Genomic DNA, 56,670 nt, shown 5'->3' on the forward strand with positions numbered 1-56,670 from the left:
GGCGGCGTGCGCCATCAGGTCGGACGCGGCGAACACCGCGTCCAGGTCGGGGTGGGCGTCGAGGAGCTGCCGCATGGCCGCCGCCCCGGACTCCCGGGTGAAGTCGCCGTACGCGACCAGCTCGGGCAGACCGGCGGCGGCGACGGTGTCCCGGTAGCCGGCCAGGCGGGCCAGGCCGGCGACCATGTCCTGCGGGCCGGCGATGGTGGCGATCCGCCGCCGACCGCCGTCGATCAGGTACCGGACCGCGCGGGTCACCCCGCCCACGTGGTCCACGTCCACGTACGGCACGGGCGAGTCGCCGAGCGCCCGGCCGCTGCACACCACCGGGATGCCCAGCCGGGCGAGCCGGCCGGGCAGCGGGTCGGCGCCGTGCAGCGAGGCGAACAGCACCCCGTCGACGTGCCGACCGCTGGTGTACCGCTCCACCCGCTCCCGCCCGGCCGGCGAGCCGGCGAGCATCAGCACGAGCTGCTTGTCGGCGGCCTCCAGCTCCTGGCTGACGCCCCGGATGATGCCGGGGAACACCTGGTCGTCGGAGAAGACCCGGGTGGCCGCCTCGGGCATGATCAGCGCGATCGAGTCGGTGCGCTGGGTGACCAGGCTGCGGGCGGCCAGGTTCGGCACGTACCCCAGCTCGGCCACCGCCTGGTGGACCGCCTGCCGGATCGGTTCGGCGACCGTGGTGGAGCCGTTGACCACGCGGGACACGGTGGCCCGCGACACCCCGGCCCGCCGGGCCACCGCCTCCAGGGTGGGCCGCTGCGCCGTCGTCATCCCCGTCACCACCACCTCGTCACAGCCCGTTCCGGGAGATCACCTCCTGGTACCACCGGGCGCTGGACTTCGGTGTGCGCCGCTGGGTCAGGTAGTCGACGTGGACGATCCCGAACCGCTTCCGGTAGCCCTCGGCCCACTCGAAGTTGTCCAGGAACGACCATACGAGATACCCGCGAAGGTCCACTCCCCGGCTGATCGCCTCGTGCGCGGCCCGCAGGTGCCCGTCGAGGTAGCCGATCCGGTCGTCGTCGGCCACCAGGCCGTCCTCGGGGCGCACCGGGTCGGGGAACGCCCCGCCGTTCTCGGTGATCATCATGGGCAGGCCGGGGTAGTCGGTGGCGATCCGCTCCAGCAGCCGGGTCAGGCCGGCCGGCTCGATCATCCACCCCATCTCGGTCAGCGGCCCGGTGGGCGGCTGGAACTCCACCGCGCCCTCGGTGCCGGGGAAGGTGCCGCCGCCCCCGGCCGCGTCGGGCCGCCCGGCCACGTAGGTGGGCTGGTAGAAGTTGATCCCGAGCAGGTCGATCGGGGCGGCGATGAGCTTCTCGTCGCCGTCCCGGACGAACGTCGGCTCGACGTGCCGGGCGATGTGGGTGAGCATGTCCTCCGGGTAGCCGGCCCCGGTCAGCGGGTCCAGGAAGATCCGGTTCTGGAGGCCGTCGACGAGCCGCACGGCGGCGGCGTCGGCGGCGCTGTCCGGGTCGGCCGGCCGCACGTCCGCCGGGTTCAGGGTGATGCCGACGGTCTCCGCGCCGGCCGCGCGCAGCGCGCGGGCCGCCAGGCCGTGCCCGAGCAGCAGATGGTGTACGGCGGTGAAGGCCGCCCCCGCGTCGACCACCCCGGGCGCGTGGATGCCGCTGCCGTACCCGAGGTACGCCGAGCACCACGGCTCGTTGAGCGTGGTCCAGGTGCGGACCCGGTCACCGAGTCGCGCGTACACGGCGGTGGCGTAGTCGGCGAGACGTTCGGCGGTGTCCCGGTCGGTCCAGCCGCCCCGGTCCTCCAGGGTCTGCGGCAGATCCCAGTGGTAGAGCGTGACGATCGGGTCGATGCCGTGCTCGACGAGGGCGTCCACCAGCCGGTCGTAGAAGTCCAGGCCGCGCGGCTCGACCGGGCCGGTGCCGTCCGGTTGGATCCGCGGCCAGGCGATCGAGAAGCGGTACGCCTTCAGCCCCAGCTCCGCCATCAGCGCCACGTCGTCGCGGTACCGGTGGTAGTGGTCGCAGGCCACGTCGCCGGTGTGCCCCTGGAAGACCTTTCCCGGCGTACGGCTGAAGGTGTCCCAGATCGACGGGCCGCGACCGCCGTCGCGGGCCGCGCCCTCGATCTGGTAGGCGGCGGTGGCCGCCCCCCAGACGAAGCCCTCCGGAAAACGCAGCTCACTCCTCGCGCTCACGCTTTGACCGCACCTTCCATGATTCCGCCGATGATCTGGCGGCCGAACAGGACGAAGACGAGCAGCAGGGGCAGGGTGGCGATGGCTGTCCCGGTGAACACCTGCGACATGTCCTGGTAGTACCCGTCCGACAGGGCCCGCAACGATAGTTGCACGGTCGGGTTCTCCGGGTCGTTGAGCACCGCGTACGGCCACAGGAAGTCGTTCCAGGTGGTCATGAAGGTGAGCAGGCCCAGCACGGCGGCGGCCGGGCGCAACGCCGGGAGCACCACGTTCCAGTAGACCCGGGCGGTGTTGCAGCCGTCCATCCGCGCGGCCTCGATCAGCTCGGTGCTGACCGCCTGGCCGGCGTACTGCCGCATCATGAACACCCCGAACCCGGTGACCAGGGCGGGGACGATCACCGCCGGCAGCCGGTCGTTCCAGTTGAGCTTCGTCATCAGCATGTACAGCGGGATCACGCCGAGCTGGGTGGGCACCATCATGGTCGCCACGATCACCAGCAGCAGCGCGTTGCGTCCCTTGAAGCGCAGTTTCGCGAACGCGAACCCGGCCAGGGTGGAGAAGAACACCACCGAGACGGTGACCGTGGTCGCCACGATCGCCGAGTTGATCAGCCCGGCCAGGAAGTACGCGTCGGTGTTGCCGAACAGCCGGGCGATGTTCGCGCCGAGGTTGCCGCCCGGGGTGACCGGCGGCGGCACCTGTCCCATCGCGTCGCTGGACCGGCTGGCCACCACGAACATCCAGTAGATCGGGAAGATCGACAGGAATCCGGCGGCGATCAGCGCCGCGTAGGTGAGCCGGCTGGCCCCCCAGAGCCGGGTCATCGGCGCTTCTCCTTCTTCCTGGTCCGCCCGCCGCCGTCACCGGAGAGCCGGCGCAACATCAGCACGTTGATCGCCGCGACGATCGCGATCAGGGCGAAGAGCAGCCAGGCCACCGCCGAGCCGTAGCCGAAGTTGTAGTGCGGGGCGAAGGCGTTCTCGAACATGTACATGGTCATCGTCTGCGACTCGCGCATCGGTCCGCCCCGGATCGGGTTGGTGCCGGAGTGGAACAGCCGGGGCTCGGTGAACAGTTGCAGCCCACCGATGGTGGAGATGATCACCGCGAAGATGATCGTCGGCTTGAGCAGCGGGACGGTGATCGACCAGAACTGCCGGACCCGGCCGGCGCCGTCGATCGCCGCAGACTCGTACAGGTCGCGGGGGATGGCCTGCATCGCGGCCAGGAAGATCAGCGCGTTGTAACCGGTCCACCGCCAGTCGACCATGGTCGAGATGGCCACCCAGGAGGCGAACCGGTTCGACTTCCAGCCGACCGGGTCCATCCCGACCAGGTCGAGCAGCCAGTTGACCATGCCGAAGTCGCGACCGAAGAGCACCCCGAAGACGATCGCCACGGCGGCGGTCGAGGTCACGTTCGGCACCAGCACCGCCATCCGGAACGTGGTCCGGGCCCGTAGCTGCCGGTTGAGCAGGTTCGCCAGCCAGAGCGCGGCGAGCAGTTGCGGGACGGTGGAGATGACGAAGATGCCCAGCGTGTTGACGACCGCGTGCCAGAAGTCCGCGTCGGCCATCAGCTTGGTGTAGTTCTCCGCCCCGACGAAGGCGTGCTCGGCGCCGAGCAGGTCCCAGTCGTGCAGCGACACCCAGAACGTGTACGCCAGCGGGTACAGCCCGAACACCCCGAAGACCAGGAAGAACGGCGCGATGTACAGGTACGGCGACCAGCGCTGGTCGAGCCGGCTGAGCCGTACCCCTCGGGGCGGCGGGGCCGGCGGGGCCGCCGCAGCGGTCCCCGCCGGTTGCCGTTGGACTCCGACGGTCACTTGTCGGCGGCCTTCTTGGCGTTCTCCAGCGCGTCCTGCCAGCCCTGCTCGGGGCTGCGCTGGCCGAGCTCGACGGTGCGGACGGCGTTCTCCACCTCGGTCCGGACGGCCTGGTTCTTCGGGCCCATGTAGACCGGCTTGAGGGTCTTCGCGCCGGAGCCGAAGATCTGCCCCATCGGCGCGTCGGAGAAGTACGGGTTCCTGGCGTCGACGATCGCCGGGTCGTCGAGGGCCTGCGGGGACGACGGCAGCGGACCCTTGGCCTTGAACGCGCCGATCTGACCCTTGGCGCTGGTCAGGAACTTGGCCAGCTCGATCGCCTCGGCCTGGTGCTTGCTCTGCTTCGGCACGGCCAGGTGCGAGCCGCCCCAGTTGCCGCCGTCGCCGGGCACCCGGGCGATGTCCCACTTGCCCTTGGCGGCCGGGCCGGCGTTGCCCTCGATGACGCCGGTCATCCAGGCCGGGCAGGCGATGGTGGCGAACTTGGCCTGCTTGAACGCCGACACCCACTCCTCCGACCACGAGCCGTACTTGCCGGAGAGGCCGGAGTCGACGATGTCCATCGTGGTGTCCCACGCCTGGCGGACCGCCGGGTTGCTGTCCACGACGAGCTTGTCGCTGGTGTCGTAGTAGTGGTAGCCGGGGCCGGCGCCGGCGGTCTGGAGCACGATGGTGTTGAAGATGTTGGTGGCCGCGTCGAGGAACGCCGCGCCGGTCTTCTTCGCGGTGAACTGCTCACCGACCTTGACGTAGTCCGCCCAGGTCGGCCAGAGCTTGGACACCTCGTCGCGATCGGTGGGCAGCCCGGCCTGGGCGAACAGGTCGGTGCGGTAGCACATCGCCATGCCGCCGACGTCGGTGCCGAGGCCGATCAGGTGCTTGCCGTCGGCGGTGAGCCCCTGGTTCCACTTCCACTCCAGGAAGTTGCCCTTCAGCTCGCCGGCGCCGTGGTCGAGCAGGTTGACGAAGTTGCCGGGGTTGGCCTTGTACTCGACCATCAGCCCCTCTTCGATGGCGACCACGTCGCCGGCGCCCTTGCCGGCGGCGAGCCACTGGGTGAGCTTGGGGGAGTACTCGTCCAGGTTGCCGCCGGTGCCCCGCTCGACGATCTTGATGCCGGGGTGGGCGGCCTCGTACTCGCGGTAGAGCTCCTGGTAGCCGAACTGGCCGAAGACGTCGACGGTGAGCGTGACCGGCCCGCCCTCGGCGGGCTCGTCGCCGCCGCCGCAGGCGGTGGTGGGCAGGACGACGGCCGCGACCAGGGCCACCACCGCCGCGAGGCGGCGGCGCGGAATGGACCTCATCGGTATCGGACCCCTCTCGGGTAGGTGTATGCGTGCTGCGGTGTGAACGGGTGGGGACGGAGCGTGGGAGAGCGCTCTCACGCTAGGGTGGTAGCTGCGTCGTCCGGTGTCAAGAGAGCGCTCTCAGCAAGTTGCCGAAAAAGGCGGGGGCCGCCCGGCCCCCGCCCCGACGTGCTCGCCCCGCCCGACTCAGGCGGCCCGCAGACCCTCCAGCAGCGCCCGGTCACCGGTCACCGTCAGCGCGTCGAAGTCCACCCGGCCCCACAACGCCAACAGCAGGTCGCTCGCCGTGCCCACCGCGTGCGCCCGCGCGTGGTGGTCGTCGTGGTCGAGGATGGTGCCGGTGTCCAGCAGCGCCACCCCCTCGCCGCGCAGCCGCAGGAACCACTCCTGCTGCGCGTCGGTCGCCACCAACTGCACCACCCCGCGCCACTGCCCCCGGGTCCGGCGGCGGCCCGCCGGCAGGAACGTGTCCAGCACCTCGCTCACCCCGTCGGCCGCGAGCTTCGCCTCGATCGGCTCACCCGCGGCGATCGCGAGCTGCGCGTCCCACCGGTGGATCGCCGTCTCGTGCGCCACCCGGCGCGGCCAGAAACCGGCCCGCTTCGGCTGCGGCGCCCAGTTCCACGCCGGAGCCTCCGGGTCCAGGCCGTCGAAGAGCAGCAGCAGCCGGTCGTACGCCTCCTGCCAGACCTGGAGCACGGAAGCGCCGGCGGGTACCTCGGCCATGGCCGGGCCGGACCTGGCCGGCGGCGGGGAGGCGTCGCCGGCGCCCGCGCGGCCGTGCACGTACTGGTAGACGCCGGCCATGTGCCGGGCCAGATCGGTGACCGTCCACCCGGGGCAGGACAGGACAGGTGTCTCCGGCGGAGCCTCGGCCACGGCGGCGGCGAACGCCGGACCCTCCGTCCGGAGCGCGCCGATCCAGAAATCCTTGCTGACGTGCAGTCTGCTCATCGCGATCCTCCCGGGGTGACCGTGCCACCTGTGCCATGTCACGGTTCTTCCTCAGCCTAGGGTGAGAAGCGTGCGAGACGTCTACGCCCAGCCGACAGCCGACACCGAGTCCGCCACGCTCTCCCTGGCGAGGTACACCACCCTGCGACTCGGTGGTGCGGCGAACCGGCTCGTGACCGCCGCCAGCGCCGAGGAAATCGTACAGACGGTGCAGGAGACACGACAGCGGGATGAACCCGTCCTCCTGCTGGCGGGGGGCAGCAACGTGGTGATCGGCGACATCGGCTTCGCCGGCACGGTCGTGCTGGTCCGCTCCCGGGGCCTGCGGGTGGTCGCCGAGGACGCCGACACGGTCACCGTCCGGGTCGAGGCCGGCGAGCCCTGGGACGACCTGGTCGCCACCACCGTCGCCAACGGCTGGTCCGGCGTGGAGTGCCTCTCCGGCATCCCCGGCTCCGCCGGCGCCACCCCCATCCAGAACGTCGGCGCGTACGGCCAGGAGGTCGCCGAGACCGTCACCGCCGTCCAGGTGTACGACCGGCACGACGGCGCCGTCGGGCCGATCGCGGCGGCGGACTGCGGGTTCGCGTACCGGTCCAGCATCTTCCGGCACAGCGACCGGTGGGTGGTGCTCTCGGTCGACTTCCGGTTGCGCCGCTCGCCGCTGTCCACCCCGGTCCGGTACGCCGAGCTGGCCCGGGCGCTCGGCGTCGAGGTCGGCGACCGGGTGCCGCTGGCCGAGGCCCGCGACACCGTCCGCGCGCTGCGCGCCGGCAAGGGCATGGTGCTCGACCCGGCCGACCCGGACACCCGCTCGGTCGGCTCGTTCTTCACCAACCCGGTGCTCGACCGGGCCGGCTACGAGCTGCTCCGCGAGCGGGCCGTCGACCTGGGCGAGCCGCCGGCCTGGCCGGGCGCGGGCGACACCGTCAAGATCAGCGCCGCCTGGCTGATCGACAAGGCCGGCTTCGCCAAGGGCCACCCCGGGCCGGACGGGGTCGCCATCTCGTCCAAGCACACCCTGGCGCTGACCAACCGCTCCGGCGTCGCCAGCACCGCCGCGCTGGTCGCCCTGGCCCGGCAGATCCGCGACGGCGTGCACGACCGCTTCGGAGTGACGCTGCACCCCGAGCCCGTCCTCGTCAACTGCGCCATCTGACGCAGGGAAGGGCCCCTTTCTGACGCCTCGTGCACAGGAAGGCGCCTCACTCAGCCGGGGGCGACCACCGACCAGGGGACGGTGAGCTCGCCGAGCCGCCAACGTCGGGGCCGGTCCAGCAGCGGCCAGCCCGCCGCCGCCAGCCCCTCGACCGTACGCAGCCAGCGTTGCCGGGGACCGAACGGCGCGTACCCGGCCGCCGCCCGCCAGCCGTCGTCGAGCGCCCGGATCAACTCGTGCACCCGCTCGCCGGGGACGTTGCGGTGGATCAACGCCTTGGGCAGCCGCTCGGCCAGCGTGGCCGGTGTGTCCAGGGCGTCCAGCTTGGCGGCCAGGGTCAGCGAGCGCGGCCCGTCCGCGTCGACCAGCACCCAGCCGCCGAGCCGGCCCAGCTCGTCGCAGGTCCCCTCGACCAGGACCCCGCCCGGGGCGAGCGCGCCGGTCACCGTCCGCCAGGCGGCGGCCACCTCGCTCTCGTCGTACTGGCGGAGCACGTTGAGCGCGCGGACCAGGACGGGCCGGAGCCCGGCCAGCTCGAAGCCGCCCCGGGCGAAGGTCAGCCCGGGCGGGTCGGCGGCCGGCGCGGCGGCGGCCACCCGTACCGGGTCGATCTCCAGCCCGACCAGCCGCACGTCGGCGCGCACCCCGGCGGCCAGCCGGGCCCGCAGCTCGACGGCGGTGACCGGGGTCGCGCCGTAGCCCAGGTCGACCGCCAGCGGGTCGGCCGCCGCGCGCAACCGGTCCCCGCAGGTGGCGACGATCCAGTTGTCCACCCGCCGCAGCCGGTTCGGGTTGGTCGTCCCCCGGGTGACCACGCCCTGCGGTCGCATCAGCCCACCCGGTGCACCTTGTGCTGGGCGGCCTGGGCCAGCGGGCGGACCACCAACCGGTCCACGTTGACGTGCTGCGGGCGGGTCGCGCACCAGGCGACGCAGTCGGCGACGTCCTCGGCGACCAGCGGTTCCGGCACCCCGGCGTAGACCGCCGCCGCCCGGTCGGCGTCACCGTCGAAGCGGACCAGGCCGAACTCGTCGGTCCGCACCATGCCCGGGTCGATCTCGATCACCCGGACCGGCCGGCCGCACAGCTCCAGACGCAGCGTGCCGGCCAGCGCCGTCTGGGCGTGCTTCGCGGCGGTGTACCCGCCGCCGCCCTCGTAGACGACCTGAGCGGCGGTGGAGCCGACGACCACGATGGTGCCCGCCCCGGAGGACTCCAGCGCCGGCAGCAGCGCCCTGGTCACCCGCAGGGTGCCGAGCACGTTCACGTCGTACATCCACTGCCAGTCGGCCACCGAGCCGGACTCCACCGGGTCGAGGCCCCGGGCCCCACCGGCGTTGTTGACCAGCAGGGTGAGCGGGCCGGGGGCCCGGTCGACGGCGGCGACCAGCCCGGCCACCGACTCGTCCGAGGTGACGTCGCAGGTCACCGCCGTCGCCGCGCCGCCGGCGGCGGTGATCTCGCGGACCAGTTCGGCCAGCCGGTCGGCGCGACGGGCGGCGGCGAGCACGTGGAAGCCCTCGGTGGCGAGCCGGCGGGCGGTGGCCGCGCCGATGCCGCTGGAGGCGCCGGTGACGATGGCGACAGAAGTCATCCGGTCATTGTCGTCCCCGCCGGGCCGCCGCGGCCAGCACGGCCGGCCCGACCTGCGGCAGAGCGCCGCGAACAGGGCCGCAGCCGATGAGGTCCGTCACGCTCGCCGGCCGCGCCGAGGCATTTCCGGGCGCCGATCGGGAAGATGACATCCGGCGTACGGGTTGAGCAGAAGCGCCGGTAGTGCGGACGGCATTCACCGTGATCAGGGGAGCGGACGTGGCGGAGATGCACACCGGTGCCGGTCGTCGGCGGGTCGCCCATCCCCGCCGACCCCGGCGGATAGCCACCATCTCCGTGCACACCTCACCGCTGCACCAACCGGGCACCGGTGACGCCGGCGGCATGAACGTCTACGTCGTCGAGGTCGCCCGGCGGCTGGCCGAGGCCAACGTCGAGGTCGAGATCTTCACCCGGGCCACCTCCGGTGATCTGCCCCCGGTGGTCGAGATGGCGCCCGGGGTGCAGGTCCGGCACGTCACCTCCGGCCCGCTCGGCGGCCTCACCAAGGAGGAGCTGCCCGGCCAGCTCTGCGCGTTCACGGCCGGCGTGCTGCGGGCCGAGGCCGCCCACCCGCCCGGCTGGTACGACCTCATCCACTCCCACTACTGGCTTTCCGGCCAGGTCGGCTGGCTGGCCAAGGAACGCTGGGGGGTGCCGCTGGTGCACACCGCGCACACCCTGGCGAAGGTGAAGAACGCGCAGCTCGCCATCGGTGACCGCCCGGAGCCGAAGGCCCGGCTGATCGGCGAGGAGCAGGTGGTCGCCGAAGCCGACCGGCTGGTCGCCAACACCCGGGTCGAGGCCCGCGACCTGGTCGGCCGGTACGACGCCGACCCCGACCGGGTCACCGTCGTCGAGCCCGGGGTCGACCTGGACCGGTTCCGCCCGCTGCCGGGCGACCCGACCGCCGTCCGGCACGCCGCCCGCCGCCGGCTGGGCCTGCCCAGCACCGGGTACGTCGTCGCCTTCGTCGGCCGGATCCAGCCCCTGAAGGCGCCGGACGTGCTGGTCCGGGCGATCGCCGCGCTGCGCCGCCGGGACCCGGCGCTGGCCGACGAGGTGACCGTGGTGATCGTGGGCGGCCCCAGCGGCAGCGGCCTGGAACGGCCGACCGCCCTGATCGAGCTGGCCGCCTCCCTGGGCGTCGCCGACCGGGTCCGGTTCCTCCCCCCGCAGACCGGCGGCAACCTGCCGGCCCTGTACCGGGCCGCCGACCTGGTGGCGGTGCCGTCGCACAACGAGTCGTTCGGTCTGGTCGCCCTGGAGGCGCAGGCCTGCGGCACGCCGGTGGTGGCGGCGGCCGTCGGTGGCCTGGTGACCGCGGTCCGTGACCAGGTCAGCGGGGTGCTGGTGGACGGGCACGACCCGACCGACTGGGCTGACACGCTGCGTCGGCTGCTGCCGGACCGGCCCCGCCGGGCCGCTCTGGCCCGGGCCGCGGTACGGCACGCCGCCCAGTTCTCCTGGGACCGGACGGTCAGCGGGCTGCTCGCCGTCTACGAGGAGACCATCGCCGACTGCCGGGAACGGCTCACCTGCGAGCTGGCCGGCGGGGGCGCCCTCTCGTACGGCTGAGCCGACCGCGTCGGGCCTTCCCCGGCGGGACCTTCCTCGCGGGCGGCGCCGCGGCGGCTCTTCCGGCGGGGCGGCGTCTCCGGCGGCTCGGGGGGAACGGTCGTAGAGTGGTGGCGGTGAGCGTTACCAGCGACGTCGCCGCCCTGATCGAGTCGTTCTGCGCCGAGCGGGAGCTGGCGTGCGAGCCGACCGGCCCCTCGTCGTACGCGGTCACGTTGCCCGGCACCCACAAGCTCAAGACGATCTGCAACCTCATCGTCGGCGAGCACGCGCTGCGCGTCGAGGCGTTCGTCATGCGTCAGCCCGACGAGCGGCGCGAGGAGCTCTGGGCCTGGCTGCTGCAACGCAACGCCCGGATGTACGCGGTGGCCTTCTCCGTCGACCCGGTCGGCGACGTCTACCTGACCGGTCGGGTCAACCTGGCCGGGGTGGACGCCGACGAGCTGGACCGACTGCTCGGGGCGGTGCTCACGTACGCCGACGAGTCCTTCGACACCATGCTGGAGATCGGCTTCGGCTCGGCGATCCGCCGGGAGTGGGAGTGGCGGGTCAAGCGGGGCGAGTCCACCGCGAACCTCGCCGCGTTCGCCCACCTCTTCACGCCGTCCGGGCAGGTGGCGTCCACGACCGCCGGTGACGGTTCTCCGACGTCCGGCGGTTCGGACCCGGTCTGACGGGTATGCGCACCGCGCGGCGCGGCGCTGGCCGTCTCTGGCCGGCGGCGCGGTGGCGGCGGTCGCCACCGGGTCCATCGCGCGCCGGGGACGGACTGTCGAGGAGCGTGAGGGTCCATGGCGCAACAGAGCAGCTCCGGTCGCGGCGGGACCGCGACCGCCACCAAGCGGCAGTCGGCGACGAAGCGGCAGTCGGCGGCCAGGCGTCCGGCGACGGCCGCGGCGAGGCGGTCGGCGGCCGGGCCGGCGACGAACCGGGCCGGGGCCGGCTCCCGCGCGGAGATCGCCGACCTGCGGGTGGACGAGATCCGTGGGCGGCTCCGGACGTACGGGGTGACCGGCGTATCCGGCATGCGTAAGCCGGAGCTGGTGCAGGAGCTGGTCCGGGCCGAGCGGCGTGGCGGCTCGGCGAAGCGCACCGCCGGTCCGACCGGCCGAGCCACCCCGGGTGGCGCGAAGAGGTCCACCTCCGGTGGCGCGAAGAGGTCCACCGCCTCGGCCGGCGTGAGAAGGTCCACCGCGTCGGCCGGCGTGAGAAGGTCCACCGCGTCGGCCGACGCGAAGAGGTCCACCGCGTCGGCCGACGCGAAGCCCACGGCCGGGCGCGGCGGGAGGAAGGCGATCGCCGGTCCGAAGGCCACTGCCGGCCCGAAAGCCACTGCCCGGGCGGCCACGAAGAGCGCCGCGAAGGCGGGCTCGCGGGCCGGCGCGGGTGGCGGTGTCCGTACCGGCGTCCGGTCGGCGCGGTCGGTGCGGTCGTCGCAACAGATCACGTCGCCGGCGGACCGGCCGGAGCGTCCGGGCCGCAGTCTGGTCACCACCAGTCACGAGGTGATCCAGCAGTGGGCGCGGGCCCGTCAGGCGAAGCCGGCGACGATCATCGGTACCGAGCGCGACGGCCGGGCCGGGGTGCTGACCTTCGACTTCCCGGGCTACCGGGAGAGTCGTCGGCTGCGCCAGATCACCTGGAACGAGTGGTTCCGGACCTTCGACGAGCGCCGGCTGAACCTGATCTACCAGGAGCAGCTGCGGGACGGCCGACCGAGCAACTTCTTCCGGACGGAGTCACCGGATCGGGAGGACGCCTGAGTCGTTTACCGGAAGGCGGGGCGGGTATGCCGAGGTTGTCAACGGTCGAGTCAGGTAACCGGCTGTGACTGGTGAGACAGTCCGATCCGGTTGTCTCCGGCACCCGGGCCAACTAGCTTTATTGCCCTACGCTGCGCTTGGAAACGTTCGGGGGAGCGGCGGATCGAACAGATCCGCGCACCAGGTGTGACGTAGGGGGCAGGTGGCGTACGCCGTTGGGGGACGGCGCCCACCTGTTGAACCGGCGGCGCGAGCGGGCGACGCTTACGGGGGTGAGTGTCGCCCGCCGCCGCCGGGTGCGATGTGGGCGTCCATCCCGACGGGGGTCGGGGTGGACGCCTTCGCCGTTCTCCGGGGTTGTCAGCGGCTGGCGGCGGGCTGGGCCGGCGCGGTGGCCGCCGCCTCCGCCGCTGCCGGGACGGGCGGCGTCAGGACGCTGGCCGGCTCTTTCACCAGCGCGCCCCGGCGGCGCAGCGCGTCGGCCCGACGTTCCCGGGCCGGCCCGGACAGCAGGTGCGCGACCGCCGTCACCCCGCCGATCGCGGCGCAGCCCAGCCAGAGCGCGGCGTTGCCGACCTCCTGCCGGACGAAGCCGCCGAGGATCGGCGCGGTGGCCCCGGCGACCTGCCAGGAGAGCGAGAAGACCCCCTGGTAGCGGCCGCGCAGCTCGGCCGGGGAGAGCTCGGCGATGAGCGTCGAGTTGGACGGGGAGTTGAGCATCTCGCCCATGGTCCAGATCAGCACGGTGAGCCCGTAGAACCAGGCCGCTCCGGCGAACGCGGTCAGACCGAAGCCGACGCCCATCACGAGCGCGGCGAGCGCCAGCACGTGTGACCGGCTGCGGCCCCGGATCAGCCGGGGGACGAAGAGCTGCCCGGCCACGATCAGCACGCCGTTGAGCGCGATCACCGACCCGTACGTGGTGGTGGAGAGGCCGTCCTCGCCCATGGCGATCGGCAGCATCGAGATGTGCTGCAGGAAGACCAGCGCGCTGAACAGGTTGAGCGCCACGAAGCCGAGGAAGACCCGGTCGGCGAGGATGGCGCGCAGGGCGCTGTGGGGCACGCCCGCGTCGGCGGTGGCCGGGGTCGGCGCGGTCGGCCGTCGGGTCTCCCGGACCTTGACGAAGATGATCAGCGCGGTGGTCAGCGTGGTGGCCGCGTCCACCACGAAGAGCAGCAGGTAGCCGACCTCGGCGGCCAGCCCGGCCAGCAGGGCCGCGCAGGCGAACCCCAGGTTGATCGCCCAGTAGTTCAGCGAGAAGGCGCGCAGCCGGTCCCGTTCCGGCACGACGTCGATCATCATCGCGCCGAACGCCGGCCGGGCGGCCTCGGCGAACAGGCCGAGCAGCAGCGCGCCGGCGGCGATCGCCCACAGCTCCCGCGCGAAGCCCAGGGTGAGCATCATGACGGCCGCGCCGACGTGCGCGGTGAGCAGCGTCGGGCGGCGGCCCCAGCGGTCGGTGAGCACCCCGCCGACGGTGGTGCCGACCGCGCCGCCGACGCCCCAGCCGCCGAGCACCAGGCCGGCCTGGAGCTCGGAGAAGCCGCGTTCCCTGGTCAGGTAGATGGCGAGGAAGACCAGCACGAACGAGCCGAGCCGGTTGATCAGGGTGCCGGTCCAGAGGTACCAGAAGGTGACCGGCAGGCCACCGGCTGTCTCCCGTAACCAACCCCGCATGCTCCGCACCGCGCGCCCCCGTTTCGTAATGACTGGTCGATCTTTCGCCGCTTACAACCTAGTGGCGCGCTCCTGACCAGGTCATCCGCTTTTCCACGTGGTGGTCGTCACCACCACCCGGCGCGTGTCCGGTCCGCCGTTGCGGCAGGATGATCCCCATGACTGCGAGCGAAGGGCCCACCGTCGGGACGCTGGTCCTGCTGCGGCACGGCGAGAGCGACTGGAACGCCAAGAACCTCTTCACCGGCTGGGTCGACGTCGACCTGACCGCCAAGGGCGAGGCCGAGGCACGCCGTGGCGGTGAGCTGCTGCGTGAGCACGACCTGCTGCCGGACGTGGTGCACACCAGCCTGCTGCGCCGGGCGATCCGCACCTCCGAGCTGGCGCTGCACGCCGCCGACCGGCACTGGATCGCGGCGCGTCGGTCGTGGCGGCTCAACGAGCGCCACTACGGCGCCCTGCAGGGCAAGGACAAGAAGCAGACCCTGAACGAGTACGGCGAGGAGCAGTTCATGCTCTGGCGCCGCTCGTACGACACCCCGCCGCCGCCGATCGCCGACGACGACGAGTGGTCGCAGGTCGGCGACCCCCGGTACGCGCTGCTGCCGACCGAGCTGATGCCGCGTACGGAGTGCCTGAAGGACGTCGTCGAGCGGATGCTGCCGTACTGGTACGACTCGATCGTGCCGGACGTCCTCGCCGGCCGGACGGTCCTGGTGGCGGCGCACGGGAACTCGCTGCGTGCCCTGGTCAAGCACCTGGACCAGATCTCCGACGCCGAGATCGCCAAGCTGAACATCCCGACCGGGATCCCGCTGCGGTACGACCTCGACCCGCAGCTCCGCCCGCTCACCCTGGGCGGCACCTACCTCGACCCGAACGCGGCCAGGGACGCCGCCGCCGCGGTCGCCAACCAGGGCCGCTGACGCCGCGCGGCGGAAGGGCCCGCCTGCTGGGGCCCTTCCGCCGGCCGGCTCAGGTGGTCTCGCCGGTGATCAGGTAGACGACGTGTTCGCCGGTGTTCACCGCGTGGTCGGCGAACCGCTCGTAGAAGCGGCCGAGCAGGGTGGCGTCGATGGCCGTCTCGACCCCGTACGGCCAGGCCTCGTCGAGCAGCACCGCGAACAGGCCGCGGTGCAGGTCGTCCATGGCGTCGTCGTCGGAGTCGAGTTCCGCGGCGACCTGCGCGTCCGGCGCGGCCAGCACCGAGGCGATCTTCCCGGCCATCCGGTCGGCGACGCCGGCCATGTCGGTGAAGATCGGCCGCAGCTCGGCCGGCACCGCCGGGGAGGGGTGCCGACGTAGCGCCGTCTTCGCCACGTGGTCGGCCAGGTCGCCCATCCGCTCCAGGTCGGCGGCGACGTGCAGGGCGGTGATCACGGTACGCAGGTCGGAGGCGACGGGGGCCTGCCGGGCCAGCAGCTCGCAGACCCGTTCCTCGACCTCCCGGTACTGCTCGTCGACCTCGGCGTCCCGGGCGATCACGGTCTCGGCGGCCCGTCGGTCGGCGGTGAGCAGCGCCCGGGTGGCCTGCCGCATGGCCTCCCGGACCCCGTCGGCCATCGTCACCAGCAGGTGGCTGACGGCCTGCAGGTCGGCCTGGAACTCGTCGCGCATCGTCACGTCCTGTTGTCCGGGTACGGCGGCGGCGGCCGGAGCCGGCCACCGGGTGCGCCGCCCACCGTAGAGGGAGTCGACGGGGCCCGGGTTAACGCCGGTGAACGGTGCTCGGCCAAGCGGTGAACTTTCCCGGAAGCGAGCGTGATTCGTCCCGTTCTGCGCGGTCACCAGGTGAACAATGACCCTACGATCGCCGGGTGAACTGGGCGGCGACGGTCGACGTGGTGGTGGTTCTGGTGGCCGGGGTGGCCGCCGGGCTGCTGCTCGCCTGGGCCGTCCGCCGTGGCCCGCGCCGGACCGACCGGTCCGGTTGGAGCAGGGGGAGGCCCGCGATAGCCGACGACCAGCAGGGCGGGCTCTCCGGGCTCGGCCGCAAGACGATCGACTCCCTCCGGGCCGGCGTGGTCGTGCTCGGTCCCGACGACGTGCCGGTGCTGGTCAACCCGGCCGCCCGCGCGATGGGCCTGCTCCGCACCGGCCCCGCGCCCGGCTCGATGGCCGCCCACCCGCTGATCCGCACCCTCGCCGGGCAGGTGCGGCGCACCGGCGTGCGCCGCGAGATCGAGCTGGACCTGCCCCGGGGCCGCGACAACGTCGGGCCGGACCCGCTCGGCGTGCACCTGCGGGCGATGGGCATCGGCGCGGGGTACGTGGCCGTCGAGGCGGCCGACGTGACCGAGTCGCACCGGCTCGCCCGGGTCCGCCGGGACTTCGTGGCCAACGTCAGCCACGAGCTGAAGACCCCGATCGGGGCGTTGCAACTGCTGGCCGAGGCGCTGCTGGACGCGACCGGGTCGGCGGGTCCGGCGGTCGACCCCTCCGGGGCCGCCGCGACGACCCTCTCCGAGGACGTGGTGGCCGCCCGGCGCTTCGCCGAGCGTATCCACCACGAGTCCACCCGGCTGGGTCGGCTGGTGCAGGAGTTGCTGGAGCTGACCCGCCTCCAGGGGGCGGAGCCGCAGCCCGCCCCGGAGCCGGTCGGGGTGGACTGGGTGCTCGCCGAGGTGGTCGACCGGACCCGCACCACGGCCGCCGCCCGGCGGGTCCGGATCGCCGTCGATGGCGCCGCCGGGCTGACCGTCCACGGCAACGACAACCAGATCGCCACGGCGGTGGCGAACCTGGTGGAGAACGCCATCATCTACTCGGGCGTGGACACCACCGTCACCGTCAGCGTGCGTAGTGACGACGACTTCGTCCAGATCGCGGTCACCGACCAGGGGATCGGCATCGCCCCCACCGACGTCGACCGGATCTTCGAACGTTTCTACCGGGCCGACCAGGCCCGCTCCCGGTCCACCGGCGGCACCGGGCTCGGCCTGGCCATCGTCAAGCACATCGCGAGCAACCATGGCGGACGCGTCGAGGTGTCCAGCACTCTTGGTGGCGGGTCGACGTTCACCCTCCGGCTGCCCGCCCGTCCGCCGGACGACCTGGCAGCGACACTCCAGTCCGCTGAGATCGAGGCCGGCCCGGCCGAGCTCCGGCAGGCTTGAACACCGCACCGAAAGGAACCCCGTTGAGCCGCGTTCTGGTGGTAGAGGACGAGGAGTCGTTCTCCGACGCCCTCTCGTACATGCTCCGCAAGGAGGGCTTCGAGGTCTCCGTCGCTCCGACCGGCACCTCCGCTCTCACCGAGTTCGACCGGACCGGCGCGGACATCGTCCTGCTCGACCTGATGCTGCCCGAGATGTCCGGCACCGAGGTGTGCCGGCAGCTCCGTCAGCGGTCGCACGTCCCGATCATCATGGTCACCGCCCGGGACAGCGAGATCGACAAGGTGGTCGGCCTGGAGATCGGGGCGGACGACTACGTGACCAAGCCGTACTCCCCGCGTGAGCTGGTCGCCCGGATCCGGGCGGTGCTGCGGCGGCAGAGCGTCGAGGCGGTCGAGGTCGGCGGGGCGACGCTGGCCGCCGGGCCGGTCCGGATGGACATCGAACGGCACGTGGTGACCGTCGACGGCGCCCCGGTGCAGCTTCCGCTGAAGGAGTTCGAGCTGCTGGAGCTGCTGCTGCGCAACGCGGGTCGGGTGCTCACCCGGGGCCAGTTGATCGACCGGGTCTGGGGCGCGGACTACGTCGGCGACACCAAGACCCTGGACGTGCACGTCAAGCGGCTGCGCTCCAAGATCGAGCCGGAGCCGTCCGCGCCCCGCTTCATCGTCACCGTGCGCGGCCTGGGCTACAAGTTCGAGCCGTGACCGGGCCGGGCCGGGCCCCCGGGGCCCGGTCAGAACACCTTACGGAGCAGGTCCGCGATCCGGTCGACCTCGGTGACCTGCCCCTCGGCCACCGCGATCACCAGATCGTACGCCGCGTCCTGGTCCGCGTCGGCGAGCTGGCTCGCGGTGAGCGCGGCGTTGCGGCGTAGGAAGGCCACCGCGACGATCCAGCCCATGCGCTTGTTGCCGTCCAGAAACGGATGGTTGCCCACCAGGGAATGCAGCAGGGCCGCAGCCTTGGTCCAGGTGTCCGGGTAGGCGGCCTGGCCGAAGACACTGGTCTGGGGCCGGGCCAGGGCGGACTCGATCAGCCCGGCGTCGCGGATCCGAAGCCCGAGCTTGTCGGCCAGCCGGGCCACGTCGGCCAATGTCGGGTAGTAGAGCTTCTCGGTCACTACTCGGCCAGCCTGGCCAGCAGCGTGGCGTGCCGTTCGACGATCTCGTCAGTGAGATCGGCGAACTGCCTCGCGTCACGTCGGGCCAGATAGTCGTCGATGGCCGTGACCACGACCGCGTGCATGGCGCGGCCCTCGTCTTCGGCCACCAAACGGAGCTTGGCCTCGCGTTCCCCGTCCAGCCTCAGTGTCATCGCCATGACCGGGATGATAGCAGTCGTGCTATCAAGATCAATGAATTCTGGTCAGGAGGGGCTGGCGGGGTGGGGGGCGATCAGGCCCTGCCGCTGCCGGGCCGCGCACAGCTCGGCGAGCTTCGCGTACGCCTGCTCGCCGACCAGCGCGGTCAGCTCCGGGGCGTACGACAGGTACATCGGCTCGCCGCCGACGTGCGCCTCCGGCGACGAGGTGCACCACCAGGACAGGTCGTGCCCGCCCGCGCCCCAGCCCCGGCGGTCGAACTCCGCCAGCGTCGACACCAGCACCTGGGTGTCGTCCGGCCGCTTGCGCCACTCCTGGTCCCGCCGGACCGGCAACTGCCAGCAGACGTCGGGTTTGTACTCCAGCGGGTGCGCCCCGTCCCGCAGCGCCTGGGCGTGCAGCGCGCAGCCGCCCCCGCCGGGGAAGTCCGCGTCGTTGAGGAAGACGCAGGGGCCGTCGGCGGTCCGGGTGGCCGTCCGGCGGGCCGGCTTCCTGCCGTCCACGGTGTCCAGCTCGGTCCAGTTCTTGAAGCCCCGGCGGTGGTGCTGCCAGGTCTGCGGGGTGAGCCGCTGCGCGGCGGCCCGGACCCGCTTCTCGTCGTCGGCGTCGGTGAAGAACGCCCCGTGCGAGCAGCAGCCGTCGGCGGCCCGGCCGGCGACGATGCCGTGGCAGCCCCGGCCGAAGACACACGTCCAGCGGGACAGCAGCCAGGTCAGGTCGGCCCGGACCACGTGCTTGTCGTCGGCCGGGTCGACGAACTCGATCCACTCGCGGGGGAAGTCCAGTCCGACCTCCCGGCCGCGCGGGTCCGCCGGATCGTCCACCAGCCCTCGGATCTCCACCGGAACGCTCATTCGGCCAGCGTACGCGGGCCGCGGCCGACAGGCAGCGGGACCGGAAGCGTCAACCACTATGGTCTTTCCCATGCGCCTGGGAGTGCTCGACGTCGGTTCCAACACCGTGCACCTGCTGGTGGTGGACGCCCATCACGGGGCGCACCCGTGGCCGGCGCACTCCGAGAAGGCCGTCCTGCGGCTGGCCGAGCAGATCGGCCCGGACGGCGCGCTGACCCGGGCCGGCGCGGACGGCCTGGTCGAGGCGGTCGGCGCGGCCCGGCAGGCGGCGGTCCGACTGGGCGCCGACGACCTGATCGCGTTCGCCACCTCGGCGGTCCGGGACGCCACCAACGCCGCCGAGGTGCTGGGTCGGGTCCGCGCCGAGACCGGCGTACGGCTGGAGGTGCTGGCCGGGGCGGACGAGGCCCGGTTGACCTTCCTCGCGGTGCGCCGCTGGTTCGGCTGGTCCGCCGGCCGACTGCTGGTGCTGGACATCGGCGGCGGCTCGCTGGAGGTCGCGGCCGGCATCGACGAGTACCCGGAGGCGGCGGTGTCGCTGCCGTTGGGGGCCGGCCGGCTGACCCGGGACCGGCTCGGCGTCGACCCGACCAGCGCGACGCCGCCGACGCCCGAGCGCGTCGACGAGCTGCGGGAGTACGTCGACGCGTTGCTCGATCCGGTGGTGGAGCAGGTGGCCGGGGTGGGCTGGGAGCGGCCGGTGGCCACCTCGAAGACGTTCCGCACCCTGGCCCGGCTGGCCGGGGCGGCCCCCTCCGGCGCCGGCCTGTGGGCGCCGCGTCGGCTGACCCGTACCGGGCTGCGGCAGGTGTTGAGCTTCATCCGGCACATTCCGCCCGCCCAGCTCGCCGCCCTGGAGGGGGTCAGCGTCGGGCGGTCGCACCAGCTCCTGGCCGGGGCGGTGGTGGCCGAGGCGGCGCTGCGCCGGCTGGACGTCGAGTCGTTGGACATCTGCCCGTGGGCGCTGCGGGAGGGGCTCATCCTCCGCCGGCTGGACCAGATCGGCCCGAGCTGAGTCTTCCGACCAGGGCGGTACGGGCGGTTTGCGACTGCTCGTCACGATGCTCTCGTCGGCGCGGGCTACCCTGGTCGGTGTGACTTCCCGCGTCCCCGTGCTCCTCTCCAGCTCCTCGGTCTTCCCCGAGCCCACCGCGGCGGCCTTCCAGCTCGCCGCCGCCCTCGGCTACGACGGCGTAGAGGTGATGGTCTGGACGGACGCCGTCAGCCAGGACGCCGGCGCGCTGCGCGGCCTCACCGAGCACTACGGCGTGCCGGTGCTCTCCGTGCACGCGCCCTGCCTGCTGGTCACCCAGCGGGTGTGGAGCCCCGACCCGTGGGAGCGGCTGCGGAAGGCCGCCGAGCTGGCCGAGGAGCTCGAAGCCCCGACCGTCGTCGTCCACCCGCCCTTCACCTGGCAGCGCGACTACGCCCGGCGTTTCGCCGACGGCATGGCGGAGATCGGCCGGCGGCACGGCGGGCTGGACTTCGCGGTGGAGAACATGTACCCGGTACGGATGGCCGGCCGGCAGTTCGTGCCGTACTTCCCGGGGTGGGATCCGACCGACACCGGCTACGACGCGTACACGCTCGACCTGTCGCACTGCGCCGCCGCGCACTCCGACGCCCTCGCCATGGCCGACCGGATGGCCGACCGGCTGGCCCACGTGCACCTCGGTGACGGCACCGGCGAGGGACGCGACGAGCACCTGGTGCCGGGCCGGGGCACCCAGCCCTGCGGCGAGCTGCTCTCCTCGCTGGCCGGTCGGGGCTTCACCGGCTCGGTGGCGGTGGAGGTGGCGACCCGGGGCGCGGGCAGCCGCGCGGAGCGCGAGGCGGACCTGCGCGCCGCGCTGGACTTCGCCCGGCAGCACCTGGGCGCGCCGTCCCCGATCGACGTCTGAGCGCGGGTCAGCTCACCGGGGTGAGCGGCTGCTCGGTGCCGGCGGCCCGCTTACGGGCCCGGTGCGCGGCCACGTGCGACCGGGTGGCGCACCGCTCCGAGCAGAACCGGCGGCAACAGTTGGACGACGTGTCCAGGTAGACGTTGCCGCACCGGTCGTCGGCGCACACCCCGAACCGGGCGCTGCCGTACTCGCAGAGCCACACCGACAGCCCCCACACCGCGCCGGCCAGGTAGTCCACCGCCACGGACGCGCCCCGGCTGGCCGGGTGCATGTGCCAGTCGCTGGAGTCGTGCCCGGAGATGTGCGGGTGCACCGGGTACGCCTCCAGCAGGGCGTTCAGCTCGGCCACCGCCTCGGCGTCCCGGCCGGAGGTGCCGTACTCGAAGACGTCCCGGAGACGTTTCTGGGCCCGCCGGAAGATCGCCAGATCCCGTTCGGCCACCTCGTCGTGGAGGTACGCGTTCTCGCCGGGCAGCAGGGAGCGGAGGGCGTCGAGGTCGTCCAGACGGGCGTTGACGAGGTCAACCCCGTTCCGGGCGTACGCGTCGAAGTTCACACCCCAACGGTAGACGACTCGGCAGCGCGCGGCGCATCGATGTAGTGGGGCAGGAACCGGGCGTATCCGTCGGTGATCAGCCCCGGGCTCTCCCGTACCCCCGCCCCGGCCGACTCGCCGTCGACGGTCCAGCTACCCAGCACCACCCGGTTGCCGGCGAACTCGGGCAGCGCCCGGAACTCCTGGTAACACCAGCCCTCGTCGCCGTATATGCCCGGGTTGGCGACCTCCGTGCCGCCGGCGGTCACGATCCGGACCGAGCCGCCCTCCCGGCCCAGCAGCGGCTTCACCACGTACTCGGGCAGGTCCCGGGGGCCGTCCAGGTACGCCGGCAGCAGCAGCTCGTGCCCGGGGTACAGCTCCCACAGCACGGCGAGCAGCGCCTTGTTCGACAGCAGCAGCTTCCAGGCCGGCTCGATCCAGGTCGTCGGGGTGCCCGGCGCCAACGCCAGCCGACCGTACGGCTCGGCCAGCATCCACTCCCACGGGTACAGCTTGAAGCAGGTGGTGATCGGCCGGTTCGCGCCGTCGACGAAGCGGCGACCGTCCCAGCCGACGTCCTGGATCGCCATCAGCTCGGCCGTCAGCCCGGCCTGCCGGGCGCACTCGGCCAGGTAACCGGCGGTCATCTGGTCCTCGGCGGAGACCTCCTCCTCCCGGGACCAGGCCACGTGCACGGCCGGCTCGTGCAGGCCCCGACCGATCCGGTGCCAGGCGGCGACCAGCCGCTCGTGCAGGCTGTTCCACTGGTCCAGGTCGGGGTGGGTGTCCTCCAGCCAGAACCACTGCACGATGCCGGCCTCGACCAGCGAGGTCGGGGTGTCGGCGTTGTACTCCAGCAGCTTCGGCGGCCACGTGCCGTCGTACCAGAGGTCGAACCGGCCGTAGAGGGTGGGCGGCTGCTCGCGCAGCGACCGGGCCACCGCCTCGGCCGCCCACCCGGGGATGCCGAAGTCCGCGTACCGGTCGCGGGCCACCACGTGCTCGGCGGCGGCCACCGACATCCGGTGCAGCTCCTCGGTGGCCTCCTCCAGGCGGAGCACCTCGTCCAGGGTGAAGGCGTAGGCGGCGGTCTCGTCCCAGTACGACATGACGCCGCCGTCGGGCAGCTCGGTGTCGACGTAGACCAGGCCCTGCTCGCGTACCGTCGGGTGCCAGTCGTCGCGGGGGGTCTGTGTGGTCCGGCGCACCTCAGCCGCCGCAGGACGCGAGGTGGGTGCCGAAGCCGCCCCGTTCCGGCACGGCCGTCGACACCGGCTCCGGCGCGCCCCGCCCGCCGCCGCCGACCGTCCGGGCGGTCAGCACGCCGGACGCGGCCGACCCGGCCAACCCGCCGGAGCCGGCCAACCCGCCCGACCCGGCCACCACGCCCGACCCGGTCAGGACAGCGGCGCCGGTCGCCGCCGCCGGGTCGCGTGGCGCCGCCGGGTCGCGTGGCGCCGCCGGGTCGCGTGGCGCCGCCGCCACCGTGCCGCCGCCGCCCAACGGGCCGAGCGCGCAGTCGTCATCGTCGTCGTCGCCGGTCAGGTTGCAGCCGGACAGGGCGAGCGCGAGAGCGGTCAGCGCGCCGAGCTGCACGGTGGCCGACCGCAGCCGGCGAGGGGTGCTTCGTTCCACGGGGATCGTTGTAGTACACCGCCGCCACCGTCCGGAAGGGGCCCCGCCGACGTGCTGCGCCCTCGGCGCTGGCGGGCGTGGGGCGGGACGCTGGCGTTACGCTCAGCTCATGCTCCGTACGGTCATTCTCGCCGCCGCCCGGTCATCCCGGGTCGAGCGGCTCGTCGAGACGGCCCCCTACACCCGGGACGTCGTCCGCCGGTTCGTCGCCGGCACCGGCACCGCCGACGCGTTGCGCGCGACCCGCGAGCTCGTCGCCGAGGGCCTCAGGGTCACCCTCGACCACCTGGGAGAGGACACCGTCACCCCCGAGCAGGCCGACGCCACCCGCGAGGAGTACCTCGCCGTGCTGGGGGCGCTGCGTGCCGCCGGGCTCACCCCGGCCGCCGAGGTGAGCGTCAAGCTCTCCGCCCTCGGGCAGCGGTTCGACGAGCAGCTCGCCTACGACAACGCACGCGCCATCTGCGTCGCCGCCGACGCCGCCGGCACCACGGTCACCCTGGACATGGAGGACCACACCACCACCGACTCGACCCTGGACATCCTCACCAAGCTCCGCGAGGACCATCCGGCCACGGGCGCGGTGCTCCAGGCGTACCTGCGGCGTACCGAGGCGGACTGCCGGGACCTCGCCACCGCCGGCTCGCGGGTCCGGCTGTGCAAGGGCGCGTACCGGGAGCCGGAGTCGGTGGCGTACCAGTCCGCCCGGGACGTGGACCGGTCCTACGTGCGTTGTCTGAACGTGCTGATGGCCGGCGCGGGTTACCCGATGCTGGCCACCCACGATCCGCGGCTGATCACCATCGGCGAGGACCGGGCGCGGTGGTTCGACCGGGGCCCGGACGGTTTCGAGTTCCAGATGCTCTACGGCGTCCGGCCGCAGGAGCAGGCCCGGCTCGTCGCCGCCGGCCACACCGTCCGCACCTACGTCCCGTACGGCGACCAGTGGTACGGCTACCTGATGCGGCGGCTCGCCGAGCGCCCGACGAACGTCGTCTTCTTCGGCCGGGCCCTGGTCTCCCGAGGGTGAGCCGGCTGCTGTGCCGGGGTGAGCGGGATCAGCCGCCCGGGGGTCAGCCGACTGCGCTGCCGGGCGGGGACGGGCCGGCGGAGACCCCTTGTCCGCCGGCCCGTCCGCGCCGGGCGGCCAGCCCGGCGTCCGGCCGGCGCGGGCCGCCCCGATCCACCGCCCCCGTTTCCCGGTGGATTGGGGCCGGGCCAGCGCCCGACCGGTGCCTGCGCCGCGCCGGTCGGCGCGGCTGCCACCAAAACGCTACCTAGCTAGAGATTTGCCGGTCCAGGCGCCCGGCCCGGATTCTCCTGTCGCCAATGTGACCCGGCCTCGGGCTTGACCACCCGCGCGGCGGGACCCTGTCGCTCAGCGCGGGATCCGGCGGACCGTGCGCAGGACGACCGCCAGCACCACCGCCGCCCGCAGGCACTGGGCCGCCTCGGCGACCGCCCGGCGCCCTGACGCGTCCGGATCGAGCAGGGCGTCACGGGTCAACCCACGCCACTCCTCGACGTAACGCTCCCGGGCGGAGGCGGGCAGCAACCGGCCCGCCCCGGTGACGATCCCCAGGGCGACCCGGTCGCCGGGGGAGCGGACGCCGGCACGGTGCCGGCTCCGGCCGTCCCGCTCGCGGAGGAAACCGTTGAGCCGCAGGAGAGCCACCCCCGTGCCGACCGCCCCGACGCTGCTGACGCCGTCGGCGAGGCGCATCGGCGACTCCGCCTCCGCCAGCAGGATCAGGGCGCACACCAGCCCCAGCGCGACGCCGAGGAGCCCCACCGCGTCGGTGGCCACGACCACCACGTAACCGCACTGCCGCGCGAGCGCGCCGGCCCGAGCCCTGACGTCCACCGGGATCACCCCGCCCGCCGGAGACCGGGACGCGGACGGAGCGCGGGCGGGGCGGCGACCCGGGCCTCGCCGGCGCGGGCCGTGACCGCCGCGCGGGCCACCCGCGCGCCGTCCCCGGTGAGCCGGTAGTACCGGCGGCGGGGGCGGCCCTGGTCCTCGTGCTCGGTCGGGTCCTCCCAGAAACTCGCCACCCATCCGGCCAGCTCCAGCCGGGCCAGGATCGGGTGCAGCGTCCCGGTCTTGAGCTTCGTCTCCCGGGCGATGTCCCGCCCGTACCGGGGCACGGCCGGCGCGGTGAGGAGCAGACGTAACACCTCGACCGTCTGCGGGGTGAGCCGGGGGCCGCTACTAGCCATGCCTCGGAGTCTAGGTACGCCGGCCCGGCGGGCCATCCGGCGAGATCGGCAGGATCCCCAGCCGAATGTCGTACTCTCCGGCCGTGGAGGACGAGCGGCGCGAACCGCGACCGCGCCGGCGGTGGCCGCTGTGGACGGCGCTCGCCGTGGTGGTCGCGCTGGTGGGATGCCTGCTGCCGGCGGCGCTGGTGGTCGCGGTGGTCCGCACGCCCCCGCAGCGGCCCGCCGACGGTCGCCCGGCCGGCCCGGACCGCTCCCCGTCCGCCGCCCCCGCCGCCCGGCTGGCCACGGCCATCGGTGACCGGCTCGACCAGCAGGCCGGCGCGCTGCTGCGCGGCGACCGGCCCGCTTTCCTCGCGGACGTCGACCGGTCCGCCACGGCCGACCTCACCCGGCAGTTCACCGCGCTGCGTGCGCTACGGGTGGCGGTGTGGCGGGCCGAGCCGAGCGGTGCGCCGTCCCCGACGCCCGGGCAGCCGGGCCAGTGGCGACAACTGGTGACCTACCGGTACTGCTTCGTCGAGCCCGCCTGCACCCCCAGCCCGGTGCTGGTCGGCACCCGGTGGCGGGAGGCGGCCGGTGGGCCCCGGCTGGTCGCGGTGGAGCCCTCGACGTCCGCGCGCACCGGCACCCGCCCCTGGGAGGTCGACGAGTTGACCGTCACCGTGGGGCGGCGGACCCTGGTGGCGACCACCCCCGAGCTGCGCGGACGACTGCCCGGGCTGCTCGCCGACGCCGAGGCCGCCGCGGCGGTCGCCGACCGGTACGTCGTCGACGGCGAGCGTCCCGACAGGTACCGGATCTTCTACGCCGGCCGGGAGGAGTGGCGACGCTGGTACGGCGGCGGCCGGCCGGCGTGGTCCGGCGGGTACGTGGTGACGGTCGGCGGTGGACATCACGAGGTGGTGCTCAACGCCGACGCGCTGCGTGCAGGCGGCGTCGGTGACCTGCTCCGGCACGAGCTGACCCACGCGGCCTCCCTGCCCGCCGGCGGCTGGCCCGGTCAGGAGAGCTGGTGGCTGGTGGAGGGCCTCGCCGAGCTGGCCGGCGCGGGGGACCGCCCGACCGTCGGGTACTCCGGACTGGACCAGGTACGACGGCTGCTCACAGCCGGCTGGGACGGCCGGCTGGACGACCTCGCCCCGGCCGACGACGCCTCCCCCGACCAGGTCGCGGCCAGCTACGGGATCGGCTACCTGGCCGTGCGGCACCTGCTCGACCGGTATGGGGAGCAGCGGCTGCTGGCCTTCTTCCGGGAGGTGGTGCACGACCGCCGGCCGGTGGCGGAGGCCGCCCCGGAGATCCTCGGCGTGCCCTGGCCGACCCTGCGGGACGACTGCGTGGCCCACGTCCGCGCCACGGCCGGCTGAACCAGCCCCCGGTAGCGCGCCTGACCAGGGCTGTGGCGAGATCAAGTGCACGAAGGGATCGCGCCGTTCACAGCCGTCCCGTTACCGTACTGGTAACACGCGCGTTGCCTGCCCGACGGGACGATCCGTCCGGCGGCCGCGCCGGGGCAGGGATGGGGCGGTGGGCCATGGTCGGGTCACAGTCCGACGGTCGGTTGTCGGAGGTCAGGTTCCTCACCGTCGCCGAGGTGGCGGCGGTCATGCGGGTGTCGAAGATGACTGTCTACCGGCTCGTGCACAGCGGTGAGCTCACCGCTGTCCGGGTCGGCCGGTCGTTCCGGGTGCCCGAACACGCGGTCCACGATTACCTGCGCGGGGCGTTCTCCGAAACCGCGTGACCCGGAGTCGGCGGGCGTGCGGACGGCCGGCGGGCCGGGTGGCCGCGCTCGACCACCGCCGACCAGCCCGCCACGGAGGGTGACGGGCTGGTCGGCGGCGACCGGTCGGGAGGGGACGGAACGGGCATCGACGGGGGCGCGTTGGTCCTGCTGATGCTCTCCGGCTACCCTGGTCCAGACCGTGACCACCCGGCGGTGCGCCGCGACGCCCACCAGCGAGGTCAGGTCCGTTGTCCGCAAGCGGTCCCCGGCGCCGCCCCGGCGCGTCCGGTCCGCCCCGCACGTTGCATCGAAAGGCTTTCGTATGGGCTCGGTGGTCAAGAAGCGCCGCAAGCGCATGGCTAAGAAGAAGCACCGCAAGCTGCTGCGCAAGACCCGCGTCCAGCGTCGCCGTCTCGGCAAGTGACCGCGGGCCGGGCCTGACCCGGCGCCGGTCACCTGCCTTCTGTCGACCCTCGGAGGCTCAGGTGAGAAAGCCGTGGACGTCCCGGCTCGATCCGGCCTGCCGAGCAGGGTGCGCGACATGACCCCCGGTGGCGCCTCGGGCGCTCCGGGGGTCGTCGTCGTGACCGGGGTCAGCCGGCACCTCGGCGCGCACGTCGCCGCCCGGCTCGCCACCGACCCACGGATCGAACGGGTCATCGGGGTGGACCCGCCCGCCGCCGGGGCCGAGTTCACCGACCTGCTGGACCGGGTCGAACGGGTCCGGGTCGACGCGGGGTCGCTCGGCGGCCTGCTGGCCGACCTGTCGGTCGACGCGGTGGTGCACCTCGCCCTGGTCAGCGCGCCCGACCGGCAGCACGGCGGCCGGGCCGCCATGAAGGAACAGAACGTCATCGGCACCATGCAGCTCCTGGCCGCCTGCCAGCGCGCGCCCCGGCTGCGCAAGGTGGTCGTCCGGTCCTCCACCGCCGCGTACGGGGTCTCCTTCCGCGACCCGGCGGTGTTCACCGAGGAGACCGAGCCGCGCGAGGTGCCGCGCGGCGGCTTCGGACGGGACATCCTCGACATCGAGGGGTACGTGCGGGGGTTCCGGCGTCGCCGGCCCGACGTGACCGCCACCGTGCTGCGCTTCGCCCCGTTCATCGGCTCCACCGCCGACACCACCCTCACCCGCTACTTCCGCGCGCCGGTGGTGCCCACCGTGCTCGGCCGTGACCCCCGGTTGCAGTTCCTGCACATCGACGACGCGTTGGAGGTGCTGCACCGGTCGATCGTGGCGGACCACCCGGGCACCTACAACGTCGCCGGCCCCGGGGTGCTGTCACTGTCCCAGGCGATCCGCCGGGCCGGCCGGATCGAGGCGCCCGTGCTGGAGCCGGGCCTGTCCGGGGCGGTGTCGCTGGCCCGCACCCTCGGCTACGGCCGGCTCGGGCTCGACCAGGTGGACCTCTTCGTCCACGGCCGGGTGGTGGACACCAGCCGGCTGATCCAGGAGTACGGCTTCACCCCGCGTACCACGGCCGCCGCCTTCGACGACTTCCTCCGCGCCCACCAGCGGGGCGCGGTGCTGACCCGGGATCGGCTGGCCGCCACCGAGCAGGCCATCCTCGCCGGGATCCGGCAGGTCCGCGCGGCCGCCCGGGAGCAGTCGTGACCCGCCCCGACGGCGCCCGGCGGGACGTGCCGGCGGGCCGGCCGTTCCAGCCGCCGGCCGCCGACGATCTGGCCCGGCCGGCCCGACGCAACGGGCGTCACCACGGCTCCGCCGTACCCGACCGGCCGGTCGACAAGTGGGACCGGCGGGTCGCCGACGCGCTGGCCTTCGTACGCCGCCGGCTGGCCGGCGAGTACGAGATCGACGAGTTCGGGTTCGACCCGGAGCTGACCGAGGCGGTGTTCCACCCGGTCCTGCGGCTGCTCTACCGCGACTGGTTCCGTACCGAGATCACCGGCCTGGAGCACGTGCCCGCCGAGGGGCCGGCCCTGGTGGTCGGCAACCACTCCGGCACGGTCGCCCTGGACGCGCTGATCCTCTCCGCCGCCCTGCACGACCGGCACCCGGCCCGCCGCTTCCTCCGGCTGCTCGGCGCGGACCTGGTCTTCCGGATGCCGGTGGTCTCCGAGGTGGCCCGCAAGTCCGGCGGCACGGTGGCCTGCAACCCGGACGCCGAGCGGCTGATGCGGGCCGGTGAGCTGGTCGGCGTCTGGCCCGAGGGGTTCAAGGGCATCGGCAAGCTCTACTCCGACAGGTACAAACTCCAGCGCTTCGGCCGGGGCGGGTTCGTCTCGGCGGCGCTGCGCACCGGCACGCCGATCGTCCCGGTGGCGGTCGTCGGCGCGGAGGAGACGTACCCGATGCTCGCCGACATCAAGCCGCTGGCCCGGCTGCTCAAACTGCCGTACTTCCCGGTCACGCCGACCTTCCCGTGGCTCGGGCCGCTGGGTCTGGTGCCGCTGCCCAGCAAGTGGCTCATCGAGTTCTGCCCGCCGATCCCCACCGCGCACCTGACCGACGCGGCGGACGACCCGCTCGTCGTGTTCAACCTCGCCGACCAGGTCCGGGAGACCATCCAGCAGACCCTCCACCAGCTCCTGGAACGCCGGCCGGACCCGTTCGGCCCCTGACCGGCGCGCCGGGCTCAGGTCAGGCTGCCCAGGTCCAGGGTGTGCCAGGCGGTCACCTCGGGCGTGCCGGTCGACCACCACAGCACGTCGCCCCGGCAGAGCACCAACCCCACCCCGTCGGCCACGGTCACCGCCCGCCGTCGGGTGACGTCCCACAGCCGGAGCTGCTGCCCGCCGCCGGTCACGCCGCCCGGCCCGGTGCGCAGCAGCACCTCGAACCGGTCGCGTACCGCCACGTCGATCAGGGCGGCGCTGCCGTCCGGCCCGGCCACCCGGTGCCGGTCCCGGCCGTCCGCCCGGACCAGGTCGATCCGGCCCGGCCCGGCCCCGGCGGGCACCAGCGCCCGGCACCACGTCGGGCCACAGGTGAGCAGCTCCGCCGGGCCGGCGGACACCCGCCGTTCGACGCCGTCGGTCAGGCTGCGCAGGGTGACCGGGCCGGCCGCGCCGGCGCCCACGCTGACCAGCCACGGCCACGTCGACAGCGCCCACCCGCCGGGCACGGCGCGTACGTCGACCGGGCCGCCGGCCAACGCCACCGAACGCACCTCGGTGGCCGGGGCGTCGCTGTCGGGCGCGGCGACCCACCACAGCCGGCCCGCCTCGATCAGCATGTCGTGCCGCGAGTTGAAGAAGAGCACGTCACCCGGGTCCGAGGTGAGTCGGCGGGCCGGTCGCCCCGACCCCGGGTTCACCGTCCACAACTCGGTGCGGCCCCGACCGTCCCGACCGGTGGTGGTCTCCGCCCAGGCGACGTCGGCGCCGGCGACGGCGAGGCCGGCGTACTGCGGCGCGCCGTCCGCCGGCAGCCGGCGCAGCTCCCGCGGCGTGCCGTCGGCGGCGCGCAGCAGCAACCGCAACGACCGGCCGTCGGGGCTGGGCGCGGTGCCGAGCGAGGTGACCGCGTCGAGGAACCAGACCGGGCTGTACGCCGTACCGTCGGCGAGCCGGGCGGGCAGGGCGCCCCGTACCGCCCGTGGCCACTCCTGCTCGACCCGGCGCTCCGGTCCGGGCCGCCCGGCCGGGTCGACCGGTCGGCTGTCGACCTCCGGCAGGGTGACCAGCGCGCTGCCGGCGGCGACCGCCACGGCGAGCCCGACGAGCCGGGAGCGGGACGCCGGGCCGGCGCGCCCCGGCCACCCGGCCGCCCACCAGCGCCGTCCCGGGCTCACTGGGCTGCCTGTCGGCGGCGGCGCACCGCCATCCCGGCGCTGACCGCGCCGGCCAGCAGCCCGGCGGCGGCGGTCGACGGCACCGCGATCCGGGCCGCCCGGCGGCCGGTACGGAAGTCATGGACCTCCCAGCCCCGTTCCCGGGCGGCGCGCAGCAGCAGGGCGTCCGGGTTGACCGCGACCGCCCGCCCGACCGCGTCGAGCATCGGCAGGTCGTTGACGGAGTCGCTGTAGGCGACGCAGCGGCGCAGGTCCAGCCCTTCCACCTCGGCGAGCTGGCTGACCGCCTCGGCCTTGGCCGGGCCGTGCATCAGGTCGCCCACCAGCCGGCCGGTGTACGCGCCGTCGACGATCTCGGCGACCGTGCCGATCGCCCCGGTCAGGCCGAGCCGGGCGGCGATCACCCGACCGATCTCCACCGGGGCGGCGCTGACCAACCAGACCTGGGCGCCGTCGACGAGGTGTCGCAGGGCCAACCGGCGGGTCCCGGCCCAGATCCGGGGCGCCATCAGCTCGTCGAAGATCTCCTCGGTGAGCCGTTCCACATCGTCCACCCGCCAACCCTCGACGAAGGCGAGCGCGGCCTCCCTGGCGTGCGACATGTCACCGGCGTGCTCGGTGGCGAGCAACCGGAACCGGAGCTGCTGCCAGGCGAAACGGGCCAGGTCACCGGTGGTGACGTACCGGCGGGCGGCGAGCCCCCGGGCGAACCAGTAGAGCGACGCGCCCTGCATCATGGTGTTGTCCACGTCGAAGAAGGCCGCCGCGCCCGGATCGGCCACCGGGGGCGGTCGGTCGGTGTCGGCCCACCCTGCGGTGTGACCGTGGGCATCCGTGCTGACGGTCACCTTCCGGGTCCGGGCCACACAGCGCTCCCTCCGCTCGACGCTCAGCCGGCGCGGTCGGTCCGAGGCGCGGTCGGTCCGAGGCGCGGTTGGTCCGGTGTGCCCGCCACCCGCGAGACTAGCCGGGGAACCTGTGGTGGCTCGCAGTCATGCGGGAACCGGCGGCTGTTGTCGGGGTTACCCCGGTCAGCGACAGGAGCCGGGAACCGGACCGAGGGAGTCGGTCCGGCCGGTTGCCGGGATGCCGCAGGGCAGGTTGGTCCGGAGCGTCGCGGAGCGGCGACCGGCAGCGTCGAGCAGCAGCAGGGACTGCCGGGTGCGGTCACGTTCGGCGCGGGACGCGCCGTCGGCCAGGGCGGCCACCGCGCGTCGTTGGCCGTCGAGAAAGGCGTCCACGGCGTCCAGCCCGGCCGGGTCGGACCGGTGCGCCGTCGCGGTGGTGAGCAGCCGGACGCCGTGGCGGGTGTCCTCGTCCATGTCGTCGAGGACGGCGGCGAACGCGAACCGGTCGCCCCGGACGGCGGTCGCTTCGACGAGCCGGGTGCGGGCGAAGTCCAGGAAGAGCTGCCCACGGCTGAGGTCGGAGCTGGCCAGCGCGAGCTGGGCGCGCTCGGCGGAACGTTTCATCCCGTAGAGGGCGTCACCCGGGATGGCGTTCTCGCTCGCCGCCGAGATGCCCGAGACCGCGACCGCGCCGGCGGTGATCCCGGCCAGGATGGCGCACCGGGCCCGGGCCCGACGGGCGGTGGCCGATGCGGCCAGCAGGTTGCGTGGGATCAGCCCGCCGGCCACCCGTCGGCCGGTCGCGCCGACCGGGTCACGGAGGGCCGCGTCGCCGGTCGGGACGCCGACGCCCTCGCGCTCGGCGGTCGCCATCAACGTGGCGCGCAGGTCGGCCCGGAAGCCCGGCCTCGGTTCGGCCGCCGGAGCGGCCGTCCCGAGCTGTTGGCCGAGGGCGACCAGCGCGCCGAGCTGGTCGTCGGCCCGGGAACGCACATGGTGTCGCCGGCCGCCGTTGGCCTCGTCGAGCAGTTGGGCGAATCGCTCGGCGTGCCGACGGGAGAAGAGTTCACTGTCCACCGCAGGCATCTCCTCTCGCTGCTCACGGCCGTCTGGCCGCTGTCCGGAGCGGACACCGGTCGCACCCGGAGAAACGGTCCGTGCCTGGCGATGGTTACGGCCCGGAGACCGACGAAATGAATTGCAGTGACAGGCGTCGCTGTCCTTGGGGTCGCCGGCCGCTGCGGAGGCGTCGGATCAGGGCTGGAAGCCGTCGGGCAGCAGGCGGGCCAGGGCGCGGACGGCACGGTACTGGAGAGCCTTGATGGCCCCTTCGTTCTTGCCCATCGCCCGGGCCGTCTCGGCCACCGAGAAGCCCTGCAGGAAACGCAGCACGATGCACTCCTGCTGCTCCGGGTTGAGCTGCTTGACGGCGGTGAGCAGAGCCACGTTCGTGACGTGCTCGACCACGGCCGCCTCCGGGCTGCCCTCGGGACCGCGGTCCTCACGGTCGGCGTCCAGCACGTCGCCCGTGGTCACCTCCAGCCGGTACCGGCCGGACTTGAAGTGGTCGGCCACCAGGTTGCGGGCGATGGTCACCAACCATGCCCCGAGGTCCCGCCCCTGCCAGGTGAAACTGCCGATCCGCTTGAGCGCGCGCAGGAACGTGTCGGAGGTGAGGTCCTCGGCGAGCTGCCGGTTGCCGACGCGGAAGTACACGAACCGGAAGACCGTGTCGACGTACCGGTCGTAGAGCAGGCCGAACGCCTCGGTCTCGCCGGCCTGGGCGCGCTCGACGAGCGTCCACACCTCGGTCGCCGGGTCGGACGGGTCCGGGCGGCTCGGCTGGTTGGCCGGGACGGCGGTCGCCTCGGTGGCCGGGACCACCGGCATGACGGCGGTCTCGGCGCTGGCCGGATCGACGGCGGGGACCCCGTCACCGGAGCGGCGGCCCGGCTCCGGCCCGACCCCCGACCCGGAGCGCGAGGGCTGGGCCGGCATGCTCGGCCGGGCCGACACCGCGACCCGGCCGCCGGCGGGCCTGGCGTTGCCGTTTCCCGGCGCGGCCGGGCGGGGCGGCGGATCGTTCGGGTGCGGCCGGCCACGAGCCCGTCTGGACGCGTCGTCGTCCCGCGCCCCGGCGCCCCACGGGTCGTCGGGGCGACGCGGCGGGGCCGTCCCCGACGAATGCTCCGCGTAACCGAACGTGGTCATCGAGCCTCCCGGCAGCCGAAGGTCACCGGACGGTCGGCGCGTGGACGGGCCGCGGGGGCGACGCCGCCCCCGATCCGGGCGGTTGACGCTGCTCCGGGGTGCGCCGAACGATGGCGGACCCCGGTGAGGTGCTGGTCCAATGCGGTCACAGGCACGGCGGCCTCCTCGGGCTGAGGGGTGTCGACTCACGGCAAAATGGGGCGAGCCGACCCGAGTGATGATAGGGCCAACGTCACCCCTGTGTGGCAAGTCCGTTTACACAGAGCGGAAGTATTTCCCGGTGCGTCACCCGAATGCCGGACGGCTTGTCCGTCGGTGCGGTTTGACTTTTAGCGGAGCCAATGATTCATGAAAGAATTGCAGGTAAGACGGCGTGACGTCGGGATTCCGTCGAGCCGGATCGGGGGTCCCTCGATCGGTGACGCGGCCGGCGGATCGTGAACCGTCCTCGATTCCACGGCCTGTCGGAGGAGTCCCGTGAACGGTTCAACACCGTATCGCGTCTTCCGGGTACGTGCGACGCGTCAATTGGTTCGGGTTCCTGTCGGCCGACGTGAAATCCTGGTCAGGATCGGACGCCGTCCGGTACGGGATCCGATCGCCCGGGCCACCCGCCGGAGGCGTACGGTGGACGGCGAGGAGCAGTTCGCCCCACGGAGGTTCCGATGGCAAGTGACGCCCGGCTCGCCCTGATCACCCGACCCGGCTGCCACCTCTGCGACGAGGCGCGCGCGGCGCTGGCCCGGGTGGTGGCGGTCACCGGCGACCGGTGGACCGAGCGTGACGTCACCGGCGACCTCGAACTGGAACGTGAGTACGGCGACCGGTTGCCGGTGGTGCTGCTCGACGGCCGGGAGCACGGCTACTGGCGGGTCGAGGAGGAACGGCTGCTGCGCGACCTCACCACCCCGCAGCTCTGAGCCGCCCGCGCCGGGTCGGGCCGGCCCGCCGGGCGACGGGTCCGCTCCGCCCGGCGGCGGGTGGTTATGGTGGCCGGATGACTCCTGCGCGCCGGCACCTGGTGTGGGACTGGAACGGCACCCTGCTCGACGATCTCAGCCTCGTGGTCGCCTGCACCAACGCCGCCTTCGCCAGCGTCGGCGGTCGCTCGGTCACCGTCGACGAGCACCGGGTCGGGTTCCGCCGGCCGGTGGCCGACTACTACGCGGAGGTGCTGGGCGCGGCCGTCGACGAGGAGGCGTACGGTCGGCTCGACCGGATCTTCCACGAGGCGTACCAGGTCGGGCTGACCACCTGCGAGCTGGCCGCGGACGCCCGCGCGGCGATCACCGCCTGGCCGGGCAGCCAGTCCCTGCTGTCCATGTGGTTCCACGACCATCTGGTGCCGGTCGTGCGGACCTACGGCCTCACCGGGCACTTCACCCGGGTCGACGGGTTGCGCGCCGACGTCGGCGGGCGCCGGAAGGCCGAATCGCTCCGGCAGCACCTCGCCGAGCTGGGCGTGGACGGCAGCGACGTGGTGCTGATCGGCGACTCGCTGGACGACGCCGACGCGGCCGGGTCGGTGGGCGCCAGAGCGGTCCTCTACACCGGCGGCGTCACCGACCCCACCCGCCTGCGCGCCTCCCGGCACCCGGTGGCCGACACCCTCACCCAGGCGGTCCACCTGGCCACCACCCTTCCCTGACCCACCCGCCCCACCTTGCGGGCGTCGAACCGGCGGTGGTCATGCCCCGAGTTTGCGTCCGGGCCGGTCGGGCACCCGTCCTGCCTGCCACCCGGCTGCCGGTGGGATCAGCCCTACCCGTGGGCGCGCCGAGCCGTGCCGCGCGAGTGATTGGTGAGAGAAGTCGGATTTAGGTAATAATCGCGACGCGGTGGCCGGTGCCGCCCGGCGGTCGGCGTGGAACGGAGGGGCTGGGGTTGTCGCATCGCGCATCCGCAAGATCGCGATTTGTGCACGTCTTCACAAGCGCCTACTCTGTAGTTCCGACGCGCCCTGCTAGCACAGCCGGCAAGATCGGTCGTCAGCGGGCACTCCCCACCAGTCGGCGACCGGAGCTGGTCCAGGATCGCACCGCACGGAGTCTCATGAGTCAGCACCCGCACCCAGGCGTGCCCGTTCGCGCGGGTGCCGTACCGGCGCTTCCGGACCTGCCCGAAGCGACCGTCGCGCGGCTCCCGGAGTACCTCCGTGCCCTGCACCAACTAGCCGAAACCGGGCACGAGACCGTCTCCAGCGAGGGGCTGGCCAGCGCCGCCGGGGTCAACTCCGCCAAGCTCCGCAAGGACCTCTCCCACCTCGGCTCGTACGGCACCCGGGGCGTCGGCTACGACGTCGCGCTGCTGATCGACCAGATCGAGTCGGTGCTCGGGCTCACCCAGAGCCGGGCCGTCGCCCTGATCGGGGTGGGTAATCTCGGTCACGCCCTGGCCGGCTACGCCGGGTTCGCCAGCCGCGCCTTCCGGATCGCCGCGCTCTTCGACGCCGACCCCGGGCGGATCGGCGAGGAGATCAACGGGCTGGTCGTGCGCCACATCGACGAGCTTCCCCGGGTCGCGGCCGAGGAACGGGTCGCTATCGGCGTCATCGCCACCCCGGCCGCCGCCGCCCAGGCCGTCGCCGACCAACTCGTCACCGCCGGCGTACGGAGCATCCTCAACTTCGCGCCGTGCGTACTCTCGGTGCCGGAGGGCGTCGACGTGCGCAAGGTCGACCTCGCCATCGAGTTGCAGATCCTGTCCTTCCACGAGCATCGTAAGGCGTCACTCACCGGGCCGCCCGCCGGCGGCCCGGCCACCCGCCCCGGCGACGCCCCGCCCACCGAACCCCAGGAGGCGATCGGCACGTGAAACTGCTCGCCGTCGGCGCGTCATACCGCACCGCTCCGGTCGCTGTCCTGGAGCAGTTGGCGGTGGCCCCCGCCGATCTCACCCGCACCCTGGACCGCCTGGTCAGCCAGCCGTACGTGCGTGAAGCCGTGATCGTCTCCACCTGCAACCGGGTCGAGGTGTACGCGGCGGTCACCGGCTTCCACGGCGGCCTCGGGGACATCTGCGCCGTCTTCGCCGAGCAGGCCGGCACCACGCCCGCCGCGCTCGCCAACCACCTCTACGTGCACTTCGACGCCGCCGCCGTCGACCACGTCTTCCGGGTCGCGGCCGGGCTCGACTCGATGGTGGTGGGCGAGGCGCAGATCCTCGGCCAGCTCCGGGACGCCTACCACTGGGCCGCCGGCGCCGACACGACCGGCCGACTGCTGCACGAGCTGATGCAGCAGGCGCTGCGGGTGGGCAAGCGGGCCCACGCCGAGACCGGGATCGACCGGGCCGGCCAGAGCGTGGTCAGCACCGCCCTGGGGCTGGCCGCCGAGCGGCTCGACGGCGCCCTGGCCGGGCGGCCGGCGCTGGTCGTCGGGGCCGGCGCGATGGGCGCGCTCGGGCTGGCCACCCTCTCCCGGCTGGGCGCCGGGCCGCTGGCCGTGACCAACCGGGGCGCCGACCGCGCGGTGCGGCTGGCCGAGTCGTACGGGGCCAGCGCCCTGCCGCTGGCCGAACTGACCCGGGCGCTCTCCACAGTGGACATCGTAGTGGCCGCCACCGCCGCCACCGAACCGGTCCTCACCCGCGAGGTGGTGTCCCGGGCGCTGGCCGCCCGTCCCGCCGACCGGGGGCCGCTGGTCCTGCTCGACCTGGCCGTGCCACGGGACGTCGAGGCCGGCGTGGCCGAGCTGCCCGGCGTCGAGGTGATCGACATCGACCGGATGGCCGCCGTGCTCGCCGGCGGCCCGGCCGCCACCGACGCGGCGGCGGTCGACCGGATCGTCACCGCCGAGGTCGAGTCGTTCCTCACCTGGCTGCGCGGCGCGGACGTCGCGCCGACCGTGGCCGCGTTGCGCGGTCGCGCCGACGACGTGGTCGCCGCCGAGCTGGGCCGGCTCGCCCAGCGCCGTCCCGACCTGACCGACGAGCAGCGCGCCGAGGTGGCCCGCACGGTGCACCGGGTGGTGCAACGCCTGCTGCACCAGCCCACCGTGAAGGTCCGGCAGCTCGCCGCCGAGCCGGGCGGCGACCAGTACGCCGCCCTGCTGCGGGAGCTGTTCGACCTCCAGGTGCCGCAGACCTCGCCGGTCGACACGGTGCCCGACATCACCCCGCCCGGAGGAGACCGATGACCGCCCCACTGCGCCTCGGCACCCGGGGCAGCGCCCTGGCGCTGGCCCAGTCCCAGCAGGTCGCCGACGCGCTCACCGCCGCCACCGGTCGGGCCGTCGAGCTGGTCGAGATCGTCACCGCCGGGGACCGCTCCTCCGCCCCGGTGCAGCGGCTCGGGGTCGGCGTCTTCGTCTCCGCGCTGCGCGACGCGCTCACCGCGAAGGAGATCGACTTCGCGGTGCACTCGTACAAGGACCTGCCCACCGCCACGTACGGTGGGCTGCACGTCGCGGCGGTGCCGCCCCGGCAGGACCCGCGTGACGCGCTCGTCGCGCGGGGCGGCCGGACCCTCGCCGAGCTGCCGCCGGGAGCCACCGTCGGGACCGGCGCGCTGCGCCGGATCGCCCAACTGCACGCTCTCGGGATGCAGTTGGAGGTCACCCCGATCCGCGGCAACGTGGACACCCGCCTGCGTCGGGCGCTCGGGCCCGACGCCGATCTCGACGCGGTCGTGCTGGCCCGCGCCGGGCTGGCCCGGCTGGGTCGGGCCGACGAGATCACCGAGACGCTCGACCCGATGCTCATGCTGCCCGCGCCCGCCCAGGGCGCGCTGGCGGTGGAGTGCCGGGCCGACGCCCCGGACCTGGTCGAGCTGCTCGCCGTGCTCGACCACGCGCCGTCCCGGGCCGCGGTGACCGCGGAACGGGCGCTGCTGGCCACCCTGGAGGCCGGATGCTCCGCTCCGGTCGCCGCCCATGCGGAAATCGCCGAAGGTGACGACGGCGACGAGATCTACCTGCGCGGGGCGGTGATCAGCCCGGACGGTTCCCGAGACATCCGGCTGTCCCGCACCGGTACGCCCGCCGACGCGGCGGAGATCGGCAAGGCGCTCGCCGCCGAACTCCTCGCCCGTGGCGCCGACTCGATCCTCGGCCAACCAGAACACGACGGCCCGGGGACCCAGCAATTTGGGAGCACAGAATGACCCGCACCCGTAAGCCCGTAGGCCACATCGCGTTCGTCGGGGCCGGTCCCGGCGACCCGGGCCTGCTGACCCGCCGGGCGCACGACGCCCTGGTCGACGCCGATCAGGTGGTGTACGACCGGGGGGTACCCGAGTCGCTGCTCGACGCGGTACGCGCCCAGGCCCGGCCCGACGCCCAGTTCAGCCCGGCCGAGGGCGCGCCGGGCGACGTGGCGAAGGTGCTCATCTCGGCGGCCCGTTCCGGGCTGAGCGCGGTGCACCTGGTCGCCGGTGACCCGTTCGGGCACGAATCCGTGGTCAAGGAGGTGCAGGCGGTGGCCCGCACCGCCGCCCACTTCGAGGTGGTGCCGGGGGTCGGCCAGGCGGAGGGCGTCGCCACGTACGCCGGGGTGCCGCTGCCGGGCGTCCGTACCGCCGCCGACGTCGAGGACGTCACCGCGCTGGACTTCGAGGCGCTCGCCGCGGCCGTCGGCCGGGGCTCGCTGGCCCTGGCGGTGGACGCCGGTGACCTCGCCGCGATCCGGGACGGCCTGCTCGCCGCCGGCGTCGACGGCGCCACCGGGGTCGGGGTGACCGGCGACGGCACCGGCGAGACGCAGTACACCACCACGTCGAGCGTGGACTCCTTCGTCGCCGCCGCGCTCGGATTCACCGGCCGGGTGGTGCTCACCGTCGGCGCGGGCGTCGGCCAGCGCGACAGGCTGAGCTGGTGGGAGAACCGCCCGCTGTACGGCTGGAAGGTGCTGGTGCCGCGCACCAAGGAGCAGGCCGGCGTGATGAGCGCGCGGCTGCGGGCGTACGGGGCGATCCCGTGCGAGGTGCCGACCATCGCGGTCGAGCCGCCGCGTACCCCCGCCCAGATGGAGCGGGCGGTCAAGGGTCTGGTCGACGGTCGCTACGCGTGGGTGATCTTCACCTCGGTCAACGCCGTCCGCGCGGTCTGGGAGAAGTTCGCCGAGCACGGCCTGGACGCCCGGCACTTCGGCGGTGTCAAGATCGCCTGTATCGGTGAGGCGACCGCCGCCGCGGTCCGCGCGTTCGGCATCCAGCCGGAGCTGGTCCCCGCCGGTGAGCAGTCGTCCGAGGGGCTGCTCGCCGAGTTCTCGCCGCACGACGAGGTGCTCGACCCGGTGGGGCGGGTGCTGCTGCCCCGCGCCGACATCGCCACCGAGACGCTCGCCGCCGGGCTCACCGAGCGCGGCTGGGAGGTCGACGACGTGACCGCGTACCGCACGGTCCGGGCCGCGCCGCCGCCGGCCGAGATCCGGGACGCCATCAAGTCGGGCGGTTTCGACGCCGTGCTCTTCACGTCCAGCTCGACAGTGCGCAATCTCGTCGGTATCGCCGGCAAGCCGCACGCGCGTACCGTGGTGGCTGTCATCGGGCCCAAGACGGCGGAGACCGCGACGGAGTTCGGCCTGCGGGTCGACGTGCAGCCGCCGCACGCCTCGGTGCCCGACCTGGTGGAGGCGCTCGCCACCTACGCCGTCGAGTTGCGCGAGAAGCTGGCCGCGATGCCGGCCAAGCAGCGCCGTGGCTCGAAGGTGCAGGGGCCGACCGCCCTGAGGTTCCGGTAACGCGCAGGAGGCGGACATGCCGTACCCCGAGATCCGGCCGCGCCGGCTGCGGCGCACCGCGGCCGTGCGGCGGCTGGTCAGTGAGACCCGGGTCGCCCCGGCCGAGCTGGTCCTGCCGATGTTCGTCCGGGAGGGGCTGACCGAGCCCCGAGCGGTCGCCTCGTTGCCCGGTGTGCTCCAGCACTCCCGGGACTCGCTGCGCAAGGCGGCGGTGGAGGCGGTCCAGGCCGGGGTGGGCGGGCTCATGCTGTTCGGGGTTCCGGCGACCCGGGACGCCACCGGCTCCGGCGGTCTCGACCCGGACGGCATCCTCAACGTCGCCATCCGGGACGTGGTGTCCGAGGTCGGCGACGCCACCGTGGTGATGAGCGACCTGTGCCTGGACGAGTTCACCTCGCACGGGCACTGCGGGCTGCTCACCCCGGACGGTGACGTGGACAACGACGCCACCCTCGCCGCGTACGCCGAGATGGCGGTGGCGCAGGCCGACGCCGGGGTCGGCATGGTCGGGCCGTCCGGCATGATGGACGGCCAGGTCGGCGTGGTACGCCGGGCGCTCGACGCCGCCGGCCACGCCGACGTGGCGGTGCTGGCGTACGCGGCGAAGTACGCCTCGGCGTTCTTCGGTCCGTTCCGGGACGCCGTGGAGTCGTGCCTCGACGGGGACCGCCGCGGCTACCAGCAGGATCCGGCGAACCTGCGCGAGTCGCTGCGCGAGGTCGAGCTGGACGTGGCCGAGGGCGCGGACCTGGTGATGGTCAAGCCGGCCCTGCCCTACCTGGACGTGGTGTCGGCGGTGCGCGCCGCGGTGGACGTGCCGGTCGCCGCCTACCAGGTCTCCGGCGAGTACGCGATGGTCGAGGCCGCCGCCGCCAACGGCTGGGTCGACCGGGAACGGGTGATGCTGGAGACGCTCACCTCGATCCGCCGGGCCGGCGCGCAGGTCATCCTCACCTACTGGGCGGTCGAGGCCGCCCGCCTGCTCCGCGAGAGCTACTGACCGCCGCCGCTTCGACCGACGACCAACGCCCGCCTGTATTCACTCTCCGTGTTTTTCGGGCAGGCGCAGTTACTGCTTTTCTTTCCCTTTGCTCTGCACCCGGATGCGCGCCAGCGCTGGCCTTGGTTGTGCCGTGGTGGGTGCAGAGCAAAGGGTGAAAAGGGGTGCCGGTCGGGTGGGGCGGAGCCGGGTCGTTCGGGGTCGGGGCGGGCGGAGGCCGGGCCGCCGCCGGGTCGACGCGACCAGGGCGTCGAGTCGAGGCGGGTGGTCATCATTCACAGGGGCGGCGGTCGTTCGCAGGGGCGGCGGTTGTCCACAGGGGCGGCGGTTGTCCACAGGCGGAGCGGGCGGGGTTGCGGGGCGACCCGTCCGGCCGGGACCGTGTGGGGCATGGCCGACGAGGAATCACGACCACCGCATCGCGGCGAGCGCGCTGACGACGAGCCGGTCCTGCTGACCGAGCCGTTCGAGGCGCCGTGGCCGGCGGCGGGCATCGTCCGGGCGGTGCGCCGGCGGGCACGGACCAGCCAGCGGGAACTCGCCCGGTTCGCGGGCGTCCATCACGCCACCGTCGGGCGGATCGAGGCGGGCCGGCTGACCCCGAGCATCGACATGTTGCGGCGGATCATCTCGGTGGCCGGCTTCCGGCTCGCCGTGGTGGACGAGTCCGGGCGGGTGCTCACCCCGATGCGGGACCGGCGCGACACCCGCGACGGCGCGGACCGCCGGTACCCGACCCACCTGGACACGATTCTCGACCCGGAGCCGGGGGAGTGGTGGGCGGACCTCTACGGTCTCGCCCGACCGCCCGAGACGTTCCACCGGGATCCGGAGACCCGCGCCGCGCAGCGCCGCCGCAGCCAGTGGGAGGTGCGGGTGGCGAAGTACCGGAACGATCCGCCGCCACCCGATCCACGCCGCTACCGCTGACCACCCCGCCTGCGCCGCCGGGAACGGAGACGGCCCGTCGCCCGGGCGGAAGAGCCAGTGCGACGGGCCGCCGAAGAGCCGTGTGGCGGGCCGCCGACGGTCCCGTGAAGGGCCGCCGACGGTCCCGTGGCGGGCTACGCCGGTCAGTCGTCGTCGACGATGGTGCCGAAAGCGACCGTGTCGGCCAGCGTCAGCGCCAGACCCGGGCCACCGGCGACCGCGAAGACGAACCGCTCGTCCGCCTCGCGCTTGCGGTCACCGTGGACGGAGACCGGGAAGTCGACCGAGGTCCGGCCCGCGGCCAGCGTCCGGCAGCCGACGTACGCGGTGTAGTCCTGCCCGCTCTTCGCGGTCAGGCCCAGCGTGGTGGCGCAGAGCACCGCCGGCTGGGAGAGCGGCCGGGAGACCGTCACCGTGAAGGTGGCCGGAGTGACACCCCGGTCACCTTCGGTCACCCGGACGTCCGCCACGCTCAGCGAGGGGCGGGACGAGAACCGGGCCACCTGCGGGTCGTGGTCGCTGGAGCCACGTGAGCCGTCCCCGGCGTGCTCGGCCGGCCAGTCCGCGTTGACGTGCGCCGCCCGTACCTGCACCAGGTCGCGGCGCAGCGCGTCGTTGACGAACAGGTGGTCCAGCGTCTGCGCCTGCCCCTCGAAGCTGTACGAGTACGCCGACGAGGGCACGTCCGCCAGCAGGTCGTCCCAGAGGTTGCGCAGACCCGCCTCGTACAGCGGGGCGAGCTGGTCCGACGGGGTCGGGTCCGCGCCCGTCGCGATCGGGTCGTCCGGGCGGGGGAAGACGTTCAGGTCACCGCCGTACACCACCCGGGCGTGCGGGTCGGCCGCCTCGATCGCGGTGACGATCGCCGCGCCGTACCGGGCCTGCTCGGTGCGCTGCCCGACCCGGCTGTCCGGCCCGGACGAGTAGTGGTTGCTCACCGCCCACAGGGTGTACGACTCCGACCCGCCCGGGGTGGCCCTCACCACGAACTTCCCGAGCTGCGGGGCCCGGGTGAAGACGTTGTTCCCGTCCTTGCCGGTGGAGGTGTCGGTGTCCGCCGGCAGCACCGCGTTGAGCGCCTTCGGGTTCTGCACGTCCCCGTTGGACGGCAGCCCCGCCGACCGGTACGCCACCGTCGGCTCGGCCCCTAGCAGCGGGTCGGTGGCGGTCGCGGCGGCCAGCGACAGCCGGTCCGTGCGGTAGAGGAACCCGGCGACGATGCCCCGGGCGTCCGCGCCGGTCCGGTCGTACGCGGCGGCGTAGGCCGGACCACCGGCGGCGGCGACGGCCAACGCCAGCTCCTGGAGGGTGTCCGGCGCGCCGTCGGCGTCGTTGGCGTCCCCGCAGACCAGCGCGCCCCCGGCCACCGAGCAGATGTCCTGGTCCTCGGCCTCCTGCGCCAGGATCAGGTCCGGCGCGTGCAGGTCGGTGACGATCTGGTCGGCCAGGTTGCCGAGCTGCTCGCGGTACTCGGCCTCGCCGGCCGGCACGTAGTCGAACGGCGGGCTGACCCCGGGGCACCCGGAGTTGCCGGTGAAGTCGCAGCCGTCGAACGGGTCGTCCCGGTGGTCGTAGAGGTTCTCCACGTTGTACGTGGCGACCGCGATCTCCTCGGCGCGCTTCGCCGGCTGTGGTGGGGCGTTCCGCGACGGGTCCGCCCCGGCGCTGAACGCCGCCGACTCGACCTGCACGCCGTACTTCTCGAAGGAGTAGTAGAGCGCGCCGTACGCGTCCCCGGTCAGGGTGTCGAAGGTCCTCGACGGCGGCAGCAGCGCGGCGTTGTCCCCGGCGGCGGCCTTGACGCCCATGCTGCCCAGCATGATCCGCTGGCCGTTGCCGTCGTCGAACACCCGGGTCGGGTCGTTGTCCAGCGGGTGCGCGTCCCGGAACACCCGGCGGGCGTACGGGTCGGCGCGGTCCAGCAGCGGATCGTCCCGGTCGACCAGCCAGGTCTCCGAGTCGGCGGTGGAGGCGAACACGTTCCGCCCGCTCACCGCGCCACTGCCGGCCCGGACCCGCAGCCGGGCCCCCTCGTGCCGCTCCCAGAACCGCCCGGCGGCGGCCAGGTCGGTCGGCGGGACCGCGTCGTCGACCGTGACGACGGCGGCCACGTCCAACCCGGAGGCGACCTTCCGGACCAGGGACGCCGAGGAGAGCTGGGTCAGGTTGTAGTACTCGGAGACCCGGGCCCGGATCACCACCTCGTCGCCGACCGTCGGCACGTAACCGCCGACCAGCGAGGTGAAGGCGCCCATGAACACGAAGATCCCGTCCGAGCTGGTCGGGTCCCCGTCGGTGGCGTCGGACCGGCTCTGCAGGAAGAAGCCGTGCTGGTCGGCTCCGGCCGAGGTACGCGCCAGGGTGCGCTGGGTGATCACGCCCCGGACGTCGTACAGGGCGCTGCTGGCGCTGTTGCCGGAGGCCGGCGCGAGCGGCGACCGGTCGGCCGGGCCGTCCTCGGCGTCCGTGGTCGGGCCCTGCACCTCGCCGACGGTCAGCTCGCGGGTCACCTGCACGGCCAGCGCGCAGGTCGCGGTCGCGCCGTCGGCGTCGGTCGCGGTCAGCGTGACCGTGTACGCGCCGGCGGCCAGGTCGGCGCTGGCGGTGACGGTGGCCCGGGCGGTGCCGCCCACCGCGTCGGCCGGGGTGGACGCCGTGCGGGTGATGCCGCCGGCGGTCGGCGTCGGGGTGACCGCGCTGACCGCGAGGTCGACGATCCGGTCGTCCGGGTCGGTGGCGGTGACCTCCCGGGTGGCCGCCGTGCCGGCCGAGGTGACCAGGGCCGGGCCGCAGGTCAGCGTGGCCGGCTGGTCGACCGGGCCGCCCCCGTCGACGGTGTGCGTGCCGAGCCCGTCGGTGGTGTCGACGGCGAGACCGGCCCACTGCGCGGCCGGGTCGAACGCGTCCGCCGGGTCGGTGTCCCCGGCGGTCACCGCGGGCAGCCGGCGCAGCGTGTTGTCGGCGGTGCTGGTCAGGCCGGCGCCCCACTCGACGCCCGGGTCGACGCCGACCTGGCCGATCGAGTCCAGCACCGTGGTTCCGCGACGCAGCACGATCGCGTCGTCGCCGTTCCAGAGGCCGGCGCCGGTGGTCTGGTCGGCCTGGGCGAGGATCGCCGCGTTGGCCGACGAGTGGGCGAACACGAAGACGTCACCGGCGGCGACCGTGCCGGTCAACGCCAGGTTCGTCGCCGTGGTCGCGCCGTTGAAGTAGACCTGGAGCTGGTAGCCCCCAGCGGTCAGGTCGACGGTGGAGTCGGTGCCGTTGAACAGCTCGATCGCCTTGTTGTTCGACGATCCCTCGACGTACTCGGAGATGAACAGGTCGGTGGGCGCGGCGCTGGCCGCGCTCGGTGCGACACCGAGAGCCGCGACGGTGGTCACGGCGGTGGCGGTCGCGAGCGCGGCAAGGGTGCGGCGCGGGCGCATGGGGCCTCCACGAGAGGTGGACAGGAAACGAACGCACGTTAGGCGTCGATACGGTACGGCGTCCATCCCCCGCCCGACGCTGCGGTGAACAACCGGTCAGCGGCCCCGGGCGTCCAACCGGTGCACCAACTCCGCCACGTCGGCCCCGTACTCGCACCACTGCCGGTCGGGGCGGTACCCGAGCTCGGCGTTCACCCGGAGCATGGCCTCGTTGGCCTGGGCGTTCCAGGTCTGCACCTCGACCAGCTCCGGCTCGGCGGCCCGCAGCTCAAGCAGCATCCGCGCCTTGATCACCCGGTCGATGCCGTAGCCCCGGTGCGCCTCGCGGACGATCGTGTCGTACTGGTCGGCCCGGGTCGGGTGCTGCGCCGGCACCACCACCTCGGTCAGTCCGGCCACCTCGCCGGTGCCCTCGTGGATGGCGAACACGATGTACGGCTTCATGCCCCGCCGGTGCAGGCAGTCCAGGCTGTCCCGGAGCCGCTGCGGGTCGTACGAGCTGGGGCGCAGCTCGCCGTCCTCGATGTCGCGGGCCTCCGCCTTGGCCCGCGCGTACGACTCGATCAGCGCGTCCGGCGGGCCGCCGGGGCAGAACTCGACCCGGTAGCCGCCGGTGAGGCCGGTCGCCATCGCGCCCAGCGCCGCCCAGTCCACCGTGGCCAGCGGCAGCACGCTGCGCGCCTCCACATAGTCCCGGGTGAAGCCGAGCGCCTCGTAGAAGCCGACCGCCGGCGTCCCGCCGACCACCTCGACCCCGAGGGACCGGAAACCCTCCTGGTACGTGCGCCGGGCCGCCACCTGCACCAGGGCGCGACCCAGACCGGTGCGGCGCGCCCGCGGGTGGACCAGGACCTCCAGCACGCCGATGTCGCCCAGCAGGAGCACCTGCACGTGCCCGAGGATCGCCCCGGGCGTGCCGTCGGCGGCCGGGTCGGCCTGGGCCACCCACGAGATCCGCCGTTCGCCGGGCATCACCTCGGAGAGGTACTCGCGTAGCGAGACCTCCCGCCACGGCGGATCGTCGGGCAGGTCGGCCGCGAGAACCGCGTTGAGGGTGTCCAACATCGACGCGATCTCGGTGGACGGGGCCGTCCTGGGGTCCCACTCGCGCACCATCACGGGGTACAGCTTGCCGTTAACCCCTGCCCGGGGGAAGTATCCGGTCGGCGGCGGTGGCCGGGTCCGGTCAACTGCGGCTGGCCACGCCGTACTCGTTGGCCTTGTCGAAGACGTCCTGGGCGTACCGGCGTACGTCGTTGTACGACAGGATCGCCCCCCACCAGTCGCCGGGGACGGTCATGTTCCGGCCACCCTTGCAGAGGTAGTTGCCGGCGGCCAGGGCGGCGTCGTCGAGGTCGTGCGGGTTCTCCACGCCGTCGTTGTCGGCGTCCGCGCCGATCTCCTGCCAGGTGGTCGGGATGAACTGCATCGGGCCGACGGCCCGGTCGTAGGTGGTGTCCCGGTCGAGCTGCCCCCGGTCGGTGTCCATGATCCGCATCCGGCCGCCGTTGCCGTCCAGCGCGTCGCCGCGGATCTCCGGCAGCGCCCGCCCGTCCGGCAGGAGCGTCGCGCCGTTGGCCTGGCCGTGCCGGGACTCCACGTACCCGATCGCGGCGAGCGTCGTCCAGCTCAGCGCGCAGCCCGGGGTGCTCTGGGCGAGCACCAGCTCGGCGTAGCCGTACGCCTGCATGGCGGTCGGGGCGATGCCGAGTTTCGCCCCGGTGCGCTGGGCCCAGTCGGCGAGCGCGTCCGCGGGGCGGCCGGTGGGCGCCGGGGCGGCCAGACCGCCGGCACCGCTCTGGCCGGGCAGCGGTGTGCCGCCCGGCGGCAGACCGACGCCGCCCGGCGGCAGGAGCGTGCCGCCCGGCACGGCGACGCCGGCGGTGGGCCCGGCGGACGGGTCGACGCTGGTGTCCCGGGCGACCGGGCGGGGGTCGCGTCCGGCCGCCGGCACCAGCAGCACGCCGGCCGCCGCGGTGACGGAGACCAGCAGCAGCAGGAAGATCCCGGGTAGGACGAACCGGCCGCTGGGTCGCTTCGACCAGGCCCGGGTGGCCCGGACAGCGCCGGCCGCGGCCTGGCGCGGCGGTACCCGGACGGCGTGCGCGAACGGCACCCGGTACCGGCGCGACCGTCCTCGCCCCCGCTCCGCCGCCGACCCGGCTTCCGTCTCCGGCCCGGCTTCCGTCTCCGGCGGGGTCGCGGTCTCCGTTTCCGTCTTCGGGCCGGCTTCCGTCTCCGGCGGGGTCGCGGTCCCCGCTTCCGGCGGTGGCGCGGCGTCCTTCGTGGGCGCGGCGTCCGCCGCCGGGGGTGGCGGGGCGGTCGGGGGTGGCGGGGCGGTCGGGGCGGGCCCCTGACCGGCGGAGTCGGCGGGCTCGGGCGCGCCGCCCACCGGCGCGGGCGGCTTCCCTGGGGCGTCGTCGGGCGGCGGCACGGCCGGACGCAGCGGCCGAGCTCGCGGGCTGTCTCCTGCGTCCACCACCTGTCGAGTATTACCCATGTCCGCGCGGTCGTCAGGTCCGGTCGTACCCTGGTGGCATGCCCCGGTACGAGTTCCGCTGCCGCGCCTGCGGCGCCACCTTCGAGGTCGACCGGCCGATGGCGCGGGCCGCCGAGCCGGCTTCCTGCCCTCAGGGCCACCACGACACGGTCAAACTGCTGTCCACTGTCGCGCTGACCGGCCGGGGCGGCTCCGGCCCGGCCGGCGGCGGTGGCGCGCCCGCCGGAGGTGGTTGCTGCGGCGGTGGTTGCGGCTGCTGACCGCGCGCCCTTGTCGGGCTGTTGCGGTACCTTGCGGTCGATCCGGTCCGACCGTTCTCACGATGCGTGACGGCTCCGACATAGGGAAGCATGGCCGGCGACGTCAGGGGCGGAGGTTCCACGCATGTCGCCACGGATCCGCCTCCCGAGCGGGTGGGTGACCTTCTTGTTCACCGACATCGAGGGCTCCACGCGACTGGCCCGGATGCTCGGCGCCGGCTACCGTGCCGTGCTGCACGAGCACCGTCGGCTGCTGCGGCACACCCTGACCGCGGCCGACGGCGCGGAGTTGCTCACCGAGGGTGACTCGTTCTTCATCGCGTTCCCCGACGCCGCCGCCGCGGTTACCGCCTGTCTGGCCGCGCAGCGGGCGCTGGCCGGGCACGAGTGGCCCACCCCGGAGGCGACCCCCCGGGTCCGGATGGGCCTGCACACCGGGTACGCGGAGCCGCGCGACGGCGAGTACGCCAGCCCGGAGGTGCACCGGGCCGCCCGGATCGCCGCGGCGGCGCACGGCGGTCAGGTGCTCTGCTCGGCGGCGACGGTCCGGCACGCCGAGCCGCTGCCGGCCGGGGCGTCCCTGCTCGACCTCGGGCTGCACCGGTTGCGCGGGTTCGACGACCGGGAGCGGCTCTACCAGGTGCTCGCGCCGGGCCTGGAGCGGGAGTTCCCCCGGCCCCGCACGGCCGACGTGGCCCCGCACAACCTGCCCACCCAGGTCACCTCGTTCGTCGGGCGGCACGCCGAGCGGGTGGAGCTGCGGGAGCTGATGGCGGAGCACCGGCTGGTCACCGTGATCGGCGCGGGCGGGTCGGGCAAGACCCGGCTGGCCGTGGAGCTGTGCGCCGGTCTGGTGGCGGCGTACCCGGACGGGGTGTGGTTCGTCGACATCGCCACGGTCACCGACCCGGGGCTGGTGCCGTTCGCGGTGGCCGCCGTGTTCGGTCTCCGTCCGGAGCCGGGCCGGCCGATCCTGGACACCCTGGTCGAGTACGCGGCGACCCGCCGCATGCTGGTCGTGCTGGACACCTGCGACGCCCAGCCGGCCGCCACCGGCGAGGTGATCGCGCGTCTGCTCACCGGGGCGCGCGCGGTGCGGGTGCTGGCCACCAGCCGGGAGTCGTTCGGGATGCCCGGTGAGGTGGTGTGGCGGATCCCGCCGCTGTCGGTCGACCCGTCGCCGGGCGGCGGGGAGAGCGACGCGGTGGCCCTGCTGCTGGACCGGACGACGGCCGCCCGGGGTGGCCGGCGTCCCGGCCCGGCCGAGTCCGCCGACCTGTGCCGGGTGGTGCACCGGCTGGACGGGCTGCCGCTCGCCATCGAGCTGGCCGCCGCCCGGCTGCGGGTGCTCTCGGCCGGGCAGCTCGCCGAACGCCTGGCCGACGTGCTCGGCGCGTTGGACGCGGGGCGGGACGAGCCGCCGCCGGTGCGCGGCTGGTCGGGCGGGCAGGAGGAGACCGTCGAGTTGCGCGCCGACCCGGGGCTGGCGGGCGCGGTGACCCGGTCGACGGTGGAGCGGCACGCCACCATGCAGGCCACGGTCACCTGGTCGTACCGGACGCTGGGCCCCCGCTCGGCCCGGCTGCTGCGGCTGCTGGCGGTCTTCGCCGGCCCGGTGGACCTGCCGGCGGTGGAGTGGCTGCTCGGCGAGGACCCGTTCGGGTCGCTGTCGGTGCTGGTGGACAAGTCGATGATCCTGGCCGAGCCGAGCGCCTCGGGCAGCACGTACCGGATGCTCGACCCGATCCGCGCGTACGCGGCCCGCCGGCTGGCCGCGGCCGGCGAGGAGCAGGCCGCCCGGGACCGGCACGTGGCCTGGTGCCGGCACGTGCTGGAGCGGGCGTGCCTGGGCCCGGACGGGCAGCCGGTGACCCGGTCGTTGTACTCGATCGACCCGCTGGCCGGTGAGTTGCGGGCGGCGCTGCGCTGGTGCGCGACCGGGGGCAGCGCACGGGCCGGGCTGCGGCTGGCCGGCGGGCTGGACCTGTGGTGGCGGGAGCGGGGGCTGGCCCGGGAGGGGCGGCTCTGGCTGTTCCGGCTCTACGGGCGGCTGGCCGAGACCGGGGAGCGGATCCCGGAGGCGGAGCTGGCGGCGGTCTACCACATGCACTCGCTGCACGCCGGCGCGGACGGCGAGTTCGCCGAGGAGTTGCGGTTCGCGCAGCGGGCCGAGGCGGCGGCCCGGCAGGCCGGGGACGCCGGGCTGCTGGCCCGGGTGCTCGCCGGCCGGGCCGCGCCGCTTGTCGACATGGGGCAGTTCGCCGAGGCGGAGCGGGTCTGCCGGGAGGTGATCGACTGGGCCCGGGAGCGGAACGTGGCCGGGGAGGCGCTGCTGGCCGTCTACAGCCTCGCCGAGCTGCTGTGGCGGCGGCGGGCGTTGGACGAGGCGGCGGACCTGCTCGGCCGGGCCCGGTCGGTGGAGGCGACCCGGCCGGTGGAGCGCGGCCAGCGTTCGGTGGACATGCTGCTGGGCATGGTGGCGCTGGCCCGGGGGGACCTGGTCGCGGCGCACGAGCATCTCCAGGTGGCGTTGCGGTCCCGGATGCGGCACGGCTACCACGGGCGGGCCTGCGACACGGTGCACGCGCTGGCCGTCCGGTGCGCGACCGGCGGTGACCCGTCGACCGCCGCCCGGCTGTTCGGCGCGGCCCAGGTGACCCGGGCGCGGATGCGGGCCACCCCGGGGTTGTTCGGCGCGTACTGGCTGCGCTGGCAGGCGGAGGTGCGCGGGGCGTTGGGCGACGCGGCCTTCGACGCGGCGTACGGTGCCGGCGCGGAGCTGGGGTTGGAGGAGGCGGCGGCGTTGGCCATGGCGGTGGAGCACCCGGATCTGTCCCCCGCCTCCTCACGCTTCACGTCGGGCTGAGCCGTCGCGGGCTGAGCCGTCGCGGCCGGGGCGGCGGCGTCAGCGCAGGCCGGCCCGCCGCTCGGCGTCGGACTTCAGCTTCGCGGCCCGGTCCAGGTCGGCCTGGCTGACCGCGGCGACCGTGCCGAACACCTTCACCGCCTGGTAGTACGTCCAGGCCAGGCTGTAGCAGGCCGGGTTGACGACGCTGTTGTACGTGGCGCAGACCCGCTTCAGGTCGGCGTAGAAGGCGCTGTCCACCCGGTCCTTGTTGGCGCTGGTGAAGATGCCCATCGCCTTGTGGTTGCGGTACCCGAAGTCGTGCCGGTGGCAGGACAGGTTGAACGTGAACCCGAGCGGGTTGTCGGGGCTGGACGAGCAGTAGTCGGTGGACCAGTCGAAGCCGTAGGCCGACCAGGCGCTCTTGTTCAGGCGGGCCGAGTTCCAGGAGTTGTAGCTGCTGGCGCTGGTCTGCGTCCAGGAGGACAGCACGGAGAGTTTCTGGTCGCGGGTGACCGCGGCGGCGGGTGAGGCCACCCCGAGGAGGGTGAGCAGCGCGAACGTGCTGGCGGCGAGCAGGGTGGTGAGGCGACGCATCGGGGGGTTCCTCCGGGGGGCGGGAGCGGCTGGTTACCGGCGGGTACCGGTGAGGAACAGTTTTCATCGATCTTGATGAATCGCAGGTGGAGGTGTGGTCAAGTTTCGATGTATGCGTCCAAACAGACGAATGCCCCGGAACGGCGGGCGCCGTTCCGGGGCGTTCCGTGTCGACGCAGGTCAGCGCAGCACGCGCGGCGGCCCGGCCGGGCTCTCGTTGTGCAGCCGGTCCAGGGCGGTCACCACGTAGGTGTAGGCGCGCCCCGGCTCCGCGGTGGTGTCCACCCAGGACTGAGCCCCGCCCGGGGTGGCCCGGACCGTGCCGACCAGGTGCCTCGCGTCGGCCAGCGCGCAGCCGTCCGGGCGTCCGGCGCCGTCGAGCCGGTAGATCGCGTACGCGGTGGCGGCGCCGAACGGGCCCACGCCGTCGGCCGGCTGCCGCCAGCTCAGCCGCGCCCCGTCGGCGGTCCGGGTGACCTGGGTGAGCACCGGGAACAGCAGCGGCTTGGCCGGCAGGTGCGGCATCGCCGGCACCAGCGCCGGCTTCGAGTAGTGCGCGGCGGCGTAGACGTCGGTCGCGCCGAGCCGGTTCGCCCGTACCTGGACGGCCGAGAAGTGCACGTTGCCGAGCACCTCCGGGTACGACCGGTTCAGCGTCAGGTGGTCGGAGAGCTCGTTCGGGTCCATCCAGTCCGCCCCGTACGCCGGGTCACCGCTCTTGTAGTCGGCCTGGCCGATGTAGAGCTGCACCCGGGTGCCGCGTACCGTCTCGGCCCACCACGGCGCCAGCCGGGCGTAGTCGGCGGCCGGGTACTGGCCGATGTACCAGTAGAGCTGCGGCACCACGTAGTCGATCCACTCCTCCTTGACCCATTTCCTGGTGTCGGCGGAGATGATGTCGTACGACTGGCTGCCGGTGGTGTCCGAGCCGAGCGGGTCGACGGACTTGTTGCGCCAGATGCCGAACGGGCTGACCCCGAACTTCACCCACGGCTTGACCGCCTTGATCTTCTCGCCCATCTCCCTGACCAGCAGGTCGATGTTGTCCCGCCGCCAGTCCGCCTTGTCGGTGAAGCCCCGGTTGTGCTGCGCGAAGGTGGCGTCGTCGGGCACCTGGTGGGTCCCGCTCGGGTACGGGTAGAAGTAGTCGTCGAAGTGCACGCCGTCGATGTTGTACCGCTTGACCGCGTCGAGCATCGCGGTCTGGACGAACGCGCGGACCTCGGGCACGCCCGGGTCGTAGTAGAGCCGGCTGCCGGCGACGCCGGCCGGCGGGTACGCGAAGGTCCACCCGGGGTGCTGGCGGGCCGGGTGGCCCGGGGCCAACTGGGTGAGGTCCGCGCCCGCGCCGCCCGGGGCCGGCATCGACACCCGGTACGGGTTGAACCAGGCGTGGAATTCCAGGTTCCGCTTGTGCGACTCGGCGACCAGGAAGGCCAGCGGGTTCCAGCCCGGGTCCTGCCCGCGCGTCCCGGTCAGGTACTCCGACCAAGGCTCGTACGGCGACGGCCAGAACGCGTCGGCGGTCGGCCGGACCTGGACGACCACCGCGTTGTGGTTCAGCCGCTCGGCCAGGTCCAGCCAGCCGCGGTACTCGGCCTGCTGGGCGGCGATCCGGTCCGGGGCGGTCTGGGACGCCTTGGTCGGCCAGTCGATGTTCACCACCGACGAGATCCACATGGCCCGGAACTGCCGTTTGGGGGTGGCCGGGTCGGTGGCGCAGGTGGTGGGGTCGGCGGCGGCGGTCGGGTCGGCGGCGGCGGTCGCGGGCGTCGCGGCGACGAGCGCGCCGAGCAGCGCGACGGCCAGCCCGGCGGCTCTGAGCCGAGGTGCCTTCATGAGGTGCGTCCCTTCGTGGGGCTCGGCTGGCAGGGGCGTACGGCGGCCGTCGGCAAGATTCGTCGCCAGCGATACGCCGCCAGAAGGAAATTTTCACACCCGGCCGCCCCGGCGCAAGACCCCGCCGCCGACCGTCGCCCCCGCCCCGCCCTTCCCTGGCGCGCTGTTACCGGGCCGATACCCGGAGTGTGGATTGGCGGTCCGACCCGCTGGGTAGCAGCAGCGGTCACCGGCCGCCACGGTGGTGGTCGGCACGGTGGGAGGGGTGAACGCGGTGTCCGTGCTGCGTACCAAACCGATCAAGGACGTGATAGCCCAGAGCGAGGCGGACGGGACGGACGGCGGTCCCGGTCTGAAGCGCCGCCTCGGCGCCCGTGACCTCACCGGGTTCGGTATCGGCATCGTCATCGGCACCGGCATCTTCACCCTCACCGGACTGGAGGCCCGGGAACACGCCGGCCCCGGGGTGGTGCTCTCCTTCGCCATCGCCGGCCTGGTCGCGCTGCTCGCCGCGCTCTGCTACGCCGAGCTGGCCTCCAGCGTCCCGGCCGCCGGCAGCGCCTACACCTACGCGTACGCCACCATGGGCGAGATCGTCGCCTGGATCATCGGCTGGGACCTGCTGCTGGAGTTCGCCCTCGGCGCGGCGGTGGTCGCCCGCGGCTGGTCCGGCTACCTCGCCGAGCTGTTCGACCTGCCCGCCGCCTGGTTCGGCGAGGAGGGCGGCGTGGTCAACCTCGGGGCGATCGGCATCGTGCTGCTGCTCGGCGTGGTGGCCATCGTCGGGGTGCGCGAGTCGGCCCGGCTGACCAACGTGCTCGTCCTGGTCAAGGTCGCCATCTGCGTCTTCGTGGTGATCGCCGGGGCGTTCTTCGTGAAGGCCGCCAACCTCACCCCGTTCGTCCCGCCGTCGGAGGAGGCCGGCAGCGGCGAGGGCGGCATCCGGCAACCGGTCACCCAGTTGATCTTCGGGATGGAGCCTTCGGTGTTCGGTTTCGCCGGGGTGCTCACCGCCGCCGCGGTGGTCTTCTTCGCGTACACCGGCTTCGAGGCGGTGGCGAACCTCGGCGAGGAGACGAAGAACCCGCGCCGGGACCTGCCGCTCGGCCTGCTCGGCACGCTGGTGATCGCCAGCGTGCTCTACATCGGCGTCTCGCTGGTGCTGGTCGGCATGGTCCCGTACACCGAGATCGACCGGGGCGCCCCGATCGCCTCGGCGTTCGAGTCGGTCGGCGCGGGGTGGGCGGCGATCCTCGTCTCCATCGCCGCGGTCGCCGGCCTGACCAGCGTGATCCTGGTCGACCTGGTGGCCATGGGCCGGGTCGGCTTCGCGATCGCCCGGGACGGGCTGATCCCGCCGGCGGTGGCGAAGGTGCACCCGCGCTGGGGCACCCCGTACCGGATCAGCGCGGTGATGACCGTGGTGGTGGCGCTGCTCGCCGGCTTCCTGCCGCTGACCGCCCTGGCCGACCTGGTCAGCATCGGCGCGCTCTGCGCGTTCGTGCTGGTCTCGCTGGCGGTGCCGATCCTGCGTCGGACCCGCCCCGAGCTGGAGCGACCGTTCCGGGTGCCGTTCTCGCCGGTGCTGCCGGTCGTCTCCGCGCTGGCCTGCCTCTACCTGATGCTCAACCTGTCGGTGGAGACCTGGCTGCGTTTCCTGGCGTGGATGCTGCTCGGCGCGCTCATCTACTTCGGCTACGGCCACCGTCGCAACCGGCTCGCCCAGCGCTGAGGCGGCCCCCGGAAGGGTTCCTCTCCCCGACCGGAGAGGAACCCTTCCGAGCGCCCACCGGCGGGCCGTGCGCCAGGGGTCAGGGGCGGGTGGTGAAGCGCAGCACGTTCCAGGAAATGGCGGGCAGCCGTACGGTGCACCGGCCGCCGTCGACGGTGGGAGGGGTGATGGTCCGGGGCGTCACCCGGTCGGGCTCGGCCTCGGTGTTGGTCGCCGACGGGTCGTCCCCGGCGGCCAGGGTCAGGTGGGATCCGGCGGAGAGCCCCGGCAGACCGCGCAGGTCGAGCCGCAGCTCCAGGTCCGTGCTGTCCCGGTTGACGGCGAAGACGGTCAGCTCGCCCCGCTCCTCGTCGTGCACGGCGACGCTGTCCAGCACCGGCACCTCGCCGTGCCGCTTCGTCTCGTACGTCGGGCCGACCGGCTCGGTGCGCAGCACCGAGCCCCGGGCGTACCGGGCGGTGAGCGCGAACGGGTGGAAGATGCTCTGCCGCCAGGCCGGGCCGCCGGTGCGGGTCCGGATCGGGGCGATCACGTTGGCGAGCTGCGCCTGGCAGGCCACCCCGACCCGGTCGGCGTGCCGGAGCAGGGTGAGCAGCAGGTCGCCGACCACCACCGCGTCGACCGCGGTGTAGGTGTCCTCGATCAGCGCCGGGGCCTCGACCCAGCCCCGCTGGTCCAGG

54 protein-coding genes (2 of these 54 running past the window's edge) are annotated in these 56,670 nt (G+C 73.9%); 26 read left to right on the forward strand and 28 right to left on the reverse strand.

Going from position 1 to position 56,670, the window contains the following annotated elements; all coding sequences use genetic code 11:
• The 6 genes from O7606_RS22945 to O7606_RS22970 all read right to left on the reverse strand — a co-directional run.
• On the reverse strand, positions 1-777 hold the 5' portion of the coding sequence (locus O7606_RS22945) for a LacI family DNA-binding transcriptional regulator (RefSeq protein WP_281596086.1). The gene continues 231 nt to the left of window position 1, outside the view; 777 of the gene's 1,008 nt are visible here — the first part of the coding sequence; the start codon lies at positions 775-777; the stop codon falls past the left edge of the window.
• A gap of 19 nt (positions 778-796) precedes the next feature.
• Complete coding sequence (locus O7606_RS22950) at positions 797-2,176, reverse strand: GH1 family beta-glucosidase (protein WP_281596087.1); 1,380 nt, start codon at positions 2,174-2,176, stop codon at positions 797-799.
• Positions 2,173-3,006, reverse strand: coding sequence for a carbohydrate ABC transporter permease (locus O7606_RS22955; protein WP_281596088.1), 834 nt, complete (start codon positions 3,004-3,006; stop codon positions 2,173-2,175). Before O7606_RS22955 ends, O7606_RS22950 begins: the two co-directional genes overlap by 4 nt.
• Positions 3,003-3,899: a sugar ABC transporter permease gene (locus O7606_RS22960; RefSeq protein ID WP_281599822.1), complete on the reverse strand. Its 897-nt coding sequence runs from the start codon at positions 3,897-3,899 to the stop codon at positions 3,003-3,005. Before O7606_RS22960 ends, O7606_RS22955 begins: the two co-directional genes overlap by 4 nt.
• A 107-nt stretch (positions 3,900-4,006) precedes the next feature.
• Positions 4,007-5,314, reverse strand: coding sequence for an extracellular solute-binding protein (locus O7606_RS22965; RefSeq protein WP_281596089.1), 1,308 nt, complete (start codon positions 5,312-5,314; stop codon positions 4,007-4,009).
• 189 nt (positions 5,315-5,503) lie between these two features.
• Complete coding sequence (locus O7606_RS22970; protein WP_281596090.1) at positions 5,504-6,271, reverse strand: maleylpyruvate isomerase family mycothiol-dependent enzyme; 768 nt, start codon at positions 6,269-6,271, stop codon at positions 5,504-5,506.
• Between the two features lie 70 nt (positions 6,272-6,341).
• On the opposite strand from O7606_RS22970, the gene O7606_RS22975 reads away from it, so the two are divergent.
• Complete coding sequence (locus tag O7606_RS22975; protein ID WP_281596092.1) at positions 6,342-7,430, forward strand: UDP-N-acetylmuramate dehydrogenase; 1,089 nt, start codon at positions 6,342-6,344, stop codon at positions 7,428-7,430.
• A gap of 50 nt (positions 7,431-7,480) precedes the next feature.
• Here O7606_RS22975 and O7606_RS22980 read toward each other — a convergent pair whose 3' ends face one another.
• Complete coding sequence (locus tag O7606_RS22980) at positions 7,481-8,260, reverse strand: class I SAM-dependent methyltransferase (protein ID WP_281596093.1); 780 nt, start codon at positions 8,258-8,260, stop codon at positions 7,481-7,483.
• The gene (locus tag O7606_RS22985) at positions 8,260-9,024 is read right to left on the reverse strand and encodes an SDR family NAD(P)-dependent oxidoreductase (protein WP_281596094.1); all 765 of its coding nucleotides are present in this window, start codon (positions 9,022-9,024) and stop codon (positions 8,260-8,262) included. Before O7606_RS22985 ends, O7606_RS22980 begins: the two co-directional genes overlap by 1 nt.
• A gap of 218 nt (positions 9,025-9,242) precedes the next feature.
• Here O7606_RS22985 and mshA point away from each other — a divergent pair, with 218 nt between their 5' ends.
• The 3 genes from mshA to O7606_RS23000 all read left to right on the forward strand — a co-directional run bounded on the left by mshA (position 9,243) and on the right by O7606_RS23000 (position 12,364).
• Positions 9,243-10,601 (forward strand): D-inositol-3-phosphate glycosyltransferase, encoded by a 1,359-nt coding sequence (gene mshA, locus O7606_RS22990; RefSeq protein ID WP_281596095.1) that lies wholly within the window; start codon positions 9,243-9,245, stop codon positions 10,599-10,601.
• A 116-nt stretch (positions 10,602-10,717) separates the two neighbouring features.
• On the forward strand, positions 10,718-11,275 hold the full coding sequence (locus O7606_RS22995; protein ID WP_281596096.1) for a YbjN domain-containing protein: 558 nt from the start codon (positions 10,718-10,720) through the stop codon (positions 11,273-11,275).
• Positions 11,276-11,392: 117 nt separating this feature from the next.
• Positions 11,393-12,364, forward strand: coding sequence for a hypothetical protein (locus tag O7606_RS23000; protein WP_281596097.1), 972 nt, complete (start codon positions 11,393-11,395; stop codon positions 12,362-12,364).
• A 360-nt stretch (positions 12,365-12,724) separates the two neighbouring features.
• Here the strand turns inward: O7606_RS23000 and O7606_RS23005 are convergent, their stop codons facing one another.
• Entirely contained in the window at positions 12,725-14,053 is a 1,329-nt protein-coding gene (locus O7606_RS23005) for an MFS transporter (RefSeq protein WP_281596098.1), read from the reverse strand.
• A gap of 149 nt (positions 14,054-14,202) precedes the next feature.
• On the opposite strand from O7606_RS23005, the gene O7606_RS23010 reads away from it, so the two are divergent.
• On the forward strand, positions 14,203-14,970 hold the full coding sequence (locus O7606_RS23010) for a phosphoglyceromutase (RefSeq protein ID WP_281596099.1): 768 nt from the start codon (positions 14,203-14,205) through the stop codon (positions 14,968-14,970).
• Between the two features lie 49 nt (positions 14,971-15,019).
• Here the strand turns inward: O7606_RS23010 and phoU are convergent, their stop codons facing one another.
• Positions 15,020-15,661 carry a phosphate signaling complex protein PhoU gene (gene phoU, locus O7606_RS23015; protein ID WP_281596100.1) on the reverse strand — a complete coding sequence of 214 codons (642 nt, stop codon included), beginning with the start codon at positions 15,659-15,661 and terminating at the stop codon, positions 15,020-15,022.
• A 224-nt stretch (positions 15,662-15,885) separates the two neighbouring features.
• Here phoU and O7606_RS23020 point away from each other — a divergent pair, with 224 nt between their 5' ends.
• A complete protein-coding gene (locus tag O7606_RS23020) occupies positions 15,886-17,160 on the forward strand; it encodes an ATP-binding protein (protein WP_281599824.1) in 1,275 nt (424 codons plus the stop codon).
• 23 nt (positions 17,161-17,183) lie between these two features.
• On the forward strand, positions 17,184-17,867 hold the full coding sequence (locus O7606_RS23025) for a response regulator transcription factor (protein ID WP_281596101.1): 684 nt from the start codon (positions 17,184-17,186) through the stop codon (positions 17,865-17,867).
• 29 nt (positions 17,868-17,896) lie between these two features.
• On the opposite strand, the gene O7606_RS23030 is transcribed toward O7606_RS23025, so the two are convergent.
• Genes O7606_RS23030 through O7606_RS23040 form a run of 3 tightly spaced genes read right to left on the reverse strand, consistent with a single transcriptional unit; the run spans position 17,897 to position 19,338 of the window.
• Positions 17,897-18,283 carry a Fic family protein gene (locus O7606_RS23030; RefSeq protein ID WP_281596102.1) on the reverse strand — a complete coding sequence of 129 codons (387 nt, stop codon included), beginning with the start codon at positions 18,281-18,283 and terminating at the stop codon, positions 17,897-17,899.
• Positions 18,283-18,483 carry a hypothetical protein gene (locus O7606_RS23035; protein WP_281596103.1) on the reverse strand — a complete coding sequence of 67 codons (201 nt, stop codon included), beginning with the start codon at positions 18,481-18,483 and terminating at the stop codon, positions 18,283-18,285. Before O7606_RS23035 ends, O7606_RS23030 begins: the two co-directional genes overlap by 1 nt.
• Positions 18,484-18,528: 45 nt before the next feature.
• Positions 18,529-19,338: a hypothetical protein gene (locus O7606_RS23040; protein WP_281596104.1), complete on the reverse strand. Its 810-nt coding sequence runs from the start codon at positions 19,336-19,338 to the stop codon at positions 18,529-18,531.
• A gap of 70 nt (positions 19,339-19,408) precedes the next feature.
• On the opposite strand from O7606_RS23040, the gene O7606_RS23045 reads away from it, so the two are divergent.
• Positions 19,409-20,353, forward strand: coding sequence for a Ppx/GppA phosphatase family protein (locus O7606_RS23045; RefSeq protein ID WP_281596105.1), 945 nt, complete (start codon positions 19,409-19,411; stop codon positions 20,351-20,353).
• Between the two features lie 79 nt (positions 20,354-20,432).
• Entirely contained in the window at positions 20,433-21,239 is an 807-nt protein-coding gene (locus O7606_RS23050) for a sugar phosphate isomerase/epimerase (protein WP_281596106.1), read from the forward strand.
• A 7-nt stretch (positions 21,240-21,246) separates the two neighbouring features.
• Here O7606_RS23050 and O7606_RS23055 read toward each other — a convergent pair whose 3' ends face one another.
• From O7606_RS23055 to O7606_RS23065, 3 genes are read right to left on the reverse strand one after another with little or no spacing between them, the layout of a single operon-like run.
• On the reverse strand, positions 21,247-21,798 hold the full coding sequence (locus O7606_RS23055; RefSeq protein ID WP_281596107.1) for a CGNR zinc finger domain-containing protein: 552 nt from the start codon (positions 21,796-21,798) through the stop codon (positions 21,247-21,249).
• On the reverse strand, positions 21,795-22,988 hold the full coding sequence (locus O7606_RS23060; protein ID WP_281596108.1) for a glutathionylspermidine synthase family protein: 1,194 nt from the start codon (positions 22,986-22,988) through the stop codon (positions 21,795-21,797). Before O7606_RS23060 ends, O7606_RS23055 begins: the two co-directional genes overlap by 4 nt.
• A gap of 1 nt (position 22,989) precedes the next feature.
• Positions 22,990-23,415, reverse strand: coding sequence for a hypothetical protein (locus O7606_RS23065; RefSeq protein WP_281596109.1), 426 nt, complete (start codon positions 23,413-23,415; stop codon positions 22,990-22,992).
• A gap of 109 nt (positions 23,416-23,524) precedes the next feature.
• Here O7606_RS23065 and O7606_RS23070 point away from each other — a divergent pair, with 109 nt between their 5' ends.
• Positions 23,525-24,445 carry a proline dehydrogenase family protein gene (locus O7606_RS23070; RefSeq protein WP_281596110.1) on the forward strand — a complete coding sequence of 307 codons (921 nt, stop codon included), beginning with the start codon at positions 23,525-23,527 and terminating at the stop codon, positions 24,443-24,445.
• A gap of 348 nt (positions 24,446-24,793) precedes the next feature.
• Here O7606_RS23070 and O7606_RS23075 read toward each other — a convergent pair whose 3' ends face one another.
• Together O7606_RS23075 and O7606_RS23080 are read right to left on the reverse strand one after the other, a co-directional pair.
• Positions 24,794-25,279 carry a hypothetical protein gene (locus O7606_RS23075; RefSeq protein WP_281596111.1) on the reverse strand — a complete coding sequence of 162 codons (486 nt, stop codon included), beginning with the start codon at positions 25,277-25,279 and terminating at the stop codon, positions 24,794-24,796.
• Positions 25,280-25,284: 5 nt separating this feature from the next.
• Positions 25,285-25,635, reverse strand: coding sequence for a helix-turn-helix transcriptional regulator (locus O7606_RS23080; RefSeq protein ID WP_281596112.1), 351 nt, complete (start codon positions 25,633-25,635; stop codon positions 25,285-25,287).
• Positions 25,636-25,718: 83 nt separating this feature from the next.
• Here O7606_RS23080 and O7606_RS23085 point away from each other — a divergent pair, with 83 nt between their 5' ends.
• The 5 genes from O7606_RS23085 to O7606_RS23105 all read left to right on the forward strand — a co-directional run bounded on the left by O7606_RS23085 (position 25,719) and on the right by O7606_RS23105 (position 29,950).
• Entirely contained in the window at positions 25,719-27,005 is a 1,287-nt protein-coding gene (locus O7606_RS23085; protein WP_281596113.1) for a hypothetical protein, read from the forward strand.
• A gap of 167 nt (positions 27,006-27,172) precedes the next feature.
• A complete protein-coding gene (locus tag O7606_RS23090) occupies positions 27,173-27,382 on the forward strand; it encodes a helix-turn-helix domain-containing protein (RefSeq protein WP_281596114.1) in 210 nt (69 codons plus the stop codon).
• 304 nt (positions 27,383-27,686) lie between these two features.
• Positions 27,687-27,788, forward strand: coding sequence for an AURKAIP1/COX24 domain-containing protein (locus O7606_RS23095; RefSeq protein WP_007465623.1), 102 nt, complete (start codon positions 27,687-27,689; stop codon positions 27,786-27,788).
• A 117-nt stretch (positions 27,789-27,905) separates the two neighbouring features.
• Complete coding sequence (locus O7606_RS23100) at positions 27,906-28,979, forward strand: NAD-dependent epimerase/dehydratase family protein (protein WP_281596115.1); 1,074 nt, start codon at positions 27,906-27,908, stop codon at positions 28,977-28,979.
• 68 nt (positions 28,980-29,047) lie between these two features.
• Positions 29,048-29,950, forward strand: coding sequence for a lysophospholipid acyltransferase family protein (locus tag O7606_RS23105; RefSeq protein WP_281599826.1), 903 nt, complete (start codon positions 29,048-29,050; stop codon positions 29,948-29,950).
• Between the two features lie 14 nt (positions 29,951-29,964).
• Here O7606_RS23105 and O7606_RS23110 read toward each other — a convergent pair whose 3' ends face one another.
• The 4 genes from O7606_RS23110 to O7606_RS23125 all read right to left on the reverse strand — a co-directional run bounded on the left by O7606_RS23110 (position 29,965) and on the right by O7606_RS23125 (position 34,181).
• Entirely contained in the window at positions 29,965-31,122 is a 1,158-nt protein-coding gene (locus O7606_RS23110) for a hypothetical protein (RefSeq protein ID WP_281596116.1), read from the reverse strand.
• Complete coding sequence (locus O7606_RS23115; protein WP_281596117.1) at positions 31,119-31,988, reverse strand: HAD-IB family hydrolase; 870 nt, start codon at positions 31,986-31,988, stop codon at positions 31,119-31,121. Before O7606_RS23115 ends, O7606_RS23110 begins: the two co-directional genes overlap by 4 nt.
• A gap of 165 nt (positions 31,989-32,153) precedes the next feature.
• Positions 32,154-33,047, reverse strand: a complete 894-nt coding sequence (locus O7606_RS23120; RefSeq protein ID WP_281596118.1) for a DUF5667 domain-containing protein — start codon at positions 33,045-33,047, stop codon at positions 32,154-32,156.
• Between the two features lie 177 nt (positions 33,048-33,224).
• Positions 33,225-34,181 (reverse strand): ECF subfamily RNA polymerase sigma factor, BldN family, encoded by a 957-nt coding sequence (locus tag O7606_RS23125; RefSeq protein WP_281596119.1) that lies wholly within the window; start codon positions 34,179-34,181, stop codon positions 33,225-33,227.
• A gap of 665 nt (positions 34,182-34,846) precedes the next feature.
• Here O7606_RS23125 and O7606_RS23130 point away from each other — a divergent pair.
• The 8 genes from O7606_RS23130 to O7606_RS23165 all read left to right on the forward strand — a co-directional run bounded on the left by O7606_RS23130 (position 34,847) and on the right by O7606_RS23165 (position 42,789).
• Positions 34,847-35,101, forward strand: coding sequence for a glutaredoxin family protein (locus tag O7606_RS23130; RefSeq protein ID WP_281596120.1), 255 nt, complete (start codon positions 34,847-34,849; stop codon positions 35,099-35,101).
• A gap of 77 nt (positions 35,102-35,178) precedes the next feature.
• Positions 35,179-35,829 (forward strand): HAD hydrolase-like protein, encoded by a 651-nt coding sequence (locus O7606_RS23135; RefSeq protein WP_281596121.1) that lies wholly within the window; start codon positions 35,179-35,181, stop codon positions 35,827-35,829.
• Between the two features lie 404 nt (positions 35,830-36,233).
• The gene (locus O7606_RS23140) at positions 36,234-36,995 is read left to right on the forward strand and encodes a redox-sensing transcriptional repressor Rex (RefSeq protein ID WP_281596122.1); all 762 of its coding nucleotides are present in this window, start codon (positions 36,234-36,236) and stop codon (positions 36,993-36,995) included.
• On the forward strand, positions 36,992-38,317 hold the full coding sequence (locus O7606_RS23145) for a glutamyl-tRNA reductase (RefSeq protein ID WP_281596123.1): 1,326 nt from the start codon (positions 36,992-36,994) through the stop codon (positions 38,315-38,317). Before O7606_RS23140 ends, O7606_RS23145 begins: the two co-directional genes overlap by 4 nt.
• Entirely contained in the window at positions 38,314-39,282 is a 969-nt protein-coding gene (hemC, locus tag O7606_RS23150) for a hydroxymethylbilane synthase (protein WP_281596124.1), read from the forward strand. Before O7606_RS23145 ends, hemC begins: the two co-directional genes overlap by 4 nt.
• Entirely contained in the window at positions 39,279-40,859 is a 1,581-nt protein-coding gene (locus tag O7606_RS23155) for a uroporphyrinogen-III synthase (RefSeq protein ID WP_281596125.1), read from the forward strand. Before hemC ends, O7606_RS23155 begins: the two co-directional genes overlap by 4 nt.
• Positions 40,860-40,875: 16 nt before the next feature.
• The gene (hemB, locus tag O7606_RS23160; protein ID WP_281596126.1) at positions 40,876-41,859 is read left to right on the forward strand and encodes a porphobilinogen synthase; all 984 of its coding nucleotides are present in this window, start codon (positions 40,876-40,878) and stop codon (positions 41,857-41,859) included.
• Positions 41,860-42,249: 390 nt separating this feature from the next.
• Positions 42,250-42,789 carry a helix-turn-helix transcriptional regulator gene (locus tag O7606_RS23165; RefSeq protein ID WP_281596127.1) on the forward strand — a complete coding sequence of 180 codons (540 nt, stop codon included), beginning with the start codon at positions 42,250-42,252 and terminating at the stop codon, positions 42,787-42,789.
• Positions 42,790-42,932: 143 nt separating this feature from the next.
• Here the strand turns inward: O7606_RS23165 and O7606_RS23170 are convergent, their stop codons facing one another.
• The 3 genes from O7606_RS23170 to O7606_RS23180 all read right to left on the reverse strand — a co-directional run bounded on the left by O7606_RS23170 (position 42,933) and on the right by O7606_RS23180 (position 48,699).
• Positions 42,933-46,217 (reverse strand): lamin tail domain-containing protein, encoded by a 3,285-nt coding sequence (locus tag O7606_RS23170; protein WP_281596128.1) that lies wholly within the window; start codon positions 46,215-46,217, stop codon positions 42,933-42,935.
• A 96-nt stretch (positions 46,218-46,313) separates the two neighbouring features.
• On the reverse strand, positions 46,314-47,333 hold the full coding sequence (locus O7606_RS23175; protein WP_281599827.1) for a GNAT family N-acetyltransferase: 1,020 nt from the start codon (positions 47,331-47,333) through the stop codon (positions 46,314-46,316).
• Between the two features lie 70 nt (positions 47,334-47,403).
• Positions 47,404-48,699 (reverse strand): lytic murein transglycosylase, encoded by a 1,296-nt coding sequence (locus O7606_RS23180; protein WP_281596129.1) that lies wholly within the window; start codon positions 48,697-48,699, stop codon positions 47,404-47,406.
• Positions 48,700-48,755: 56 nt separating this feature from the next.
• Here O7606_RS23180 and O7606_RS23185 point away from each other — a divergent pair, with 56 nt between their 5' ends.
• Positions 48,756-48,977, forward strand: a complete 222-nt coding sequence (locus O7606_RS23185) for a zinc ribbon domain-containing protein (RefSeq protein WP_281596130.1) — start codon at positions 48,756-48,758, stop codon at positions 48,975-48,977.
• 124 nt (positions 48,978-49,101) lie between these two features.
• Positions 49,102-51,843, forward strand: coding sequence for an adenylate/guanylate cyclase domain-containing protein (locus O7606_RS23190; RefSeq protein ID WP_281596131.1), 2,742 nt, complete (start codon positions 49,102-49,104; stop codon positions 51,841-51,843).
• A gap of 39 nt (positions 51,844-51,882) precedes the next feature.
• Here the strand turns inward: O7606_RS23190 and O7606_RS23195 are convergent, their stop codons facing one another.
• Both O7606_RS23195 and O7606_RS23200 read right to left on the reverse strand, forming a co-directional pair.
• The gene (locus O7606_RS23195) at positions 51,883-52,419 is read right to left on the reverse strand and encodes a phospholipase (protein WP_281596132.1); all 537 of its coding nucleotides are present in this window, start codon (positions 52,417-52,419) and stop codon (positions 51,883-51,885) included.
• A gap of 180 nt (positions 52,420-52,599) precedes the next feature.
• On the reverse strand, positions 52,600-54,258 hold the full coding sequence (locus O7606_RS23200) for a family 10 glycosylhydrolase (protein WP_281596133.1): 1,659 nt from the start codon (positions 54,256-54,258) through the stop codon (positions 52,600-52,602).
• A 265-nt stretch (positions 54,259-54,523) separates the two neighbouring features.
• Here O7606_RS23200 and O7606_RS23205 point away from each other — a divergent pair, with 265 nt between their 5' ends.
• Positions 54,524-55,990 carry an amino acid permease gene (locus O7606_RS23205; RefSeq protein ID WP_281596134.1) on the forward strand — a complete coding sequence of 489 codons (1,467 nt, stop codon included), beginning with the start codon at positions 54,524-54,526 and terminating at the stop codon, positions 55,988-55,990.
• A gap of 79 nt (positions 55,991-56,069) precedes the next feature.
• Here the strand turns inward: O7606_RS23205 and O7606_RS23210 are convergent, their stop codons facing one another.
• Positions 56,070-56,670, reverse strand: the final stretch of a protein-coding gene (locus tag O7606_RS23210) for an alpha-N-arabinofuranosidase (RefSeq protein WP_281596135.1). It continues 911 nt past the right edge of the window; the window shows 601 of its 1,512 coding nt (coding positions 912-1,512); its start codon lies beyond the right edge, outside the window; it ends in the stop codon at positions 56,070-56,072.

The sequence above is a fragment of the Micromonospora sp. WMMD882 genome, assembly GCF_027497255.1.
GTDB lineage: Bacteria > Actinomycetota > Actinomycetes > Mycobacteriales > Micromonosporaceae > Micromonospora.

Coding starts and splice junctions, on each gene's coding strand:
- O7606_RS23135 (WP_281596121.1), top strand. CDS start 35,179: ATGACTCCTGCGCGCCGGCACCTGGTGTGGGACTGGAACGGCACCCTG.
- O7606_RS23080 (WP_281596112.1), bottom strand. CDS start 25,635: ATGGCTAGTAGCGGCCCCCGGCTCACCCCGCAGACGGTCGAGGTGTTA.
- O7606_RS23130 (WP_281596120.1), top strand. CDS start 34,847: ATGGCAAGTGACGCCCGGCTCGCCCTGATCACCCGACCCGGCTGCCAC.
- O7606_RS22985 (WP_281596094.1), bottom strand. CDS start 9,024: ATGACTTCTGTCGCCATCGTCACCGGCGCCTCCAGCGGCATCGGCGCG.
- phoU (WP_281596100.1), bottom strand. CDS start 15,661: ATGCGCGACGAGTTCCAGGCCGACCTGCAGGCCGTCAGCCACCTGCTG.
- O7606_RS23155 (WP_281596125.1), top strand. CDS start 39,279: ATGACCCGCACCCGTAAGCCCGTAGGCCACATCGCGTTCGTCGGGGCC.
- hemC (WP_281596124.1), top strand. CDS start 38,314: ATGACCGCCCCACTGCGCCTCGGCACCCGGGGCAGCGCCCTGGCGCTG.
- O7606_RS23010 (WP_281596099.1), top strand. CDS start 14,203: ATGACTGCGAGCGAAGGGCCCACCGTCGGGACGCTGGTCCTGCTGCGG.
- O7606_RS23125 (WP_281596119.1), bottom strand. CDS start 34,181: ATGACCACGTTCGGTTACGCGGAGCATTCGTCGGGGACGGCCCCGCCG.
- O7606_RS23035 (WP_281596103.1), bottom strand. CDS start 18,483: ATGGCGATGACACTGAGGCTGGACGGGGAACGCGAGGCCAAGCTCCGT.
- O7606_RS22970 (WP_281596090.1), bottom strand. CDS start 6,271: ATGAGCAGACTGCACGTCAGCAAGGATTTCTGGATCGGCGCGCTCCGG.
- O7606_RS23165 (WP_281596127.1), top strand. CDS start 42,250: ATGGCCGACGAGGAATCACGACCACCGCATCGCGGCGAGCGCGCTGAC.
- O7606_RS23175 (WP_281599827.1), bottom strand. CDS start 47,333: ATGGTGCGCGAGTGGGACCCCAGGACGGCCCCGTCCACCGAGATCGCG.
- hemB (WP_281596126.1), top strand. CDS start 40,876: ATGCCGTACCCCGAGATCCGGCCGCGCCGGCTGCGGCGCACCGCGGCC.
- O7606_RS22965 (WP_281596089.1), bottom strand. CDS start 5,314: ATGAGGTCCATTCCGCGCCGCCGCCTCGCGGCGGTGGTGGCCCTGGTC.
- O7606_RS23000 (WP_281596097.1), top strand. CDS start 11,393: ATGGCGCAACAGAGCAGCTCCGGTCGCGGCGGGACCGCGACCGCCACC.
- O7606_RS22980 (WP_281596093.1), bottom strand. CDS start 8,260: ATGCGACCGCAGGGCGTGGTCACCCGGGGGACGACCAACCCGAACCGG.
- O7606_RS22955 (WP_281596088.1), bottom strand. CDS start 3,006: ATGACCCGGCTCTGGGGGGCCAGCCGGCTCACCTACGCGGCGCTGATC.
- O7606_RS23195 (WP_281596132.1), bottom strand. CDS start 52,419: ATGCGTCGCCTCACCACCCTGCTCGCCGCCAGCACGTTCGCGCTGCTC.
- O7606_RS23040 (WP_281596104.1), bottom strand. CDS start 19,338: ATGAGCGTTCCGGTGGAGATCCGAGGGCTGGTGGACGATCCGGCGGAC.
- O7606_RS23100 (WP_281596115.1), top strand. CDS start 27,906: ATGACCCCCGGTGGCGCCTCGGGCGCTCCGGGGGTCGTCGTCGTGACC.
- O7606_RS23185 (WP_281596130.1), top strand. CDS start 48,756: ATGCCCCGGTACGAGTTCCGCTGCCGCGCCTGCGGCGCCACCTTCGAG.
- O7606_RS23190 (WP_281596131.1), top strand. CDS start 49,102: ATGTCGCCACGGATCCGCCTCCCGAGCGGGTGGGTGACCTTCTTGTTC.
- O7606_RS23095 (WP_007465623.1), top strand. CDS start 27,687: ATGGGCTCGGTGGTCAAGAAGCGCCGCAAGCGCATGGCTAAGAAGAAG.
- O7606_RS23170 (WP_281596128.1), bottom strand. CDS start 46,217: ATGCGCCCGCGCCGCACCCTTGCCGCGCTCGCGACCGCCACCGCCGTG.
- O7606_RS23200 (WP_281596133.1), bottom strand. CDS start 54,258: ATGAAGGCACCTCGGCTCAGAGCCGCCGGGCTGGCCGTCGCGCTGCTC.
- O7606_RS23140 (WP_281596122.1), top strand. CDS start 36,234: ATGAGTCAGCACCCGCACCCAGGCGTGCCCGTTCGCGCGGGTGCCGTA.
- O7606_RS23090 (WP_281596114.1), top strand. CDS start 27,173: ATGGTCGGGTCACAGTCCGACGGTCGGTTGTCGGAGGTCAGGTTCCTC.
- O7606_RS23070 (WP_281596110.1), top strand. CDS start 23,525: ATGCTCCGTACGGTCATTCTCGCCGCCGCCCGGTCATCCCGGGTCGAG.
- O7606_RS23045 (WP_281596105.1), top strand. CDS start 19,409: ATGCGCCTGGGAGTGCTCGACGTCGGTTCCAACACCGTGCACCTGCTG.